At 37.7% G+C, this 48,499-nt stretch carries 43 protein-coding genes, 1 pseudogene and 2 riboswitches; of the genes and pseudogenes, 38 read left to right on the top strand and 6 right to left on the bottom strand.

Annotation, left to right across the window (positions count from 1 at the left end):
• Positions 1-219: 219 nt before the first annotated feature.
• Complete coding sequence (typA, locus tag ACESSZ_RS09965; RefSeq protein ID WP_008687568.1) at positions 220-2,058, bottom strand: translational GTPase TypA; 1,839 nt, start codon at positions 2,056-2,058, stop codon at positions 220-222.
• 117 nt (positions 2,059-2,175) lie between these two features.
• On the opposite strand from typA, the gene ACESSZ_RS09960 reads away from it, so the two are divergent.
• The 3 genes from ACESSZ_RS09960 to ACESSZ_RS09950 all read left to right on the top strand — a co-directional run bounded on the left by ACESSZ_RS09960 (position 2,176) and on the right by ACESSZ_RS09950 (position 5,223).
• Positions 2,176-3,489 carry a polysaccharide deacetylase family protein gene (locus ACESSZ_RS09960; RefSeq protein WP_008687570.1) on the top strand — a complete coding sequence of 438 codons (1,314 nt, stop codon included), beginning with the start codon at positions 2,176-2,178 and terminating at the stop codon, positions 3,487-3,489.
• A 188-nt stretch (positions 3,490-3,677) separates the two neighbouring features.
• A complete protein-coding gene (locus ACESSZ_RS09955; RefSeq protein ID WP_008687572.1) occupies positions 3,678-4,433 on the top strand; it encodes an esterase family protein in 756 nt (251 codons plus the stop codon).
• A gap of 460 nt (positions 4,434-4,893) precedes the next feature.
• Positions 4,894-5,223 carry a winged helix-turn-helix transcriptional regulator gene (locus tag ACESSZ_RS09950; protein WP_008687573.1) on the top strand — a complete coding sequence of 110 codons (330 nt, stop codon included), beginning with the start codon at positions 4,894-4,896 and terminating at the stop codon, positions 5,221-5,223.
• A gap of 187 nt (positions 5,224-5,410) precedes the next feature.
• Here ACESSZ_RS09950 and ACESSZ_RS09945 read toward each other — a convergent pair whose 3' ends face one another.
• Positions 5,411-5,752, bottom strand: a complete 342-nt coding sequence (locus tag ACESSZ_RS09945) for a helix-turn-helix domain-containing protein (RefSeq protein ID WP_008687575.1) — start codon at positions 5,750-5,752, stop codon at positions 5,411-5,413.
• Between the two features lie 361 nt (positions 5,753-6,113).
• On the opposite strand from ACESSZ_RS09945, the gene ACESSZ_RS09940 reads away from it, so the two are divergent.
• The 6 genes and pseudogenes from ACESSZ_RS09940 to ACESSZ_RS09915 all read left to right on the top strand — a co-directional run bounded on the left by ACESSZ_RS09940 (position 6,114) and on the right by ACESSZ_RS09915 (position 15,794).
• Complete coding sequence (locus tag ACESSZ_RS09940; protein WP_008687576.1) at positions 6,114-6,647, top strand: helix-turn-helix domain-containing protein; 534 nt, start codon at positions 6,114-6,116, stop codon at positions 6,645-6,647.
• Positions 6,648-6,667: 20 nt separating this feature from the next.
• Positions 6,668-7,669: pseudogene (locus ACESSZ_RS09935) on the top strand (ABC transporter ATP-binding protein); the annotation flags it as partial.
• A gap of 579 nt (positions 7,670-8,248) precedes the next feature.
• Positions 8,249-9,103, top strand: a complete 855-nt coding sequence (locus tag ACESSZ_RS09930) for an ABC transporter permease (RefSeq protein ID WP_008687578.1) — start codon at positions 8,249-8,251, stop codon at positions 9,101-9,103.
• Complete coding sequence (locus ACESSZ_RS09925) at positions 9,100-10,995, top strand: extracellular solute-binding protein (RefSeq protein WP_117547398.1); 1,896 nt, start codon at positions 9,100-9,102, stop codon at positions 10,993-10,995. Before ACESSZ_RS09930 ends, ACESSZ_RS09925 begins: the two co-directional genes overlap by 4 nt.
• Positions 10,996-11,141: 146 nt before the next feature.
• Positions 11,142-11,221: riboswitch (ZMP/ZTP riboswitch) on the top strand.
• Between the two features lie 52 nt (positions 11,222-11,273).
• Positions 11,274-12,446 carry a phosphoribosylaminoimidazolecarboxamide formyltransferase gene (locus tag ACESSZ_RS09920; RefSeq protein ID WP_499842771.1) on the top strand — a complete coding sequence of 391 codons (1,173 nt, stop codon included), beginning with the start codon at positions 11,274-11,276 and terminating at the stop codon, positions 12,444-12,446.
• Positions 12,447-12,623: 177 nt separating this feature from the next.
• A complete protein-coding gene (locus ACESSZ_RS09915) occupies positions 12,624-15,794 on the top strand; it encodes a CHAP domain-containing protein (protein ID WP_499842770.1) in 3,171 nt (1,056 codons plus the stop codon).
• Between the two features lie 31 nt (positions 15,795-15,825).
• Here ACESSZ_RS09915 and ACESSZ_RS09910 read toward each other — a convergent pair whose 3' ends face one another.
• Positions 15,826-16,704 (bottom strand): LysR family transcriptional regulator, encoded by an 879-nt coding sequence (locus ACESSZ_RS09910; protein WP_412293139.1) that lies wholly within the window; start codon positions 16,702-16,704, stop codon positions 15,826-15,828.
• 97 nt (positions 16,705-16,801) lie between these two features.
• Between ACESSZ_RS09910 and ACESSZ_RS09905 the strand changes: the two genes are divergently transcribed.
• Positions 16,802-17,365 (top strand): chromate transporter, encoded by a 564-nt coding sequence (locus tag ACESSZ_RS09905; protein WP_008978680.1) that lies wholly within the window; start codon positions 16,802-16,804, stop codon positions 17,363-17,365.
• Positions 17,362-17,913, top strand: a complete 552-nt coding sequence (locus ACESSZ_RS09900) for a chromate transporter (RefSeq protein WP_020990842.1) — start codon at positions 17,362-17,364, stop codon at positions 17,911-17,913. Before ACESSZ_RS09905 ends, ACESSZ_RS09900 begins: the two co-directional genes overlap by 4 nt.
• A 219-nt stretch (positions 17,914-18,132) precedes the next feature.
• On the opposite strand, the gene ACESSZ_RS09895 is transcribed toward ACESSZ_RS09900, so the two are convergent.
• Genes ACESSZ_RS09895 through ACESSZ_RS09885 form a run of 3 tightly spaced genes read right to left on the bottom strand, consistent with a single transcriptional unit; the run spans position 18,133 to position 20,698 of the window.
• A complete protein-coding gene (locus ACESSZ_RS09895; protein WP_412293138.1) occupies positions 18,133-19,422 on the bottom strand; it encodes an amidohydrolase family protein in 1,290 nt (429 codons plus the stop codon).
• Positions 19,423-19,869, bottom strand: a complete 447-nt coding sequence (locus ACESSZ_RS09890) for a membrane protein (protein WP_008687587.1) — start codon at positions 19,867-19,869, stop codon at positions 19,423-19,425.
• A gap of 1 nt (position 19,870) precedes the next feature.
• Positions 19,871-20,698, bottom strand: coding sequence for a DUF3100 domain-containing protein (locus ACESSZ_RS09885; RefSeq protein WP_008978677.1), 828 nt, complete (start codon positions 20,696-20,698; stop codon positions 19,871-19,873).
• Positions 20,699-20,834: 136 nt separating this feature from the next.
• On the opposite strand from ACESSZ_RS09885, the gene ACESSZ_RS09880 reads away from it, so the two are divergent.
• From ACESSZ_RS09880 to ACESSZ_RS09750, 27 genes are all read left to right on the top strand, one after another.
• On the top strand, positions 20,835-21,407 hold the full coding sequence (locus ACESSZ_RS09880; RefSeq protein ID WP_008687590.1) for a Crp/Fnr family transcriptional regulator: 573 nt from the start codon (positions 20,835-20,837) through the stop codon (positions 21,405-21,407).
• Positions 21,380-21,550 (top strand): helix-turn-helix domain-containing protein, encoded by a 171-nt coding sequence (locus ACESSZ_RS09875; RefSeq protein ID WP_213540096.1) that lies wholly within the window; start codon positions 21,380-21,382, stop codon positions 21,548-21,550. Before ACESSZ_RS09880 ends, ACESSZ_RS09875 begins: the two co-directional genes overlap by 28 nt.
• Before the next feature lie 67 nt (positions 21,551-21,617).
• Positions 21,618-23,048, top strand: a complete 1,431-nt coding sequence (pepD, locus tag ACESSZ_RS09870; RefSeq protein ID WP_499842769.1) for a beta-Ala-His dipeptidase — start codon at positions 21,618-21,620, stop codon at positions 23,046-23,048.
• Positions 23,049-23,457: 409 nt separating this feature from the next.
• On the top strand, positions 23,458-24,855 hold the full coding sequence (locus ACESSZ_RS09865; protein ID WP_008687592.1) for a UDP-N-acetylmuramoyl-tripeptide--D-alanyl-D-alanine ligase: 1,398 nt from the start codon (positions 23,458-23,460) through the stop codon (positions 24,853-24,855).
• Positions 24,852-25,916: a D-alanine--D-alanine ligase family protein gene (locus tag ACESSZ_RS09860; RefSeq protein WP_499842768.1), complete on the top strand. Its 1,065-nt coding sequence runs from the start codon at positions 24,852-24,854 to the stop codon at positions 25,914-25,916. Before ACESSZ_RS09865 ends, ACESSZ_RS09860 begins: the two co-directional genes overlap by 4 nt.
• A gap of 18 nt (positions 25,917-25,934) precedes the next feature.
• Positions 25,935-27,083, top strand: coding sequence for an alanine racemase (gene alr, locus ACESSZ_RS09855; RefSeq protein ID WP_008978673.1), 1,149 nt, complete (start codon positions 25,935-25,937; stop codon positions 27,081-27,083).
• A gap of 70 nt (positions 27,084-27,153) precedes the next feature.
• Positions 27,154-28,194, top strand: a complete 1,041-nt coding sequence (locus ACESSZ_RS09850; RefSeq protein ID WP_412293132.1) for an acyltransferase — start codon at positions 27,154-27,156, stop codon at positions 28,192-28,194.
• A gap of 50 nt (positions 28,195-28,244) precedes the next feature.
• A complete protein-coding gene (locus ACESSZ_RS09845; protein WP_412260394.1) occupies positions 28,245-29,837 on the top strand; it encodes an NAD(P)/FAD-dependent oxidoreductase in 1,593 nt (530 codons plus the stop codon).
• A gap of 126 nt (positions 29,838-29,963) precedes the next feature.
• A complete protein-coding gene (locus ACESSZ_RS09840) occupies positions 29,964-31,256 on the top strand; it encodes an immunoglobulin-like domain-containing protein (protein ID WP_008687600.1) in 1,293 nt (430 codons plus the stop codon).
• 358 nt (positions 31,257-31,614) lie between these two features.
• Positions 31,615-31,944, top strand: a complete 330-nt coding sequence (locus tag ACESSZ_RS09835) for a hypothetical protein (protein WP_412260392.1) — start codon at positions 31,615-31,617, stop codon at positions 31,942-31,944.
• A complete protein-coding gene (locus ACESSZ_RS09830; protein ID WP_412260390.1) occupies positions 31,941-32,405 on the top strand; it encodes a hypothetical protein in 465 nt (154 codons plus the stop codon). The genes ACESSZ_RS09835 and ACESSZ_RS09830 overlap by 4 nt, the downstream gene beginning before the upstream one ends.
• Entirely contained in the window at positions 32,369-32,959 is a 591-nt protein-coding gene (locus ACESSZ_RS09825) for a class C sortase (protein WP_412260387.1), read from the top strand. Before ACESSZ_RS09830 ends, ACESSZ_RS09825 begins: the two co-directional genes overlap by 37 nt.
• Entirely contained in the window at positions 32,943-33,674 is a 732-nt protein-coding gene (locus ACESSZ_RS09820) for a pilin N-terminal domain-containing protein (RefSeq protein WP_008687608.1), read from the top strand. Before ACESSZ_RS09825 ends, ACESSZ_RS09820 begins: the two co-directional genes overlap by 17 nt.
• Before the next feature lie 64 nt (positions 33,675-33,738).
• A riboswitch (Lysine riboswitch) is annotated at positions 33,739-33,910 on the top strand.
• Positions 33,911-33,970: 60 nt separating this feature from the next.
• The gene (locus ACESSZ_RS09815; RefSeq protein WP_008687610.1) at positions 33,971-34,816 is read left to right on the top strand and encodes a transporter substrate-binding domain-containing protein; all 846 of its coding nucleotides are present in this window, start codon (positions 33,971-33,973) and stop codon (positions 34,814-34,816) included.
• Positions 34,817-34,831: 15 nt separating this feature from the next.
• On the top strand, positions 34,832-35,599 hold the full coding sequence (locus ACESSZ_RS09810) for an amino acid ABC transporter permease (RefSeq protein WP_008687612.1): 768 nt from the start codon (positions 34,832-34,834) through the stop codon (positions 35,597-35,599).
• Positions 35,596-36,342 carry an amino acid ABC transporter ATP-binding protein gene (locus tag ACESSZ_RS09805; protein WP_132224449.1) on the top strand — a complete coding sequence of 249 codons (747 nt, stop codon included), beginning with the start codon at positions 35,596-35,598 and terminating at the stop codon, positions 36,340-36,342. The genes ACESSZ_RS09810 and ACESSZ_RS09805 overlap by 4 nt, the downstream gene beginning before the upstream one ends.
• Before the next feature lie 530 nt (positions 36,343-36,872).
• A complete protein-coding gene (locus ACESSZ_RS09800; protein ID WP_132224451.1) occupies positions 36,873-37,730 on the top strand; it encodes an inositol monophosphatase family protein in 858 nt (285 codons plus the stop codon).
• Between the two features lie 78 nt (positions 37,731-37,808).
• A complete protein-coding gene (locus tag ACESSZ_RS09795; protein WP_008687620.1) occupies positions 37,809-38,273 on the top strand; it encodes a hypothetical protein in 465 nt (154 codons plus the stop codon).
• A gap of 198 nt (positions 38,274-38,471) precedes the next feature.
• Entirely contained in the window at positions 38,472-39,527 is a 1,056-nt protein-coding gene (locus ACESSZ_RS09790; protein WP_051349505.1) for a glycosyltransferase family 4 protein, read from the top strand.
• A 122-nt stretch (positions 39,528-39,649) separates the two neighbouring features.
• Positions 39,650-40,717, top strand: coding sequence for a lysylphosphatidylglycerol synthase transmembrane domain-containing protein (locus ACESSZ_RS09785; RefSeq protein ID WP_132224453.1), 1,068 nt, complete (start codon positions 39,650-39,652; stop codon positions 40,715-40,717).
• Positions 40,708-42,684 carry a RecX family transcriptional regulator gene (locus ACESSZ_RS09780; protein ID WP_008687625.1) on the top strand — a complete coding sequence of 659 codons (1,977 nt, stop codon included), beginning with the start codon at positions 40,708-40,710 and terminating at the stop codon, positions 42,682-42,684. Before ACESSZ_RS09785 ends, ACESSZ_RS09780 begins: the two co-directional genes overlap by 10 nt.
• Entirely contained in the window at positions 42,677-43,630 is a 954-nt protein-coding gene (locus ACESSZ_RS09775; RefSeq protein ID WP_008687627.1) for a 3'-5' exoribonuclease YhaM family protein, read from the top strand. Before ACESSZ_RS09780 ends, ACESSZ_RS09775 begins: the two co-directional genes overlap by 8 nt.
• Before the next feature lie 143 nt (positions 43,631-43,773).
• A complete protein-coding gene (locus tag ACESSZ_RS09770) occupies positions 43,774-44,475 on the top strand; it encodes a GntR family transcriptional regulator (protein WP_008687629.1) in 702 nt (233 codons plus the stop codon).
• A gap of 13 nt (positions 44,476-44,488) precedes the next feature.
• Positions 44,489-45,220: a GntR family transcriptional regulator gene (locus ACESSZ_RS09765; protein WP_412592376.1), complete on the top strand. Its 732-nt coding sequence runs from the start codon at positions 44,489-44,491 to the stop codon at positions 45,218-45,220.
• 680 nt (positions 45,221-45,900) lie between these two features.
• Positions 45,901-46,932 carry an SIS domain-containing protein gene (locus ACESSZ_RS09760; protein WP_008687631.1) on the top strand — a complete coding sequence of 344 codons (1,032 nt, stop codon included), beginning with the start codon at positions 45,901-45,903 and terminating at the stop codon, positions 46,930-46,932.
• A 5-nt stretch (positions 46,933-46,937) separates the two neighbouring features.
• A complete protein-coding gene (locus ACESSZ_RS09755; protein ID WP_008687632.1) occupies positions 46,938-47,597 on the top strand; it encodes an HAD family hydrolase in 660 nt (219 codons plus the stop codon).
• Position 47,598: 1 nt separating this feature from the next.
• Positions 47,599-48,468 carry a sugar phosphate isomerase/epimerase family protein gene (locus tag ACESSZ_RS09750; RefSeq protein ID WP_499842767.1) on the top strand — a complete coding sequence of 290 codons (870 nt, stop codon included), beginning with the start codon at positions 47,599-47,601 and terminating at the stop codon, positions 48,466-48,468.
• Positions 48,469-48,499 lie beyond the last annotated feature (31 nt).

Raw genomic sequence — 48,499 nt, 5'->3', positions numbered from 1 at the left:
GGTAAGCCGTATGCCTTAATAGGGCACGTACGGTTTGATAAGGGGCGGTAGTTTAATGACTATCGCCTACTTTCTTTGAGGAAGCAAACGTATGCAAGAGCTGTTTTATCGCAAAGCTTTGATAAAAAGGATTAAGAAAAACCCCATCTGAGAAGGTATGCATCAACATTTATTGGGATAAGCAAATGCATCCTTATTTCCCGTTTGGGGTTTTTATTTTTATAAGTTTTCTTCAGCAGCCATACGATCACGATAGTATTGGCGGCGTTCATGCGGCTTTAAGCCTTTTTTACGTAGACGGATACAGTCTGGTGTGATTTCTACTAATTCATCATCATTGATCCATTCTAATGCTTCTTCTAATGTCATTTCTCTTGGCGGAGTCAAACGCATTGCTTCATCGTTGCCAGAGGAACGAATAGCGGTTAGTTTTTTATTTTTCAAAGGATTTACATCCATATCAACATTACGTGCGGATTCACCAATGATCATACCTTCATACACTTCCGTCTGTGGTGAAATAAAGAGGGTTCCGCGTTCTTGCAAATTCCATAAGGCATACGTCATGGCACCACCGGTATCGGTTGAAATCATAGCACCGTTTGCACGTTGGGTGATTTCACCTTTATATGGTGTGTAACCTTTGATACGGCGTACTAAAGTACCTTCTCCACGTGTATCGTTAATAAATTCACTGCGATAACCTAATAAGCCGCGTGTAGGTGCTTCATAAGTAATACGGACATAGCCATTTTCTTCAACCATATCCACCATTGTGCCTTTTCTTAGGTTCAATTTATTAATAATGGTTCCACTATATTCTTCCGGGGCAATAGCGACAACTTCTTCCACGGGTTCTACCGTTTTCCCATTTTCATCTTTATGCAGAATGACTTCTGGTTTTGATACAGCGACTTCATAGCCCTCACGGCGCATCTGTTCTAATAAGACAGAAATATGTAATTCTCCGCGCCCGCTGACTTTAAAGCAATCACCACTGTCTGTAGGCTCTACTTTTAAACCAACGTTTACTTCTAGTTCTTTTTCTAAACGTTCTTTTAAATTACGGGAAGTAACAAACTTACCGCTTTGTCCTGCGAATGGAGATTTATTGACAATAAAGTTCATACTTAAGGTTGGCTCTTCCACATGAATGCTTTCCAATGGCATCACATGATCTTTTTCACATAAGGTCTCACCGATGGAAATATCCGCAATACCGGCAATAACAACGATATCACCGCTATGCGCTTCTTCAACGGAAACACGGCTTAAGCCACGATATACGAAAATCTGACTTGTTGTATTGGTACGTTCATGTCCAAAGGAATCACATACCACATATTGTGTCTGTGGTTTTAATACACCTTGGTAAATACGTCCGATACCTAAACGTCCGATATATTCATCATAAGCTAAAGCAGATACTTGCATCTGTAATGGTTCATTATCCAGATCTGGATAAACATCACAATGTTTTAAAATCGTTTTGAATAATGGCTCAATAGAATCACTAGGGGTATCCAAATCATATTGAACAATACCTTGTTTCGCAATCCCATACAGGATTGGGAAGTCCAATTGTTCATCGCTGGCATTTAAGTCCAAGAACAGTTCGTATACTTCATCGACAACTTCTTGAGGACGAGCGTCTTTTTTATCAATCTTATTGATCAACAAAATCGGGCGCAAGCCCATCTCTAAGGATTTACTTAAGACAAATCGCGTTTGTGGCATAGGTCCTTCACTGGAATCAACCAGTAAGATAACAGTATCAACGGTCTTAATGATACGTTCTACTTCACTGGAAAAATCCGCATGGCCTGGCGTATCCACAATATTAATTTTTACACCGTCATGAATGACAGAGCAGTTTTTAGAATAAATCGTGATACCACGTTCTCTTTCCAAATCATTGCTATCCATGACGCAGTCGACAACTTCTTCATTACTGCGAAAGACATCACTTTGACGCAGGAAAGCATCAACTAATGTCGATTTACCGGCATCTACATGCGCGATAACCGCAATATTTATAATTTTTTCTTTTTCACTCATATATATATTCCACCTTTATGACCATGTATTATCATATACCGAAATGGGTGGAATTACAATTTTTTTCGCATTTTTATGCGGTTTTTTCCATATACTTTTATGAGCAGGTGAGAAAACATGAAACTTAGAAAAATTGTATGCCCTTTCCTATGCCTTTTGTTGTGGGGATGCTCGCAAAAAGAGATTGCGCAAAACAGCAATCCGCAACAGGAAGTGGGTAAGCGACAACAGCAGTTGGCAGTGGAAGATGCCTATGTGAAAAGTGTCCAATACCCTGAAACATCCTATCCAAAAATGAACAAAAGAATAAAAGAACTCATACATTCCTATGAATCATCCTTTATTAAACAAGCGGTAAAGATGAAAGAAACAAGGAAACCGGAATTCAATGTGAGCTATGAATCGTATGTAAAAGATAATCGTTATTTGTCAGTAAAATTATTATTTTATGAGGTATTGTATCAAAAAAACGAGACCGTTGAAACCATGGTTTATGATACAAAACAAAACACTTTTTTAACGATTGAAGATTTTTTAAGTGAAGATGCTTTGACACAGCTTTCAGCAGACGTCATACAGTATTTTCAAAAGCATGCACCAAAGGCTTGTGACCGTGATGCTTTTCGGACGCATAGTGCAGCCTTGATGGAGAATTATGCGCATTTTGTGCTAAAAAAGGATGCTATGGTTTTTTATTTTCCACCTCATACATTATTTGATACAACAGCAACATATGAGTGTCCTTATGAGAAATTAAAAGGAAAAACCGCATTAAGCAGTGAAACGATTCCTACGGTAGTACCATATGAAGATATATTAAATGAACCTGTGAAAAATATTGATCCCCAAAAACCGATGGTTGCTTTGACGTTTGATGATGGTCCTAGTAAACGCTATACTGCCGCCATATTAGATGCACTAAAACAATATCATGGCAGTGCGACTTTCTTTGTTTTAGGATCAAATGCTGCCAATGCTCCCAATTTGTTACAACGCATGGTGTTGGAAGGAAATGAGATCGGCAATCATACGTTTTCGCATAAACAGCTGACAACTTTATCCAAGGCGAATATCGAAGAGGAAATCGCAGCTACGCAAGAATCTATTTATGGAATAACGAGAACCTATCCGAATGTTATTCGTCCGCCATATGGTTCGAAAAATGATACCGTTATGCAGTGTGCGCAGGGCAAACGCATCGTCACATGGTCATTGGATACACGAGATTGGAAGGATCGCAATACGAAGGTCATTGTAGAGCGAGTAATGAAACAAGTGAAGGATGGAGATATTATATTGATGCATGACTTGTATGATACAAGTGCACAAGCGGCTATCATTTTAATTCCAAAACTGCAGGAGAAGGGATTTCAACTTGTTACGGTCAGCGAATTATATACGTATCATCCGGATAAGGTAAGAAGATCCTAACAACAGGCCAAATGCCTGTTTTCTCTTGTTTATTCTTAGGATAGGAAATGATATATAATTCCACGAATTGTTGTATTTTATGATATAATAATAAAAAGAATATGACGAAATGATATAAGTATCTATGCGTTTTTATCCATTTTAAGAAAACTGCTGCAAAATCATAATACGATGAGGAGGGATAATTTATGAAGGTAGCATACTATAAGGAATTTAGCCATGAATTGAATCGTGACATGGAGTTTAAGGTGTATGGACATGCGGGGAAGCCATGTATTGTCTTTCCGGCACAAAATGGCAGATTTTATGATTTTGAGAATTTCGGTATGATTGATGCAGCAAGCGCGTTTATTGAACAAGGGAGAATTCAATTCTTCTGTGTGGATAGTATTGATGAAGAAACTTGGTCAAATGAAGGTGGAAATCCAAGAGAGCGTATAGAGCTGCATGAACGCTGGTATCATTACATCGTGGATGAATTCGTTTTGCGTGTTCAAGAAATCAGTACCTTTGATAATGGTGGTAAAAGCTATGATAAGATGATGACATGTGGATGTAGCATGGGAGCTTTTCATGCTTTAAACACAATGTTAAGAAGACCGGATGTATTTGATAAGGTACTGGCAATGAGCGGTATTTATCATGCATCTTTCTTCTTCCATGAATATCATGATGAATTGACTTATCAAAATTCACCGAGTGATTATTTAGCTAATCTGAAGGAAGATCATCCATATATGGAATTATATCGCCAGTCTGAAGTCATCTTATGCTGTGGTCAGGGCGCCTGGGAGCAGGAGTGTGAAAATAGTCTACATCATATGGAACAGATTTATGCGGATAAGCAAATTGATGTATGGATTGATTTCTGGGGTTATGATGTTTCCCATGATTGGTATTGGTGGAAGAAGCAAATTGATTATTTCCTGCAATTTCTTGTATAGGAAAAGCATGTTTAAATTAAGAAAAAAAGCAGCTAGTGTATGCATTTCAAGAAAGAGAAAGCAAGCTGCTTTTTTGATGTTAAGCTTTAGGGATATTAACAAAAGAACCCAATGATATGCATGATGAAAAAAGACATAGAAAAAGCCGGTTAAGGGGGGACCGGCGATTTCTAAATCATTATGATTATTTAAGGGGATAGAAAATTGTATGAATTATCATTAGGGAGAATGATGAATACATACAAGCAAGGTGTTTCCCTTGCTCGTCTATAAGTATAAAAAAATACTATAGGTAAAAAATGTTTGAATTACGTGAAAATATGTGAAGTTCTAAAAGATGGGTTTTTGTAAGAATATGCTTAGTTAGTAATCGTTTTAAAAAGTTTTGTCATTTCAATAAAAAAACATTGTCAAAAATAGGAAAATAATGCTAGGATAAGCACCATAAGGAGCTGATCATATGAAGGTAATGACGTATAAGGATGCTTACACTTTAGGCATAGCTATTTTACAACGAGAAGATTTATGTGAACTTTTGCGGCAGCTAGACAGCTGTAAAAAAGAAATTGGGCGAATTGCATTGGACATGAAAGTGGAAAACCGTTTAATGATTCGTGATGGTTTGCAGGAATTAACAGCCCTTGGTTTAGTTTCTACCATTATTCATAAGAATGTAAAACCGATGCAAATTGAATATGCTTTGACAAATCGCGGTGCTAAGTTTTTGAGGGCGGTAAAAACGATTTGGGAAACCGGGGAAGAAATTCGGAAAGAATACGGAGCAATTTAAAAAAGATATCTATTTTATGAAAATGACAGTTTTTCTGTTACATGAAGCGTACGAAAAGAAGTCTTATGGCAAGAAACAACGAATCCATAAGATTTCTTCTTAACATTTCTTCATTATCCAGACAGAAACTGTCTTTTTATTATGGATAAAGTTTTACGTAAGGAAAAGCTATAAGTTCTTATATAAGTTATTCTTCCTCATGCAAAAGTGTTATCAGCTGCGCCATGCTTTTGGCAAAAACCCGTTTTTTACCATTGGGCAGTTTACGAAAATGTTGCAGCAAAGATAATTCGATGTCATCGTGAATGAGCAGCTCTTCATTACCTTTGGCATGTATTTGCAGCAGTTCATTTAAATCGAGTTCCAAAATTTCACAAATCGCTGATAAGGTTTCCAGATTTGGGAAACTGATATTCTTGCAATAACTGGAGATTGTCCGCTGATCTACATTCAAAAGATTTGCTAATTCTTTTTGTTTCATATCCTTTTGAACCATCCTTGCTTGCAAGATACCACCTATCTTTAACATACCGACACCTCTTTCATATTTATATATAGTATAAAATAGAATTGAATAAGCTTATTAAGATACCATTATAAATGGTAAAAAAACAGAATCCATTATATATGTGGAAGAATAATGTATATTCTTTAAAAAATGATGCTATCTTCTTATGAAAAGGTTGAGATAAGAAAAATAATATATTTAAATTCTATAGTTTTAAAGGTGTCTCTATAGCGAAATAGGGTGCTATGGAATTTCTTGTTTAATATATCAAACTTTTTGTTTAAAATATATTGCAATCTTAACAAAAACATGTATAATACACTTGTTTGAAATATAATACAAAAAGTTTAGTGTTACTAAACTGACAAAAAGGAGGAATGGCATGGATATCGGAGCAAAAATTAAGGCTTTGCGCATCCAAAATGATCTGACCTTAGAAGAACTGGCTTCACGCAGTGAATTAACAAAAGGTTTTTTATCACAAGTAGAGCGTAATCTGACGTCCCCTTCGGTCTCAACGCTGGAAGATATCTTAGAAGCATTGGGAACAGATCTTGCCTCATTCTTTAAGGAAAGCAAGCAAACGAAGGTCGTTTTTAGCAAACAAGATCATTTCATTGATGAGCATGAAGAATATTGTATTCATTGGATCGTACCAAATGCGCAGAAAAATGAAATGGAACCTATTCTGCTGGAACTCCATGCGGATAAAACCAGTATGGTTTTTGATCCTCATGATGGCGAAGAATTTGGTTATGTACTGGAAGGACGTATTCTTCTGGTTAATGGGGAGAAGGAGTATCCGGTTAAAAAAGGAGAAACCTTCTATATTCATGGGAAGTATCGTCATTATCTTCGTAATGTAGGGAAACATGACGCTAAAGTGCTGTGGATTACAACACCGCCGTTATTTTAAAGGAGATATGCAATATGGAAATGGAAAAGAAAAAACTGATTCAGTTTAAGAATATCGTCAAAGATTTTGACGGACAGCTTGTTTTAAAGGGAATTAACTTAGATATTTATGAAAATGAGTTTGTGACGCTGCTTGGACCAAGTGGTTGTGGAAAAACGACATTGCTACGTATTTTAGGCGGTTTTTTAGAGGCTAGTGAAGGCCATGTGATTTTCGATGGAGAGGATATTGCCCAATTGCCTCCTTATAAACGTGAGCTCAATACTGTGTTTCAAAAATATGCGTTATTTCCACACATGAATGTATATGACAATATCGCTTTTGGTTTAAAAATCAAGAAGATGAGCAAGGATGTCATTGAACAAAAAGTTTTAAAGATGTTGAAATTAATTAATCTGGAGGGCTTTGAGAAGAAAGATGTTACTTTATTATCAGGAGGACAACAACAGCGTATTGCCATTGCGCGGGCATTAGTAAATGAACCAAAAGTATTGTTATTGGATGAGCCATTAGGTGCTTTGGATCTGAAACTGCGTAAAGAGATGCAATATGAATTAAAGAAAATTCAGCAAGAAGTCGGCATTACTTTTATTTATGTCACTCATGATCAGGAAGAGGCTTTGACCATGTCAGACAAGATTGTTGTCATGAAGGATGGGGAGATTCAGCAGGTTGGTACACCTACGGATATTTACAATGAACCAGAAAATCGCTACGTGGCAAACTTTATTGGTGAAAGTAATATTATTCCTGGCGTGATGCTGGAAGATTACAAGGTGCAATTTGATGATATCGTATTTGATTGTGTCGATTTTGGTTTCAAAGAAAGAGAACAGGTGGATGTCGTCATCCGTCCGGAAGATTTGGATATCGTTAAAGAAGAAGATGGGAAAATGACAGGTATTGTAAAATCGGTATTATTTAAAGGTGTTCATTATGAAATTATGGTGGAAACCGTTCCGGGAACGAGTGTCAGTGTTAATATGCAGGTAACAAAGGAGCACGATATCACATCTAGTGATGCCAGTGAAAAAATATCTGCGAATGATTTCTATGTGGATATCGAAGATGTCAAAGATCTCAACGATGCGGAAATTATTGCGCGTGCAGATGCGCAGGCTTGGGAGACCCAAGAAGATGAATATATTTCTATTTCAAAGATTGAATATGATATCAAAGAAGAAATTGGCACTTACCCGGTAACGTTTGCTACTAGCAATGGAACCAGTGTCTCAATTGATGTTTTTGTTGTGCAGCAGCAATATGTGGAAAATCCTAAAGCGAATGAAGCCATTGCGGCATTTAATTTCTTTAAGACTGTGGATGAAATTAAGGAAAGTGCAGCTTTAGATACGGATTTAAAAACATGGGCAAATGCACAGAGTTGGAAGTTGTCTGATGAAAGTGATGTAGAGATTTCAAATGTGGAATATGACTTTGATCCTGATCATATCACAGCTGGTACGTATCAGGTTACCTTTAGTACACAGGGTCGTGAGTTTAAGATTCATACGACGGATATTGCCGAAGAAGGTGCAGAAGTGGGTCTAACATTCTTCCCGGAAGATATTCATGTCATGAGTAAGATGGGATTTTAACACATGAAGACATTTAAGCGTTTAACGATCCCATACATTGTATGGATGGTCGCTATGATCGTCATTCCGATGTTGTTGATTGTCTTATATGCGTTTACTAAACAGGGGAATGATGTTGTATCTTTACAATTCACATTTGATAATTTTAAGAAGTTTTTTACAGACCCGGACTTCTTAAAGACATTGTGGCTATCCTTACGAATTTCGTTAATTACCACAGTGTTATGTGTATGTATTGGTTATCCAGTTGCGTATGCGATTGCTCAGGCATCGCCTAAAAAACGGAACTTATTGATTTTGTTAGTGACGCTTCCAATGTGGATCAATATGTTGGTGCGTACGTATGCATGGATCGGTATCTTGGCTGATAATGGATTAATCAATCATATCCTAGCATTTTTTGGGCTAGAACCAACAAAATTATTATATACTGATTTCGCCGTTGTCTTAGGTATGGTATATAACTTTATCCCTTTTATGATTTTGCAAATCGAAAGCTCTTTAGCTAAAATGGATAAATCATTATTAGAAGCAGCAAATGATTTGGGGGCAAATCGTTTCCAGCGCTTTAAAAATATTACGTTTCCTTTATCGCTCCCTGGTGTAGTTTCTGGTATCACGCTTGTTTTCTTGCCATCTGTTTCCAGCTTTGTCATTCCCAAGCTGATGGGTGGAGGCGGTTATATGATGATTGGTAATGTCATAGAAAATCAATTCATCACGGTTGGCGAATGGAATTTCGGTAGCGCCATCAGTATGATCATGGCCGTTATCATCATGATCAGTATGTATATCACCCGTCGTCTTGATAAAGGGGATGATACCGTCAGAGCTAGAAAAGGAGGGAATGTACAGTGAACAATAAAAAGTTTTCCCGCCGCTTGATACTCGGACTCATTTTGGTATTTTTCTATTTTCCGATTTTATATATGCTGGTATTTTCCTTTAATGGCAGTCGTTCGCTTACCAGCTTTGATGGCTTTTCTTTGCAATGGTATGAGAAAATGTTCTCTGACCGCAATATGATGGAGGCTATTTACTATACATTGATCACTGCTGTGATTGCGACATTCATCTCTACGATCGTCGGTACGATTACGGCAATTGGTTTATCAAAATCCAAACGCATCGTTCGTGAGGTTGTACAGCAGATTAATGATCTTCCGATTATGAATCCAGAAATTGTTACGGCGGTAGGCTTAATGCTATTTTATGTTTCCATGCATATGGAAAAAGGCTTTTTGACGATGTTATTGGCACATATCGCTTTTTGTACACCTTATGTCATTTTATCCGTCATGCCAAAGCTGAGAAGTCTTGATCCTAATCTGGCAGAGGCTGCCATGGATCTTGGTGCAACACCAGCCAAAGCCATGTGGAAGGTCATTGTCCCTCAAATCATGCCGGGGATTGTTTCCGGTGCTTTAATAGCCTTTACCATGTCCTTTGATGACTTCATCATTTCCTACTTTGTCACAGGCAATGGGGTAAAGAATATATCAACCCTTGTATGGACGATGAGCAAACGTATCAATCCTAGCATCAATTCTTTATCTACCCTAATTGTTATAATGATTACCATTACATTGCTGTTTGTAAATTTAGTACCAATGGTGAAAGAAAAACGTCAAAAACAGGGAAGACCAATTTCTAATAAAGTTTTTGGTATCATCGCTGTATGCTTTACATTAGTCATTGGTTCGGTGTTAGTTGCTTTAAAAGGCGGTGTTGGTTCTTCTTCACCAGAAGATGCCATTGCTAAGTATGGCAGCGATACCTTAAAGGTATATAATTGGGGGGAATATTTAGATCCTGAAGTCAATGCGGCATTTGAAAAGAAATTTGGTGTAAAAATCGTTTATGATACCTTTGATTCAAATGAATTAATGTATACGAAGCTGCAAAGCGGTGAATCTTATGATGTATTAGTACCAAGTGATTACATGATTGAACGTCTGATTCAGGAGAAACAGCTGCAGCCTTTAGATAAATCTATGATTCCTAATCTGAGTAATCTAGCAAAAGGTGTCAAAGGCTTGCAATATGATCCAGATAATACTTACAGTGCGCCATATTTCTGGGGAACGGTTGGTATTGTCTATAATAAGCAGAAAGTTCATAAGACTGATTTGGAAAAAGAAGGCTTCAATATTTTCCATAATACGAAATATAAAGGTCATATCTATATGTATGACTCAGAACGTGATTCCTTTATGATGGCATTAAAAGCCTTAGGCTATTCCATGAATACAAGTGATAAAAAAGAGTTGAAAGATGCTTATGATTGGTTGGTTGAAGCAGTCGATATCATGGATCCGGAAATTGTGACGGATGAAGTTATTGATGCAATGATCAATGGCAATAAAGATATGGCATTAGTGTATAGTGGAGATGCTGCATATATCTTAAGTGAAAATGAAGATATGGACTATTATATGCCAAAGGAAGGAACGAACTTGTGGAGTGATGCCATGGTCATTCCTAAGAATGCTAAAAATCCAAAACTGGCAAATGAATATATCAATTTCCTTTTAGATTATGAAGCAAGTATGAAAAACACACTGTTTGTCGGTTATGCATCCAGCAATGAAGAGGTTTTAGATGAGGCAAGCAGTGAAGGTGGAGAATTTGATGGCAATCATGCATATCTGCCTCGTGTGGGTTATGCGAAAGATGAAATCTTTGAATATAATGCCGATGTGAAGAAAATTATTTCTGATTATTGGACAAAGGTAAAGATTGCAAAATAAAAGAGTTGTGAAATAGGCTTGCTTTATGCGCTATCCGATAGCCGTAATGCTTTAAAACATTATTGTTTATATAGGTGGCACAGGATACACAGATTGTTTGAATAAGCTAAAAAGATTGACGAATTTCTTATTGCATGATAAAGTTTTCATAGTTATATGACTGACGGAAGTGGAATGGACCACAGGGAGTATAATGTTAGATAAGCCGACCGTCTGGGCGTTTGATGACGTCTGGAAGTGTCGGCTTTTTTCAATTCTTAACGGAAGGGAGTATTATAATGAAAGAAATGGAATTAAAGTATGGTTGTAATCCCAATCAGAAACCTGCTCGTATCTTCATGAAGGAAGGGGAACTTCCTATCACAATATTAAATGGAAACCCTGGATACATCAATTTGTTAGATGCTTTTAACAGCTGGCAATTGGTAAAGGAGTTAAAAGAAGCTACAGGATTGCCAAGTGCGGCTAGCTTTAAACATGTATCACCAGCAGGAGCTGCTGTCTATGTGGCGTTAAACGATGTTGAAAAGCAGATGTATTTTGTGGATGATGTGGAGTTAACACCAATGGCAAGTGCATACATTCGTGCTAGAGGCAGTGACCGTATGTCAAGCTATGGGGATTTTGCGGCTTTAAGTGATGAATGTGACGCTGCTTGTGCAAAGTATTTATCAAAAGAAGTCAGTGATGGTGTTATAGCACCTTCCTTTTCCAAAGAAGCATTAGCAATCTTAAAGAAAAAGAAAAAAGGGAAGTATGTTGTGATTCAGATGGATCCATCTTATGTGCCAGAAGTTATTGAACAAAAGGATGTTTTTGGTATTACTTTTGAACAAGGGCGAAACAATATTAAAATTAGTGATGCTTTATTTACAGAAATTCCTACCCAAAACAAAACGTTGAGCGCTGAGCAAAAACGTGATTTATTAGTAGCTTTGATTACATTAAAATATACACAATCTAATTCCGTATGTTATGTAAAAAATGGTCAGGCTGTGGGAATAGGAGCCGGTCAGCAATCCCGTGTGCATTGTACCCGCTTAGCAGGTAATAAGGCAGATAATTGGTATCTTCGTCAGCATGAAAAAGTATTGACCTTGCCATTTAAGGATGGCATTCGCAGAGCTGATCGTGATAATGCGATTGATGTTTATATTTCTGATGATTATGAAGATCTATTGAATGATGGCATGTGGGAAGAAATGTTTATGGCGAAACCAGACCCCTTTACAAAAGAAGAGAAAAAAGCATGGTTAGCAACCTTACAAAATGTTGCGTTAGGTTCTGATGCGTTCTTCCCATTTGGTGATAACATTGAGCGTGCTCATAAGAGTGGTGTCTCTTGTATCGCACAGGCGGGTGGCTCTATTCGTGATGATCATGTGATTATGACTTGCGATAAATATAATATCGCCATGTGTATGACACATGTGCGTCTATTCCATCATTAAGTCATTCACCTCAAATAGGCATATGAGCTTATTTGAGGTTTTTTCATATCATAAATGACACTGATTATGCAATTTTTGTATAAATGCTTGAGGTTGTAATCAAATAGGCTTATATTAAAGGCATACTAATGGGATAGGAATGAATCCATTTCTTAATTTATTCATGGAGGGAAACAGATGAAAACAAGCAAAAAGACAATTAGAAAAGTATCATTTGCATTACTATCACTTTTTTTATCAATGAGCTTTATTTTTCAAGATAGCAATGTATTATCGAAACTACAGGCTGCTGCCATTTTTTATCCAAGGACATCGGCACCAAGTAAAAGTGATTACCATTATTATTCTGATAATCCTTTTTATCAATCTGGTTATGGTATGCCAAACTGTACAGCTTATGCTTGGGGCAGAGCATATGAAATTTTAGGATATAAACCAAATTTATCAAGAAGTCACGCTTATAATTGGTTTAACGAGAATGTAAATAAGGGCGCGTTTAGCTATGGAAACACACCTAAAATTGGTTCAATCATTTGTTGGAATGGTGGTGATGGGCATGTAGCGGTAGTAGAAGCAGTAAATGGAAATACGATGACGATTTCTGAATCGGCTTATGGTGGATTTAACTTTAGAACAAAAACGGCCAGTATTACTGAAATTCAGAAAAAAGATCCAGGTTTTCAAGGGTATATCTATTTAGGAAATTTTACTAATGAAAGTATTCCAAATGCTCCAACTCTTAATTTAAGCAATTCTGGCTATCATTACACGATGTCTTGGAATGATGTTGGAGCCAGTGAATATATCGTAAGAATTTATTGTGCAGATGAAGAAATGAAGGTTATAAATGTCGGAAGAAATTTCTCTTATACAATACCTTTATTAGGAAAGAATTATTGGGCAGGAGTTTCCGCTAAAAATAGTGCGGGTGAATCACCATTATCTAATTTGGTGGAGATGATACCTAACGCCTATAATTTGCTAGGTAAAGCGCAAAATCTTGGAGAGCATTTTTATGCGCAAATAGGCTTTTCTAATAACACATATTTGGTGAATGTAAACAACAATGCACAATTAGGAAACATTAATTCTTCTAATCAAGCTATTTATGAGTTTACCAGAACAGCGAATGAGGCATATACCATAAAAGATATGAAAACAGGATTATATTTAGATGTGTATCAGGCTGCTTCAAAAAGTGCTACGAATATGCAGTTCTATTCATACAATCCTGGACCTGCGCAGCGCTTCTTCATACGGAAATTTAATGATGGCTACTCACTACAACCAGAATGTGCACCTTATATGGCAATGAATGCTTCAGGAGGAAACTTTGAATCTGGAACAAATATTCAGATATATCCAATAGATCTAACATCAGCACATAAGCTTTATATCAAGAAAGGTGAAATAAAAATTCCTGCTCTTGTAAAAGATTATAATGGTAGGTATGATGGCAAGCCACATAGTATAAGTATTGCAAATATACCGAGTGGTTCTCAGGTGTATTATCGAACAAACACAAATAGCGCTTGGTCCTTAAAAAAACCAACGCGAACAAGTGCGGGAACGACCACAATATATTATAAAATAACAAATCCCCTTTATTTTCAAACGCTGAGCGGGGACGCAAAAATTACTATTCAAAAAAATATTCAGAAAGGTTATGCAAAAAGTTATAGTGGAACGTATGATGGGAAATCTCATACAATAAGTTTCAATAATGTTGTCAGTGGCTCTAAGATATATTATCGTACGAGTACGAAAGCGAAATGGTCAACAAAGAAAGTAACCCGTACAAGTGCAGGAACGACGACAGTTTATTATAAGATTGTAAATAGCAATTGCACAAATACGAAAACGGGAACTGTGAAAATTGTGATTAAGAAGGCATCACAAAAAGGCTATGCAAAAAGTTATTCAGGAACATATAATGGAAAGTCTCACACGATACGTATGAGTAATGTAGCAGCAGGTTCTAAAGTATATTATCGTACCAATAACAGGGCAAAATGGTCTACGAAAAAACCTACTCGCACAAGTGTTGGAACAACGGCGGTGTATTACAAAATAGTGAATAGTAATTGCACAAGGACAAAAACAGGTAGTGCTAAGATTACAATTAAAAAAGCAATACAAAAGGGTAAAGCAAAGGGGTATAGCGGTTCTTATAATGGAAAAGCTCATACGATAAGTTTTCATGATGTAACAGCGGGTACAAAGATATATTATCGTACAAGCACAAGAGCTAGCTGGTCAATGAAGAAACCAACGCGCACATCTATTGGAAAAACGACGGTATATTATAAACTAAGTAATGCAAATTGTACGAAAACGGTTTATGGTACATCTTCTATCACGGTAAAAACAGGTATGCAAAAACCTAGCGTAAAAAGTTATACAGGATATTATGATGGAAAAAATCATTCCATTTCGCTTAGCAATATAGCGAAAAACTCAGTGGTTTATTATCGTACTAGTACGAAAGGGAATTGGACGAAAACGAAACCATATCGTAAATCAATCGGTATTACAACCGTATATTATAAAATCACAAACAAGAATTACGCGACAGTATCTGGCAGCGCGAAAATCGCGATTGAACAAAAAGTGACAGGAATTAAATTAAATACCTCGTTAGTAACCCTTTATACCCCAAACACATATCAATTAAAAGCTTCCATAACACCAGCCAATGCAACAAATAAAAAAGTAACATGGACAACTAGCAACACTAATATTGCAAGCATCAGCTCTTCTGGAATAGTAACGGCCAAAGCAGCTGGTAGTGCAACAATCACCGCAAGAGCAAGTAATGGAAAAACAACCAAATGTACGATTCATGTTAATCAAAATAATGTCTATATAGCAGATGGCACATATGCTTTCACATCACCAGATGCGCGATATGCGTTAACAGCACCAGGTTCGCAAGCTTTTACTAAATTAAATATCCAACCCAATGGGGATTATAATGCGCAATATTGGAATCTACAAAATATCGGCGGTAATGCTTTTATCTTACGAAGCCAACTTGATAATAACAAGGTAGTTGATATCTATCATATCCACTCAGATTATATTACAGCAGCAAGTCAATATGAGACACCTCCAACATATTATGGGCATGTCGAAGGACATGCATATCTGAATCCCTATACAGATCCTATGGCGGATGAGTGGCAAGCGATGAAACTGTATGATGGAACGTATGTCATCAAATTAAAGCAATATCCAGACTTTAAGTTAACGCGTGGAGGAGATTATGATGCAAGTGGTAATTCCGTTTATTTGTATCATTGGAACGCATGGCAACAGACCTATTGGAAATTAATAAAAGTATTCTAAAACAAAAATAAAGGAAGGGGCAATCCTTCCTTTATTTATGGGTGAGGGTATTTGCCAATTTAATCAGCGTATGCATTGCATCATTGACATGTTTATGTTTCAGATATACGATGTGATTTCTATTCATCAGCTGAAGCTCAGCTAACTGTACTTCTTCAAGCGTATGGTTCTTTAATTTCTTTGTAACCATTTTTTCCGGAAGAAACGTGATACCAAAACCTTTCGTTGCGGCTTTCAATAAAGCGGTAGAATTGGTTGATGTCCATGCGGGATGTAAAGGAATATCATGTAGCAAGAAACAGCTTTCTACAACATCACGTATAGCACTGCCTTCTTCTCGCAGTAATAATGGAAATTTAGCGATATCCGATAGAGAAGTAATCGATTGCTTCTGCAATACTTCGGGATGAGCGACCGCTTTTATGTGATAGGTTGAAAAGGGCAGACAGATAAATGCATCTTGATCAATCATCCCTTCAACAAAAGCTATATCCAATTGCTGTTGGACTAGTTTATCTAAAATAGCCGAACTTGACGCGATTTCCACCTGTATCGACAAAGAGGGATAAGCTTTTTTTAAATCCTTCAAGATAGTGGCAAGAAAGTCATTTGCTATGGTGATGCTAGAACCAATGCGCAGGGTGTATTGGGAATGAATCTTTGCAACATGTTGCAGGACATCATCATAGTGGGTCAATAAGGCGTTTACTTTTTTTAAGAAGAGTTGCCCTTCCGGGGTCAAGATGGCTTTTTTGGGAAAGCGTTCAAAAAGGGGTGTCTGCAGCTCTTCTTCCAATTCACGAATAGCTTTTGAAACAGCTGGTTGTGTCATATACAAGGATTGAGCAGCTTTTGTGAAACTTTGCTGTTCTGCGGCTTTTTGAAAGATGCGAAAACGTCGAATATCCATAGTTACCTCCATAACCTATAGGTTATCTATCTTATAAAATAATATAATTTTATTTATGCTGTGTCAAATGGTAAACTATTATCGAAGAGGTGTTTTTATGAATAAGATGAAAAAGCTGACTTGGCTGTTTGGTATCAATATGTTTATCAGTGCCTTTACTTTTGGCGGCGGCTATGTCGTTATACCAATGATCCGGAAATATTATGTAGAGAATAAAGCGTTTTTCGATGAAGACGAATTAATGAAGATTGCAGCTATAGCACAGTCTTCTCCTGGTGCGATAGCTATTAATATGAGTGCTTTAAGTGGTTATCGAGTTGCTGGTAAAAGTGGCTTATTTGTTAGCTGTATTGCAGCAATTTTACCACCTTTATGCATTTTATCTATTGTTTCAGCAATTTATAGTGTGATTCGGGATAATACAATGGTCAATGCTGTATTAAAAGGGATGGAAGCAGGTGTTGCGGCATTGATTGTTGATTTGATTGTTGATATGTATGCTATGATCGTGAAAGAAAAGCAATTGTTTTTCATCTTAATGACTCCGGCTGTCTTTGTGTTAAATTATTTCTTTCAAATGAATGTGGCTGTTTTGATTATTTTGTGTGCCTTAATTTGTGTACTGAAAGTCTATATGGAGAGAAGGAGCGTGAGCATATGAGTTTATTACGATTATTTTTTGCTTTCTTTCAGATTGGCTTATTCAGTATAGGCGGTGGATATGCCATTATTCCTATGATCAGTGAACAGGTAGTTCAAAGTCAACATTGGTTGAGCGCACAAGAGTTTACGGATATCATTACAATTTCCCAAATGACACCGGGACCTTTAGCGGTGAATACTTCTACATTTGTTGGTATGCGTGTAGCAGGTATACCTGGTGCATTATGTGCAACGATAGGCTGTATCTGCATGGGGGTATGCATTGCTTATGGTATTTATCATATCTTTCAACGCTTTTCTTCCTCACGTGTTTTTATGGAAGTATTAAAAGGATTAAAAGCCGGTTCTTTGGGTCTGATTATGGCAGCAGCGGCAATCATTGTGTCGTTAGCTTTTTTCAAAGAGGGAAGGATTGCTATGGAGGCCATCCAAATACCAGCCGTCTTTATCTTTTTGATTATTTTATTCATTAGCCGCAAATGGAAGATGAATCCCATTGCTTTAATGATGCTTTCTGGTGTTGTCGGAATACTTTTTTATCAATAGATAGATGTGAAAGAATCCTTTGTAAGTGTTAGTAACTGTATATAAAAAGATAGATCGAATGAGAAAACGCATTTGCATAGCGTTTTTTTTAATTATAAATAAGTGCTGTGTATCAAAATAAGGTATACCTATTAAAAAAGAAGCATGAATGATAGATAAAATGTTCTTGCTTCTGTTTCCTATATTGATGTTTACGAAAATATTGAATAGATTTAATATTTATGACTTTCTTTGAAAGGCAACGGCTTTTTGGAAAATAGCTTTTTCATCGAGTGTTAGTATCTTATGATCTTTCATCAGCCACTTTCCATTGACCATACTATGCAGCACATCATGCCCTTCCACACATTCTACTAAAGTGTTTGTAAGGTTGCCGCTGGGATAAAGATGAGGCTGATGGATATTAAGAAATATCAGATCGGCTAAATAGCCGGGTTTGATACAACCCAAATTTTTTTCTTGCATAAGGGCTGTCCCATTTGTAATGGCCATATGCAAGAGTTCTTTGGCGCTTAAGATATGACGATCATGGTTTGCGATGCCATGTGTCACATGAATCATACAACGAAGCTGACGCATTTCATTCCACAGGCTTAAGCCTCCATGAGCACTTCCATCACTGCCTAAGGCAAGTAAAAGACCCTGCTTTTTTAAGGTGGGATAGGGTGCCAAAGCTTTGGCACTATTACTGAAAGGGCATAGTACAACATGTGTATGATGCTTCTGCATCAGGGATATTTCTTCTACATCTACGATGAGAGAATGGGCGCCTACAAAGCGCTCATCTAGAATCTTTAATTGATCAAGATAGGTATATGGACGCATACCGTATTTTGCAATAACAGCGTGTACCTCTTGTTCATATTCATTCATATGAACTTGCAATAAAGCATTACGGGCTTTGGCATGAGCATGTATTTCTTTAATCAAACGCTCACTAACAGATAATAACGTGCGTAGGGAATAGCTGACTTTCAAATTGCCTTTTTGATGCCACGTATCATAAAAAGCATCATTTTTAGCCAAAGCGCTCTCTACATCATCCTGTATTTGGATGGGAAGACTTGCATCGTCCATCGTACTACAGGTTAACTGTGCCCGCAAACCACTTTGTGCATAGATCTTAGCTGCGGCATCCATATGGTAGCTGCCGGCATCTAAAAACGAGGTCGTACCATTACGTATCATTTCAAGAGCAGCCAATTCAGCATTTAACTGCATGATTTCATCTGTCAGCGTACTTTCAAAAGGTAACATGATATCTTTCCATATCATTCCGGATGCATCTAAGACACATCCCTTTAACAATTGTTGCCCGGTATGCATATGAGCATCACATAAACCAGGCATTACAAGCAAGCCTTTTCCGGATAAACATTCTTCTTTTGGATAAGGTGTTAAGCAGCCATGATTTGCTATTTCATGAATACATGTGTCTTGAATACGGATATCTTGATGTTCTTTAACCTCCATCGTTTCATCCAGATAAGCAATATCTTGTAACAGCATTTAGATAGCTCCTGTGATGGACAGCATTATCTGGGCAACTACGGCTGAACCTAAAAAAGTTCCTGTCATGACCAAGAGGCCGATGATGATCATTTTCCATCCCTGGGCAGCGAATTCTTTTAACTGATCGCTAATAGAGATACCGGCAAATGCCCCTACCATTGTTAAAGGTGCCGTAAAGTTGATCTGATTAACGGATGTAATGACAAATTCCCGACAGAAAGAAAGGGGGGATGCTGCTAATAACCCTAATAGGGAACAGTAGGCTACGATGGGTAAGCGTATAGGTAATACTTTACTAATGACAACACCACATAAAGATAAAACGAATAGGATGCCAATACCTGGTAATGACTCTATGAGTCCAACTTGAAATCCGACAAAATTAGCTAAGGCAATGCCACAGCTAGCTACGATAAATAAAAAAATCCATTCTTGTATGCGCATGTTATTCGCCTCTCTTTCTGCTAATGCGTGGTGCTAAGATGTCATATAATTTTTTTGTTAAGGGAATACCAATAAAGATGGCAACATAAATTCCTGTGATTCCGCTGATGGTTTCACTGGCACTGGCTAATGCAGAAAGCTGATCTGCCATCGTCGGATAAATCGTGGATAAAGATGCGGTAGCACTTGCCATCATGATACCGGCCCCTACACCGGAAGCCATCCCTAAGGCATAGGGATGAAATAACGAAGTGGCAGCGCTCATAGAAGCCAGAAAACCAAAATAAATCGTTCCAATCATGCCACCAACGATATAGATGGATAAGCTTCCTCTGGTTTCTGGTGAATCCGGACCAAACATATCGGTAATCAATGCCAGATTACTTTCTCGATTAATTGAGTGTGTGGCTCCAATAGCTTCTCTTTTTAGACCTAACAATAGGGCAATTGGCAATGCTAAGAAGATGGTTCCTAAATTACCGATTTCTTGTAATAATAAGGCAGGTCCGGCGGAAATGACGGTTTCTAGACTGGCTCCGGCATTAACGCCTAACTTGACGATAAAAGGACATATCGCAACAATAACCAATTTACTGGCAGCTTTGACCTCTTTTCGCTTAATGAACTTTGTAACACATGGTCCTGCACATACCCCCATAAGAATTGCATAAAAGATGGGGAATAGGATAAAAGTTCCTTTCCAAATCGGTAATTTGATTACGCCAATACCATCTGCAATCACGATAAATACAAAAGCCAGCAGATATAATTTATATTCCTGCCGCAAGCGTTCTTGTAAAGAACGATATGAATACTTTTCTTTTTTCATATAAACCTTCTTCCTCTTTCTCTTTTGTTCCTTGTAATGGTAACAGATCATAATTAGGTAAAAAAAGGACAAATGGGCTATTTTCAAGGAAAATTTTTACTATTTTCATGATACAATCAATGATGAAGGTGATACTGTGACATTGGAAGAAGTATATCATATCGTGCCCCAATTAAAAGACTATCTTACGTATATGCCTGAAGAATATAAAAAGCGTCTTATCATCAAGGTACATCCAAGTGGATATATCATTCATCAAAAAGATAGTCCGCTTGACTATTTTGGAATTGTCGCCAGTGGTGAACATCGGGTCATTAATGAATTTGAGAATGGCAATATATTTATGATTGAAAAAAATGAACCGATAGATTTCATTGGGGAAGTAACGATTTTAGCAGGCATGCCGAAAACCAGCGTGACGATTGAGACAATTACAGAAAGTATCATTTTATACTTAAGCAGGCAAGATTTTGAAGATTGGATTGCTAAGGATATACACTTTTTGCGTCTGGTTGCGGCAAAAGTTGCCTTAAAACTATATCGTTCGAGTTATAATCGTGGGGCAAAGCTGTTTTATCCTCCCCAATTCTTATTACTGGATTATCTGATCAATTATGTGGAATCTGCCTTTTTAAAGATCCGCAGGCAATGCATATCGTCGTTAAAAAAACACGCAATGTATTGTATGAAGAAATTGGCATCAGTGTAAAAACATTAAATCGTACGATTGCCAGATTGAAAGAGGAAGGTCTGTTTGCTATACAGAAGGGGAAAATCACAATGTCGCCGAAACAGTTGAAGTGCGCTAAGGAGCGAATTGGGTATTATCGGCAGATGAATGTGAAACAATAAGGCGTATCTCATGGTAATTCAAAGAGAATGTGGTACAATAACACTATGTTTATGGAGGATGTATAAAATGGAAACTATTTTGAATCATGCATTTGCTCATCAAAAGTATTTTGAAGAGATGACGCGTATCCCTCATGGTTCTTTTCATGAGGAGGCATATAGTGCTTATTTAGAAGAATTCGCAAAAGCACATCAGTTTACGTATGAACGTGATGAAATGAATAATGTCATTATATGTAAGCCGGCAAGCAAGGGCTATGAAGAGCATGAACCGATCATTTTACAAGCTCATATGGATATGGTTTGTGAGAAACATCGCTATGTGGATTTTGACTTTGCAAAGGATGCTTTAAAGTTAAAACTGGAAGACGGTTATTTAATGGCGGAAGGAACGACGCTAGGCGCGGATGATGGTGTCGGTGTGGCATATATGCTGGCTTTATTGGATGATCAAGAGGCCAAACATCCAATGCTGGAATGCATTTTTACCGTACAGGAGGAAGTAGGATTATTTGGTGCATTGGCATTAAAGAAAGAACAATTGCATGCAAATCGCATGATCAATTTAGATGATGGTGGGGAAACCGCAACCTGTATTTCATCGGCAGGAGGTATGAATGTAATCTTCACACGTCCAAATCTGCAAGTGCCTATGCAAGAAAAGGCATATCGTTTAGATGTAAAGGGGTTAAAAGGTGGCCATAGTGGCGGTGAAATTGATAAAGAACGTGGAAATGCCAATCGTTTATTAGCACGCATATTATATGCAGTAAATGCAAAATTTGATATGCAGTTGCATATGATGGATGGCGGTGACAAGGATAATGCAATTCCACGTGAAGCATCAGCTGTTTTCTTTAGTGATGCACCTTTTATAAAATTGGAAAAAACAGTCCAGGAAATGACTGCGTTAATAAAAAAGGAATTGGAATTTAGTGATGCGAATATGGAAGTCGCATTTTATGAAACATCAGCAAAAACAGCCATGTCCATTGAAGATAGTGAAAATTTATTAAAACTAATGCTTAGTGTGCCAGATGGTTTACATCATCACAGTATGAGCATTGAAGGATTAAGTACTGCCAGTAGTAATCTTGCAGTCATTCATTGCGATGAAGAAGTCATGTTAAATGTTTCCTTACGAGGGGCTTTGGAATCTTATGTGGATGATTTAGCAATCACTATGGATATTTTAGCAGAGGCTTTTGGTTTTGAAACAAAGCATGAGGCACGCTATCCAGCTTGGAGCTATGATGAAAAAAGCGAATTGCGGGAAGTTATGAAACGTGTATGCAAGGATATTTATGGAAAAGAATTAACGCTGTTAGCCGTACATGGAGGTTTAGAATGCGGTGTGTTTAAAGCCTTAAATCCAAACATGGAAATCGTAACGATGGGACCGCTGATGGAAGATATTCATACACCACAAGAGCGCTTAGATATGGATAGCTTTGATAGAATTTACATCTTTTTAAAGACTTTCCTGGAAAACTTATAAGCGCATCCGAAAATATGATCAGATCACATATGGTCTGATTTTTTTATGGTATGAATGAGTGAATGCTATGCAAGGTAAGCTTGCTTACATGGGAAGATGCCGATATGTTTTTTTCATATGTTCGATGGTTAACCTTGTTATAAAGCTTTGTGAATGCAAATGTAGCTATGTGTTTAGCTTTCTACAGATGTTTTTGCTTTTTAGGTAGAACTTTCCTATGGTTAGGGATTCTTTCGGCATGAAAGCGCTGTAAAAAAATGGATGTGGGAATTCTTACGATAATATAAGGAAATTATGAAAATTCTTTGGTTCAAGTTGGAGGGGTTATGCTATAATAAAATGCGGAACATATCACACGAAAACAAGATATGTGTAGATATTAAGATATTAATGAAAGGACGTAAGGTTCATGATTATACGATCAATTGATGCAATTATCCGTATGTTGGATGCGGACTATATAGAAAATGGGGCTATTGAAGAAAAGATTCAGGGTGTCTGTATTGATTCTCGCAAGGTCGTGGAAGGAAACTTATACATCCCAATCCATGGTGTGAAGAATAACGGACATGCATATGTTGCACAAGCGATTGCGAATGGGGCAAAAGCTGTTTTATGGGAACGAAAAGAGCCGAATCCTCCCAAAGAGGTCGTTGTTATTTTAGTTGAAGATACAACAAAAGCTTTGCAAGACTTAGCAAAGGCATATCGGCATCAACTAAATATGAAAGTGGTAGGAATTACCGGCAGTAATGGAAAGACGAGTACCAAAGATATCTTAGCATCATTGCTTCAAGAACACTACATCACGCAAAAAACATTGGGCAATTATAATAATGAGATAGGTGTTCCCTTAACCTTATTAAGTTTGAGTGAAAATGTTGAGGCAGCTGTTATTGAAATGGGAATGGAAAATTTAGGGGAATTATCTTTTCTGACGCATATGGTAGAACCGGATATTGCGATTATTTCAAATGTAGGTACTGCGCATTTAGAAAATCTGAAAACGATGGAAAATATCGCTAAAGCGAAATTAGAAATTGTTGAAGGATTAAAAGAGCATGGCTTGTTTATCTACAATGGTGATCAGGAAATCTTGCAAAATGCGGTCACCCAGGCACAGATTCCTGGACATATTCGTATCCGCACCTTTGGAGTGAAGCCACAGAATGACTATGTGATTTCGCATATCACGCAAAAACGTGAAGGTGTCAGTTTCTGTTTAAATGATGATGTGTGTCCATATCATGTAGATATGATTGGTAAGCATCAAGCGATGAATGCAACAGCTGCCTGGATTGCAGCGAAAGCGTTAGGTTTAAGTGTAGAAGAAATCCGAGAAGGTTATCAAAATATTGAAAAAACAGGATTGCGCAATGAGCTTGTTGATTTTGGTAAGTGTTTGATCTTAAATGATTCTTATAAATCAAATCCACAAAGTGCATTGGCAGCTTTAGATACCATGGAAGAATTTGATGTTCCTTATAAGATTGCGGTATTAGGTGATATGCTGGAACTAGGTGACACCAGTGATATGATTCATTATACATTAGGTAAAGATTTAGCGAAGTACCATTTAAATGAAGTCTTAACGATTGGTGATATGGCGCGTTATATCACACAAGGAGCATTTAATAACTTAACAGGTGTACATATTGAACACTTTACGGATAAAGAAGCATTAATCTGTTATCTTCGTCCATATGAGCATAAAGACTGCATGCTGTTAGTAAAAGGAAGTCGTGGCATGAAGCTGGATGAAGTAGTGGATGCATTAGTAAAAAAGGAAGAAGAGGTAGTAAAATGAGTACATTGAAATTAGCTGTAATTTTTGGCGGAAAATCAAGCGAATACCCGGTATCTCTGCACTCTGCAGCAAGCTTGATTCGTTCCTTACATAAAGATAAATATGAACTGATCTTCATCGGAATCAGCAAGGATGGCGAATGGTTTGCATATGATGGTGATGTAGATGCCATTGAGCATGATACGTGGATGGATGGTAATATCACGCCATGTGTCTTATCCTGCTCCACTGCCCAAAAGGGGTTTCTTAAACTAAAGGAAGATGGCAGCTATGAAACACTTCCAGTGGATTGTATTTTCCCTGTTCTACATGGCAAGAATGGGGAGGATGGAACCATTCAAGGATTGTTTGAATTAAGTGGCATTCCTTATGTCGGCTGTGATCATATGAGCAGTGCTATTTGCATGGATAAAGAAATGGCGCATATCGTCATGGAAAATGCCGGTATTCCTTGTGCCCCTTATCTGTGTGTATACGAGGATGAACATTTGGATTATCGACATATTTATGAAGAAGCAAAAGCTAAGTTAGGTTTACCGATCTTTATTAAACCGGCCAATGCCGGCAGTAGTTTCGGTATTCATAAAATTGCTTCCTTTGATGACTTTGAAGAAAGCATGAAGGATGCGTATTATCATGATGGCCGTGGCAAGGTGATTTTGGAAACGACGATTGAAGGTTTTGAAATCGGCTGTGCGGTGATGGGAAATAAAGAGTTGTTTGCGGGCAGTGTGGATGAAATTGAAACAGCCGCTCCATTCTTTGATTATGAAGGGAAATATCAAATGGTAGACTCTCATATCTACTGTCCTGCCAGAATCAGTAAAGAGCTGTTTGAAGAGGCAAGAAGCTTGGCTTTGAAAGCTTATCGTGCTATGAATTGTAAAGGTATGACACGGGTTGATATGTTTGTTACTCCTCAACAAAGCATTGTGATGAATGAAGTAAATACGATTCCCGGCTTTACGGATACATCACGTTATCCAACGATGATGAAAGAAGCCGGTATTGAATTCGGCGATTTATTAGACAAATTGATTGCATTTGCATTAACAAGATAAATAAAAGAGGTGAGAACCATGCTGATGAGCGATACCAGAGCATGGCTGGAAATTGATCTGTCCAAGATCAGCCATAATGTAAAAGAAATACAAAAATTATTGCCCTCTACCAGCAAGATCATGGCAATCGTAAAAGCGAATGCGTATGGTCATGGAGATGTGGCATGTGCCAAAGAATTGAGCCGCTGTGGCATTGATTTTTTCGGTGTCAGCAGTGTGGATGAAGGCATTTCCTTACGTGAAGGCGGTATCCGTGAGCCAATTTTAATCTTAGGTTATACACCACCTGTTCATTTTCATCAAGTCATTCAACATGATTTGATCCAAACCTTTTTATCCTTAGACTATGCCAAAAAAGCAAATGCATGGTGTAAAGAGCATGGGGTTATCATGCATGGACATGTCAAGGTGGATACAGGAATGTCACGTTTGGGCATCATAACACAACAACAGGACTACCGTATCGAGGAAGTGAAAGAAGTTTATCATCTGCCACATATAGCAGTCGATGGCATTTTCTCCCACTTTAGTGTAAGTGATGGTCTGGATGAGGATAATAAGGCTTATACAAGAAAGCAAATCATGTTATTTGATCAGGTGTTGAAGGATTTGGAAGATGCCGGAATTGATGTTGGCATACGCCATTTACAAAATAGTTATGGTATCTTGAACTATCCGGATTTAAAGTATGATTATGTACGCCCGGGCTTATTGTTCTTAGGTGCGACAAGTGATGATGCCATTGATACGATCACGCATCCTGATTTTCAGCCTATCATGCAACTAAAAGCAAACATTTCAATGGTAAAAACGATTCAGCCAGGTGTCTGTGTAAGTTATGGCCGCCATTTTACCAGTGAGCGCATCAGCCGTATCGCCACAGTTTCTATAGGCTATGCGGATGGCTATCCACGCAGTGTTTCCAATAAAGGGGCATGTGCATTGTTGCATGGGAAACGGGTACCGATCATTGGCAATATTTGTATGGATCAAATGATGTTAGATGTTACAGATATAGAACATGTCAAAGAAGGCGATGTTGTTACTTTATTTGGTTGTGACGGTGATGAAAAGTTACCGATTGATGAATTAACTAGATTAGCTCAAACAATCAATAATGAAACATTTTGTTGGATGAGTGCGCGATTGCCAAGAATTTATAAATAGCCAGAAGTGGCTATTTTTCATGAAATTATCTGCTGAATTAAGTAATAGGGATCATAAAGGAGGGGAAATGATGCAGAAGAAAACATATTGTGCATTAGATATTGCAAAGTTTATGAGTGCTTTTTTAGTTATTTGTATACATACAGGGCCATTATTGGATATAAATGAGACAGCAAATTTTGTATTGGTTCAGATTATCGCCAGAATTGCCGTACCTTTGTTTTTCATAATTTCCGGTTATTTATTTTTTGCTAAACTGGATAATGAAAGAGAATGGAATGATTATGCAAATGTTACGGCCTTAAAACATTATGTATTTCGTTTAGGTAAACTTTATCTGATTTGGTCAATCTTCTATTTGCCATTTAATTATTTGTTAGTTAGGGGCGATGGATTACATGCGATGACTTTCTTGCGCTATCTGCGTGACTTCTTTTTTACTGGAAGTTATTACCATCTCTGGTTTTTACCAGCTTTGATGGTAGCGGTATGTGCTGTTTATGTTCTGCGTCGTTATGTTTCCTTGACGACAACGATAATCATCAGTGCCCTTTTGTATCTCATAGGGATGCTTGGTAATGTTTATCCACAGATGATTGGAGAGTTACCTTATATAGGTCGTGCATATCATTATTACATCCAGCTTTTTGTGACAACGCGAAATGGGATTTTCTTTGGTATGTTGTTTATTTCTTTAGGTGCTTATTTTGCGCAAGGGCGCATGGTCGTAAGCCGCAGTACCTTAGGACCCTTTATCGGCTTTGTATTGTCCCTGTGTGCTTTATTCGGAGAATGCTTTTTCTTAAGAGAACAAGGTTATATGCATGATTTGGCAAGTATGTATTTGATGTTGGTACCAACGGTTGCATTCTTATTTATTACTTTATTATCCATAGATCTTAAGGTCAAAGAGCTTTATAAGACCTTGCGTGTGTTATCGTTATTGATCTATGTATCTCATCTTATGTTTGTTGTTGTGGTCACAGCTTTATTTCCAACGATGAATGCTTTATTACAATATGGAATTGTTGCGTTGTCTTCCTTATTGTTTGCGCTCATTATTTATACACTAGCAAAACATTTCCCTATTTTCAAACATTTATATGCTTAGAAAGGAAAGCTGATTGGCTTTCTTTTCCCTTTTAAAGGAGAAAAATACTTATGATACGTATTCAACAAATTCATTTAACGTTAGAAGAAGATATGACGTTACTTCCGGAAAAAATTATTAAAAAATTGCGCATAGCACCAGAGGAATTACTATCTTGGCGCATTCATAAAGAAACCTTTGATGCAAGATGGCGCCATATGCAGTTTACGTATACGCTGGATTGTACCCTCAAACATGAAGAAAATGTCTTAAAACATCCTCATAAGGATATCACCAAGACGCCGGATGAACGCTATCGCATGCCGAAAAAAGGTGTTGTCGGACTTGTCCATCGCCCGATTGTTGTTGGCTTTGGACCAGCCGGTATGTTCGCAGCTTTGTTATTAGCCCAGATGGGGTATCAACCTTTGATCTTAGAACGTGGAGAATGTGTGGAAAAACGTGTAAAAAGCGTTGAACACTTCTGGAAGGAAGGAATTTTAAATACCGAAAGTAATGTGCAGTTTGGAGAAGGTGGTGCCGGAACGTTTAGCGATGGCAAATTAACTACCAGAGTAAAGGATGTACGCATTCGCAAGATTTTAGAAGAGTTTGTACGCTTTGGAGCTCCTGAAGATATTTTATATACAGCGCATCCCCATATCGGTACGGATTTATTACGTGATATCGTGAAACGCATGCGTGAAGAAATCCTTCGTTTAGGGGCAGAAATCCGCTTTTCTACGCGTTTAGATGATATCTTGATTGAAAAAGGAGAAGTCTGTGGTGTTGTGGCAAATGGTGAAGTGATACCGTGTGAACAACTAATCTTAGCAATCGGTCACAGCGCTCGTGATACGATGCGTATGTTGATGAAACGAGGTGTTGCAGTAGAGCCAAAGGCATTTGCTGTAGGAGCCAGAATCGAACATCCACAACGCTTGATCAATGAAGCGCAATACAAAGCATATGCGAATCATCCTCGTTTAAAAGCGGCAGAATATCGTTTGACCTATCCGGCATCCAATGGGCGCGGGGTATATACTTTCTGCATGTGTCCGGGTGGATATGTCGTGCCAAGTGCCTCTATGGAAGGTGGCGTTGTGGTAAATGGCATGAGTGAGCATGCCCGTGATGGAGAAAATGCCAATAGTGCCTTGTTGGTACAAATACGTCCTGAGGATTATGGGAATGACCCGGAAAAAGCGATTCAATTTCAGGAAACATTAGAGAAAAAAGCATTTCAGGCAGGCGGATGTTCTTATAAGGCTCCAGCACAATTGGTTAAGGATTTTTTGGCACATCAAACTTCAAAAGGGTTTGGCAGTGTAGTACCAACCTATGCGTTAGGGGTAACACCGGCAAATCTGCATGCTATCTTGCCAAGCTATGTGTGTGAGGCGATGGAAGAAGCAATACAAGGATTAGATAAAAAATTGAAAGGCTTTGCCTATCAAGATGCTGTGCTGATTGGTGTGGAAACACGCAGCAGTTCTCCAATTCGCATGATAAGAAATAAAGAAGATTGTACCTCTATACAAATCAAAGGTATCTATCCTTGTGGTGAGGGAGCCGGTTATGCAGGAGGCATTGTATCGGCGGCGATTGATGGTTTGCGTTGCAGTGAGCAATTAATTGGAATGTATCATTATCGCCAAGAATAATAAATAATGCGATTAACTTGTACCATTCTTAATAAATGTTATGGGCATGGATACATACGATTATAAACTACTTAACAATCATAAAAAATGATGCTTATGCATACGCTTTACCATGAGGTGATGCATATGAGCAGACGTTGCCGCTATACGATTTATGGAATTTTGGCATGCTTAGGTATTTGTGTAATAGGTGTACTCGTTAAAATACTCTTTTTCAGTGGCTTATTCGTACCATTGTTAAAAGTGGATGGAGACAAAGAAATGAAGGTACAGGTACATGAATCATTTCGCGATCCCGGAGTGATAGCGAGCTATCGATTTCATGATTATAGTGATGAAGTAAAACGCACCTCGAATCTGAATACAGATAAATTAGGAACGTATACAATCGTCTATCATCTTGATAGTTATGATAAAAAAGTAAGTCGAACGGTACATGTTGTTGATACGAAAGCACCTACTATTACACTAAAACAAGGAAAGATGATCCGAGTGTTTGAGAATGGTACGTATCAAGAACCAGGCTTTCATGCACAGGATAATTATGATGGTGATCTAACCAAAAAGGTAACGGTTAAACATCATGTTAATATGAAAAAAACAGGTACCTATGACATTGTTTATCAAGTCAAAGACGCTAGTAACAATATTGCCAGTGTCACACGTAAAGTGCAGGTTTGTAAAGATCCTACAACGACCAAGCTGTATTATAATCATGATGATTACGACAATACTGCAGAAGAATGGTGGTTTAATAAAAGTAAGGAACATAAACGGACTACTGGCGCAAAACCGCAAAGCTTATTAGATAAATATGATGCTTATTATCAGGGGAAAGATGAAAAGGTTATTTATCTGACGTTTGATGAAGGGGGAAATGATATTACCTATATCAAACAAATTGCTGATGTCTTAAATAAAAACGACGTGAAAGCGACCTTTTTCTTGACGCGTAACTATATCAAGAATGAAGCCGATTTTATGCGCGATCTTGTGAAGCATGGTCATGTAATCGGCAATCATACTTGGCACCATTATGATATGACGACACTTGCCAACGCAAAAGATGTAGATGCTTTTGTTAAGGAAATTACAGAGACAGAAAAAACGTATATGGAAGTATGCGGAGTACCAATGAAAAAAGTCTTTCGTTTTCCGAAAGGCGGAGGCAGCGAACGTGCAATGAAAATGGTAAAGGATTTAGGTTATCGTACGTATTTTTGGAGTCACGCTTATTATGATTATGCCAGTGATGTAAGTGGAGAAGAAGCATTAAAGACAATGATGGATCATTATCATAATGGTGCTATCTATCTTTTGCATCCTAGCAATAAAGGAAACTATGAAGCCATGGATACCTTTATAAAGAATATGAAGAAGGAAGGCTATCGTTTTGCGACGGTGGATGAAATAAAATAATATATCATATTTTTTCTTATTAAGTTAGTAATCAATTCGTTTGATTCCTAGCTTTTTTTATTTGATCAGGTTATTTAGGAAAACATAGGAAAAGCAATCTATTATCAATCACATTGTATGAAAGAGTAAATATACTTAATGAATCATACATAAAATAACTATTTTTATTGACGATGAGAAATAAGCGTGCTAAACTTTTAAGTAGAAATAGGTATGATGTATTTGTGATTATTTAAAAGTTACCTGAAATCATTCATACAGATGCCATGAAAAATACTTTAACATCATATAAACATTTGAAAGGGTTGAGTAAAGTCATGCCACAGGGGAATAGGATGCATAAAAAAATCATTATGCTTTGAATGCGGAAACACTTGGTATTGGACAAGTTTATACATTAAAGGATGGTACACATTTAACCTATGGCAAATCACATACGTATGTGCTTGCTTCCTCTTTTTCTATCGAAGAGGTAACCTTAAAAGTAGCTGCCCTTGCTTTCACCAATACGGATCAATATCCATCGGTATATGATGGAAGAGAGTATTTTGGACAGTATGTTAAGACTATTGATAATAAAGATTATATCCTAATTGGGAATCAAAAACAGCTAAGAGCAATCGGTACGAATGCAAAAGTTACAGAACCAATTTGGGAAGTATATGAAGAAAAGGTTAAACCAGTATGATAACTTCTGAATGGCAGGTCAAAGAAGACAATGCGGATCATCCAATTCGTCTGTATTATCCAGGAGATGCAGATTTGATTAAGTTTGATGAGACGTTTGACTGGTCTAATAGAGAATTATATGCCGTAAAGAATGGAGAACATAAATTAGGTGATCGTCAAAATTTAGATGGAATTACGATTGCGGATGCAACAAAATGTTACAACTACTATGGTAGTAAACTAGATGTCAAGCAAAAATTAACCTATGATGCAACCAGTACTAACCCCATCAATATCGGAAAAGCTGGAGCAACCTATAGCAATACGGCGAATTATATTATTTTCCGTGATATTTATTTAACAGAGAATGGAACAGCTTCAGGAACAACGATTGTCTGGAAGCCAATTGAAAATTTCACTGGTACAAGATTGGACAAAAGGGCATGCTTGAAGACAGTAATGCAATCATTCATAATGTAGAGATCAATCAGACAGATGCTATTTATCAAAAAAGTGAAGATCAACTGCGACCAGACAAGATCGAACGTGTATTACAATCTGGTATCGGACATTTACCAGAAACTTCTTTGCCGGTGGGCGGGAAAACAAGTCATACGGTATTATCTGGACATCGGAAATTGCCTAGCGCAAAACTTTTTACCGATCTAGATAAAATGGAAAAAGGGGACGTATTTTACATCAAAGTTTTGCATCATACCCTTGCTTATCAGGTGGATCAGATACTAACTGTGAAACCAACACAAACCCAGGCGTTATCCATAGTAGAAGGAAAAGATTATGTAACTTTATTGACGTGTACGCCTTATGCGATAAATACACATCGCCTATTAGTGAGAGGAACAAGGATTCCTTATGAGGAAGCTGTTAAAATAGCTGATGAAATGGAATTAAAGGCTGAATTGCCATTCTATATTAAAGCATTAGGTGTTGCATGTATTGTATTAATTGGGGTATATATAAGTGTAAAGTGGTATGTACCAAAGAAAGGAAACGCATATGAAGAAAGGAAATAAACGATATAAAATCAGTATTGGTATTTTCTTCTGCAGTCTGCTTTTTATAATGCCTTTTGGTATTGCATACGCAAAGGAATATGGAAATGTCATTATCAAAGCAATCATACAAAAGGATGGTGATGATAGGCACGCATTACAAAATGTATCGTTTGCGATATACAAAGTTGCCGATTGGAAAGATTCAGAATGGACTCAAAGTGGTGATTTTCTGCATGTATCACTGAATTTAGATGATATGGATTCTTTGCATCAAAAACAAAATGCTCAAATGTTAGCCGATTATGTACATGAGCATGGTTTAAAAGGTATACAGAGTACAACTAATAGCCAAGGTGAAGCGGTTTTTACGAAGCAAGAAGCGGGGATGTATTTATTAGTACAAGAAAAGCAGGCAACTCTACAAGACAGTATTTATAGCAGTGCCCCATCGTTGTTTAGTGTTCCATTGCAGATGGATGGGAAAGAACAATGGGAAGTTGTGATAGAACCAAAATTTGAAAACAAAACTTTACCAATACAAGACGATGATTCTTCTGCCTCTCATCAAAAAGACCCCTCTTTCGCAACGGGGAATGATGCATCATCTTCTGCAAATAAAGATGTGCAGACGAAAGATATTACCAGGAGAATAGAGATCTTGAGCCTCTTCTTAGGCAGTGGAGGGCTATTGCTGCTCTATGGAAAGTATAGAAAAGCAAGTCAAAATTTATGAAGAAATTGTAAATAATTGACGGTTGACAAAAAAGATGAATTGCGATAAAGTAGGAAAGACAAAAAAATCATATAGAGGCAGCGATGCGTCAGAGTAGGAGTAGGAGCCGGCAGGCAGTGAAAACTTTGAAAGGTAATCATCGCCGAAGGTGATTTTCCGGCGGGGAAGTTATCTGGGGTTATCTGGAAATACCGATAACACTCCTTCATGTAAGATGAAGAGGAGCTATTGACACTCGAACTATGGAGTCGTGCAATAGCGCGACTTTTTTGTGTATTAAGAAAAGAGGTAAAAAAATGAAACTTAAGAAATTAGCAACAGCCGCATTGGCAATGACATTTGTGCTTTCCGGATGTGGAGGAAGCGAAGATGATGGAAAAAATGTATCTAGCGTAACTGGTAAAGAAAAGTTTGTAGTTGGTATGGAATGTAACTATGCGCCATTTAATTGGCAGAGCAATGAGCAGACAGATACCAGTGTAGCAATCGGTGGAGCCGGTTATTGTGATGGCTATGATGTACGTGTGGCACGTTATGTGGCAGAACAGTTGGATCGTGAAATCGAAGTTAAAAAAGTTAGCTGGGAAGGATTACAGCCAGCATTGAATTCAGGTGAGATTGATGCGGTGATTGCTGGGATGACAGCCGATGATAAACGCCGCGCAGGTATGGATTTTACTACGCCATATTATGAAAGTGAAATGGTTATGATCGTTCGTAAGAGTGATAAAAAGGTTGCAAAATACAATGATATTCAACAATTTAAGGGCAAAACCGTTATTGGTCAGAAGAGTACGAATTATGATACGGTCATTGATCAAATCAAAGGGGTAAAGCATGCAACACCAAAAGCGACTTATCCTGAAATGATCGTGGCTTTACAGAAAAAAGAAGTGGATGGTATTACAGCGGAACTTCCTGTAGCTGAAGGGGCAGTTGCGGCTAATAAGGATCTTACCATTGTACATTTCAAAAAAGGGAAGGGCTTTGACATTGATACAAGTGTTTCTATTGCTATGAAGAAAGGGACTAGTGATTCCCAGCTCTTTAAAGACGTTCAAAAAGCAGTTGATAATCTTTCTAAGAAAACGCGAGATGAATGGATGAAAGAAGCACGAAAAGCTCAGCCTAAGGCAGAATAAGGAGGAGTTTCTTACATGGTAATTGCTGCTGTTCCTGAAGGAATGCTGCCAAAAGCCTGGTGGATATTCCAAAACAATATACCATTATTATGGTATGGTATTAAGATTACGTTAATGTTGGCAGTATTGGGCACTTTCTTCGGTTTATTGATTGGTCTAGTGCTTGGTGGTGTCAGAGCCGTAAAAATAGAGCCGCGTGATCGTATGCCAATACGTATAGTAAAACGTATCTTGCATAGCATTGTGGCAGTATATGTATGGTTTTTTAGGGGTACGCCAATGATGGTACAGGCAATGTTTCTGTATTATGCATTGCGCCCTTATCTGGGATGGAGTGCTAATGTTGCTGGAGTCGTCATCATATCTGTAAACACGGGTGCTTACATGTCCGAAATCATACGAGCAGGGATTCAATCTATCGATAAGGGGCAAATTGAGGCTGCTCGAAGTCTTGGTATGACAAATACACAGACCATGACAGCCATCGTTTTACCACAAGCCATTCGCAACTCCTTCCCTTCTTTAGGCAATGAATTAATTGTTAATATCAAAGATAGTTCTATGCTGAATGTCATTGGCGTAATGGAATTGTTTTTCCAATCTAGTTCTGTAGCGGGAAGTATGATGCTGTTTACGGAAACCTTTCTATCTACCTGTGTTATTTATTTGCTATTGACGAGTGCTGCTACGCTATTGTTGACATGGATTGAAAAACGTCTGCATATGCCTAAGACTTCCTTTCCGACTAGTCAAAGCGTACCTAAGGCAGGTGATTTGGCATGAGTGATACTTTGTTAGAAATTCGTCATTTAAAAAAACATTTTGGTTCTTTGGAAGTGTTAAAGGATATTGATTTTCACTGTGATAGCAATGAGGTTATTACTATTATTGGTTCTAGCGGAAGTGGAAAATCAACGTTATTACGCTGTATCAATTTATTAGAAACACCGGATGCCGGTGAAATACTTTATCATGGTAAGGATATCTTAAAGGGTGAGTTGAATTTGAATGTTCATCGATCACATGTTGGTATGGTGTTTCAGTCATTTAATTTATTCAATAATAAAACGGTATTAGAAAACTGTATGCTAGGCCAGCTCAAGGTCTTGAAACGCAGTAAAGAAGAGGCGAAGGCAAAAGCGTTGGATAATCTGCGTAAGGTTGGTATGGAGATGTTTGCCAATGCCAGCAGTATGCAGCTATCTGGCGGTCAGAAGCAGCGTGTGGCAATTGCTCGCGCTTTGTGTATGGATCCTGAAATCCTATTGTTTGATGAGCCAACCAGTGCATTAGATCCGGAAATGGTAGGTGATGTTCTGGATGTCATGAAACAATTGGCTAAAGATGGTTTAACCATGATCGTCGTAACACACGAAATGGCATTTGCTCATGATATCAGTTCACGTGTCGTATTTATGGATCAAGGTGTTATTTGTGAGCAGGGAACACCGAGTGAGCTTTTTGAGCATCCACAAAATGAACGTACGAAAGCATTTTTAAAACGCTATCGATTACAAAAGCAATAAACAAAAAAAGATAATCCAAAGGGAGCACTTAGTTCCTTTTGTCATCATGAATCTGTAGGGAAAAAGCACAACCGTGTAATCTCCCTACTTTTTCTATGACAACTTCAGTTTCGAGATGTTTGTAAATAATACGCGATGTTCCATTGCATTTTCACCTTGTATTCGTTACTATTAAATAGATGATACATGGAGAAAATACGAGGTTAGGAATATGCACAACAAGGAACTTTATTTAGAGATGATGTGCAGTTTTTTTAGGAAGGCTGTGAATAGGAGTGAATATACAAGCTTGACGATGCAATACTAGGGTTGTTTTCATGAAGACACATATCATCATGCGTGGATACTCGCTTTTTTATGCAGTGTATTTGTACCAACAGCGCTTCTTTCTTCATTTGTTTGTAATTGGAAGAAGCGGATAAATTCAAGATGTGGGCATTGATGTTTTAAGTGCGATGTTCGGTTTGCAAATGCGCAAAAGGTATTTAGCTAAGAAACAGCATAAATAGCAGATAGGGAGATGAGTAAGGATGGATGTGCATACGATAGCACCAATTTTATTTCAAACAGTAAAAGCAGCCGGTGTTGTGGCAAGAAATTTACAGGCCAATATTCAAAACGAAGGGAAAACCATTGAACGTGAAGAACGAGAAAGTGATGCACATTTTGCAATGAGAGAAGCGAAAACTAAGGTGGATGAGTTAGTACAGGAGATGCTGTTACAAAGTGTGTATCCTTATCTTGGTCATATGGTAACTTTAGATGTGGAAGAGGATACACCCTCGTTGCGCTTATATCCAAAGCAGGATCATGCATATACCCTCATTATTGATCCAATTGATGGTACGTTGCCCTACATTCAGCAGGCGGATACCTATTCGATATGTGTGACTTTGCTGCAAGAACATGAGCCACTTATTGTAATTGTTTATTTTCCAGCACGTGATGTTTGCTATTCTTATGTTGAGGATGCTGGAACAATGTATTATGAACAGGCATCCTTAAAAACTTATGAACAGGGTGAAAAATTGACCTTTCCTTCGCAACCGCCAATGCCCAAATTACTGTTTAAGAATGCGCGGGTTCCTCAAGCGTTGGTAGAAAAAATGCAAGATGCGGGATATGAAGTGATCGATGATCAAGTGCATGGATGGAACTGTCCTGCTGCAATACTGGCTTGTATGCGTTATGAAGCTATGGCGTATTGTTGCGCAAAGCGCAATTTGCGAGATGTCATGCTAGCGATGATCATGGCTAAGATGCAGCATGGATATGCTTATGATTTTAAAGGAAATCCCATCCTTTGGAATACACATGGTCGACAAGCGGAAATCGTTGTCAGCGGCTACGATTTAACGGAATTCTTCAAGAAATTAGAGAGAAATTAAATTTAAAATATACAAAATGGAGAAAATTTACGCTTTTCTCTTTTTTTTATCGTATGACAGTATGGTAGGAGGTATGGCATGGAAAAGATACATATACAAAAACAAATTACACAGCAAATTAAGAAAGAAATGCTGTTTTTGCAACGATATGCAGAAGAATTGCGGCTGCATAGTGTCTTATATGAGGAAGATGGCAGGCATCTGCAAATTGAGGATGAGCTTGTGGATTATTTGCATTATACAAGAAGTGTCTTAGATTTACGAAATGACTGTAAACAGAGGAAAGAGCCAGTCTTAAAAGCAATGGAGCAACGGAATTTGCGACATCTGCAGAAACAAAGTCGTGATCATCATGCATATCAATTGCTTCAAACGATTTTACAATTACCCAAGCAAGAGAAAGATCTATTGTTAGATATGTATGTCCGCGGCTTAGATCGCAGAATCATCATGCTGCATCAAGGAGATATCGTAGAAAGCACATTATATCGTCGCTTGCAACGAGCGTATCAGCATGTATATGAACTTTTGCGCTATATGTAAGATAGTTATTTTTTCAAAGGTGACACTATGCAACTCTTAGGATTTCTTAAGGCTTTCTTACAAAGTTGTTAGCAGTCAATCTATTCCATATATGGAAAATATGATATAATACTTCTGTCAAAGCAGAAAAAGGTTAACTTTTTTTGTTTCTTGCGATAACAGGAGGGAATCAGATTGGATAAACGAATTGTCATTAATATGCTTTCCAATGCCGATAAAGTGGAAGGCCAGGGAGTAGGAAGTGCTTATCTGGAACAGGTGAAACTAGTCAGCGAAGGCGCAAGTGATCTGTTCGATGTTCGCATCAACAGTGTGAAAAAAGCAGATATCGTTCATTCTCATACGATAGAACCGCAGAATTATCTGCGTATGAAAAATAATAAAAATGCTAATGTATGTTATGTACATTTTTTACCTGATACCTTAGATGGCAGTATTCAATTGCCTAAGGCATTATTTCATGTATTCAAAAAATATGTTATAAGCTTCTATAAGACAGCCGATTATCTGATTGTTGTAAATCCGACGTTTATGAAAGAATTGGAAACTTATGATATACCTAAAGAAAAGATGGTATATATTCCCAATTATGTGTCCAAGGAAGACTTTTATGAAAAAAGTGAAGAAGAACGTTTCGCTATACGTAAGAAATATGGCATTGCAGAAGATGCTTTTGTCGTTATTGGCGTTGGTCAGGTACAGACTCGTAAAGGGGTGCTGGACTTTATTGAGGTTGCTAAAAAATTACCGCATATTCAATTCGTTTGGTGTGGTGGGTTCTCTTTTGGAAAGATTACCGATGGCTATGAAGAACTGAAAAAAGTCGTTGAAAATCCACCTGCAAATGTGAAATTTTTAGGCATCATTCCACGCAGTGAAATGAATGATATTTATAACATGAGCAATCTGTTATTCATGCCATCTTATAATGAATTGTTTCCTATGTCCATCTTGGAAGCAGTGAATTTAAAACGCCCATTAGTCTTACGTAATTTGGAATTATATGAGGATATTTTATTTCATAAATATCAATGTGGGGAATCCAATGAAGACTTTGTGATGTTGATTGACCGATTACAAAAGGATACGGCGTTTTATCAACAAAGCAGTGAGGATTCCGCTTATATCAGTCAGTATTATTCAAAAGAAAATGTCTTGCAGATCTGGAAGGACTTTTATACAAGGGTTTATCAAGAGCAAGAAAGTGGGGAACTGCTGAGAAGACGCAAAGAAGAAAAGAAAGCGAAAAAATAAGCAGTAATAACTGTCTGTTTTGCGCTTAAGGCATATCTTATATCTTTGTTGTTCATTATTTAAAAGATAGCGATATGCTGTTGATCGCATTTGTTGAGCGGTCTTAAAAGCGAGGGATTAAGATGAAAAATTCTGTAAAGAGTTATGTCCTGAATTTCCTGCTGATCATTGGGTTGACCGTTGTTGCCTTATGGTTTGCATTAAAGGATCATTATCAGGAGGTCATGACGCTGATCGGCGGTATGCACTGGTACTGGCTTGTGATCATTTTGCTGTGGGGAATTGCCTATGCCTGTGTGGTAGGCTGGATCTTAGCAGTATTTGCTAAAAGAAGTAAAAAAGATTATACCGTTTTACAAGGTATCGCAAATGGTTTTGTAGGTATCTTTTTCAGTGGTATCACACCTAGTGCAACCGGCGGACAATTTGCGCAAGCGTATATATTTAAGAAACAGGGGATTAAATTCAGTGATGGTGCCAGTATCTTATGGGCTGATTTTATTGTCTATCAAACAACGATGATGCTGTATGTTACCATTTTGTTTCTGGCACGTTTTTCGCATTTTATGGCAATCATCGGTCCATTGTTTTTTGGTATCTTATTGGGTTATCTTGTGAATGTATGTGTGATTGGTGTCTTGTGGACAATGGCGTTGTTTCCTCGATTATATGTGCGATTGTCACAAGGCTGTGTAAAGATTTTGGCAAAATTGCATATTGTAAAAAATAAAGAGAAGACATTAAGCAGCTGGACGGCACAGATGGAATCTTTCACTACAGAAATCAAAAAGATGCAGCATGAGAAAAAGATGATCTTACAGGCGGTTGTATTGAATATAGTACGAATGACGATACAATTTACATTGCCTTACTTTATCATGAAAGCAATGGGGGTTTCTGTAGGGGCAGATCGTTTTATTGATTGTCTAGCACTTTCCAGTTTTGTCTTAATGGCCAATGCCTTTATCCCCATACCCGGGGCGAGTGGAGGAACAGAATTGGTCTTTACGGCTTTATTTCAATCCGTAGTAAAACATGCAGCATTAGCAAGCGGCGTTATGATCCTATGGCGTTTTTCAACCTACCATGTTGTCATGCTGGTGGGGGCTGTCGTCTTCTTGTTCTTAAAACGGAAATATGATAGTGAAAAATGGATGAAAGAGGAAAAGGAGGTGGATGTATGCGAATAGGTTTATTCACCGATACATATACACCAGATATTAATGGAGTTGTATCCAGCATCGTTACTTTACAAAAAGAACTAGAAAAAAACGGTCATGATGTTTTTGTTATTACCAATCATAAAGCAGCTCGCATGAAAAAAGAAGGCAATGTACTGCGCCTGCCTGGATTAGAATTAAAATGGCTGTATGGGTATAAGTTGTCTACTCCATATCATTTTGCAGCACGTGATGAAGTGCGTAAAATGAATTTAGATGTAATACATGTGCATACGGAATTCGGTGTAGGTATGTTTGCTCGCATCGTGGCAAAATATTTGAATATTCCAGTCGTAACGACATATCACACCATGTATGAGGATTATACGCATTATATCAATCGTTTTGATATCGATGAAGTAGATAAGGTATCAAAAAAAGTGATATCAACCTTTTCAAGAGCGATATCAGATAGTGCACAGGCAGTTATATCACCAAGTGAGAAAACAAAAGAGACATTGCAGAAATATGGTGTTAAGACACCGATTTATGTGATTCCTACCGGCTTGAATTTTGAGAACTTTAATCGTGAATCCATTAACATGGAGAAGGTGAAGGAAATTCGGCATCAATATGGAATTGCCGATGATGATCATGTGATTACATTTGTTGGGCGCATTGCACCAGAAAAAAGTGTGGATATACCGATTGAAGGATTCCGTTATATAGATGATCCTAAAATTAAGCTGCTGATTGTTGGCGGTGGTCCACAGCTGGATGAATTGCAAGCGATGGTAAAAAAATACCATTTAGAAAACCATGTGATTTTCACTGATAAAAAGCCAAGAGAAGAAGTACCATATTATTATGCGTGTGCAGATTGCTTTGTGTCTGCATCCTTAACGGAAACACAAGGCATGACATATATCGAAGCGCTGGCTTGTGAATTACCGGTTTTTGCTCGATGGGATGATGTTTTAAAAGATCTTGTTGTCGAAAACGACAGTGGCTTTTTATTTGATACACCGCAGGAATTTGCTCGCAAGCTAATAGCATTCTTTGCTTTACCACAAGATGAACGTGATGCTTTCCGCAAGCGTGCAAAAGCAAAAATTGTAAAATACGATTCTAAGGTTTTTTATTCTAAGGTCATGTCAGTTTATTATCAGGCGATTGATGATTTTGAGGATGCATATGAAGTCGTAAAAATTAAGACATTAGATGATTATGTTCGCATTTATGTGGAAAACGATAAAGAAGATCAGCCAATTAAAATATTGATACGACTGGATGATTATTTCACCTATAAGATTCGTCTGCATACAATGTTGGATCGTTATACCGTAGCGGATTTCCAACATAAGGAAATTCGTTTAGAAGCTTATCGTGCTGCTATTCGCAAATTACGTATAAAGGATTATACACGCAAAGAAATGATGTTGTATTTTAATCGTCTGCCAGGCTTAGGGAAAGAAGATGTTGAAATATTGCTGAATGAATTAGAAGAAAAAGGCTATATCAATGATCAGCGTTATGTATTGGATCGCTTGGATAGCATGCAGTTTTCATTGACCGGGAAAGGGAAGATTCGACGTACCTTGTTAAATAAGGGAATTGATCCTGAGATCATTGATCAGGCGTTAAACAATTTTGATGATGTACAAGAAGCAGATAAGGCTCGTAAAATGGCTGAAAAATTAATGAATAGTGTGAAAGATAAGTCGGCTGCTATGAAAAAGCAAACGATCATTCAAAAGTTGATTCGTCAGGGCTTTGATGGTGATTTGGCAAGATCGAGCGCAGAAGAACTTGATTTTTCCGGTGTCGATGACAGCGAAGCATTAACGAAGACCATTCAAAAAGCGTTGCGTAATTATGCAAGGCGCTATCAGGGTGTTCAGTTGCGCAATAAGGTCATTGCATATTGTCTACAAAAGGGCTTTCGGCATGAAGATGTAATAGCAAAAATAGAAGAAATGGAGTGGCAAGATGAATAAAACATTAGCAGAGCTTGAAGATGGTTTTCGTGGGGAAATCACGGTATTGCTACTTCAGGTAAATAAAGGCGTCACAGCGAAGGGAGCACCCTATCTGTCCTTTCAATTACAAGATAAGACAGGCAGCATGGATGCGAAATATTGGAATGTTCCAGAGAACTTGTTATATGCTTATAAACCGGGAATGTTGGTTAAAGTGAGTGGTGATGTCTTATGTCATCAAAAACAGCTTCAGTTTCGTGTAAATCACATGGAAGAAGTAAATGATGAAGAATATGATATTTGGAACTTTGTGAAGAGTGGACCAATTGCGAAAGATGAATTACAAAAAGAAATTACGGCTTATGTAGCATCTATTCGAAATGAAGCCATTCATGCAATCACACAAGCGTTTATCACGGATTATGAAAAAGATTTTTATACATATCCGGCAGCTATGAAAAATCATCATGATTTTGTGAGTGGCTTGGCAACCCATGTGTTAGGCATGCTGCATATGGCGGATGCTTTATGCAAGCAATACACATTGTTGAATCGTGATCTGTTGATTGCCGGAGTGATCTTACATGATATCGGAAAACTGATTGAATTAAGCGGAGCGGTTGTGACGGATTATACCAAAGAAGGCAAATTGTTGGGACATATCAGTATTATGCAAAGCAAAGTGGAAGAAAAAGCAAAACAGCTTGGTTATACAGGGGAAGAGGTGCTGTTGCTGCGACATATGATCCTTGCTCATCATGGACAATACGCTTATGGATCTCCGGTGTTACCAATGATTCCAGAAGCGGAAATGCTGTACTTGCTGGATAATATGGATGCACGTATGCAGTCAATGGAAAAGGCATTGGCACCAATAGAGCCAGGAGGCTTTACTCCGCGCATCTTTGCGATGGAAAATCGCTTTCTTTATAAAAGTACATTAGGGAATAACTCAAAAAAATGAGTATTCCCTTTTTTTACTTAAATAAATGCATATATAAGTATTTCAGTAAAATATGAAAAAACAGTTTTCCCTATCTATTTCTTTGTTAATTTGGTATAATTATGCATGAAAGAGGTTGTATACCGCAGCAGAAAGGAAAGCATATGAAAATCTTGACATTGAGTATCATGATTGCCAATGAACTCAAAAACATGATAGAACAAGAGAATCTGAAAGAGGGAGATAAACTGCCTAGTGAACGAGATCTTTGTGAGAAATTAAATGTTCAGCGATTAACCCTTCGCAGTGGATTGCGGATTCTTTTACAAGAAGGAATCATAGTTTCAAAACAACGCAGCGGGTATTATGTCAACAAACCACGAGTAGAAAAGAATGTCTTCCATTTAGAATCGACCAGTGAAGCAATTTTTCAACAAGGTCTGAAAATGAAAATGAAATTATTACACTTGTCAAAAATGGAATTGAATAAATATTTATCTGCGCATATGCGTTTGCCTTTAGGAACTAAAGTATATGAACTTCAGCGTTTACGTTATGTAGATGATGAGCCGATTTCTTTGGAGACAACGTACATTCCTATTGAGATCGTACCTGATCTTGAACATTACGATTTACAAGAACAAGCATTGTATGTAATATTGGAAACTGCTTATGATATTCATATTGATCATAGTGAACAGGAAATTCTTGTCAGTACTGCTGATGATTTTGCGGCAATGTCGTTGCAGGTAGCAAAAGGTGAACAACTAGTGTTGCAACAGGGCTTGGCGTACGATACTAAAAATCGTCAGATTGAGTATACAGAAAGTCTGATGAAGATGGAACGCTTTGTTTATGTTAATTAGGAGGATGTGATGTATGGACTATCGGATGCCGCTTTATATGCAGTTGAAGGAAATCATCATGAAACGCATTGAGGATGGGGAATATCTTCCCGGGGAAAAGATTCCCAGTGAAAGAGAGATGGCAGATACTTATGGTGTAAACCGAATGACGGTAAAAAACGCTATTAATTCTTTGGTGGAAGCTAATATATTATATCGAATTCATGGTAAGGGAACATTTGTCGCGCAAAAGAAAACACAAAAGGTAACTTTTTATGATAATTTATCTGAATCCAGTCGAGGATTAGGTGCTGTTATTAAAGACAGTGGAATACCTTTGATGAATCAAATTTTGGAAAAGGGTGTCATATCTTCACGTGGCTATTTAGCCAATAAACTGCATATTTTAAAGAATGAAGATGTTTATGTATTGCATCGTTTACGTAATATCGGAACAGAATCCTTTGCTTTAGAGTACTGTTGTGTTCCTTATCATTTGTTTAAAGATATTGATACTTATAATTTTGAGCATGTGTCTTTATACGATTACATGGAGAGCAAAGGTCATCGACCGGTAGTATTTTCTCAGCGGCTGACGATTTTAAAAGCAGTGCAACCGGAAGCCCGATTGATGAAGATAGCGGAAGGTCATCCATTGTATTATTTTGAATACATTGGCAAAGATGCAAAAGGGAATGTAGTAGAATACACTGAAAGCTATGTCCGTTGTGATAAGGCAAAATTTACTTTTCGCGCAAAACGATAAGTCGGCAAAAAGCTGACTTTTTTCATTTCTGAAGATTATTCAACATACAAAAGCGAGAAGCTAAATTCAATGAGTATTGCCATGAAAATGAGGTCCTTTATAATCAACATGGACGCTGTATAATAGAAACCTAGAATGTCTTTTTTCTTATGCCCAATTTAACAGGGTTCATTTGACATAGCTAGGACTTTTTTTATGTTGAAATACTATGGTTTAGAATATGTGGTATATCGAAATATAGATGGACTCGCACGATATTTATTATAGTGGTATAAAAACTGTATAAACTGGTATATACATGAAACCTCATGAGCACAGGAACGATAGAATTTCATAAATTTTATCAAAAAATATGTATTTTTTTGATTTTTTTTAATAATTATCAGAAATGCGATAAATAAAGGCTTTTATTAAACAAATTTTCATAAAATTATCGATATTGATAGACAATAATTTACACTTGTGGTGAAAAAGTAAAAAGAAAACGCTTGCAAAAAGATTACAATACTGGTATATTAAAAACGTAAAGTGGATTAGCTGATAAACCACAGGGTGCACACTGCGACTACTTCAGCTTGGATCTCACTTTGAAAAACATTCCTTTCCAGTATAGCACAAATGATGAAAAAAAGAATTGGATGGGAAAGAAAAGCTGATAGGAAATCGAAGGAGAAAAAAACATGGAAAAAGAAAAAGTGATGTTACCGAAATTTAATGTAGAAACTTATCTGAAAGATGGCGATGCTGTCGTTGCGAAATTAAAAGAAGTAGAAGCGGTTGCGGATAAAGTACATGATAAGGGATATGAAAATATTTTCTTGTTAGGAATGGGTGGAACTTATGATGAATTAGAGCCAATTCAGTACATCATGAATAAATACTCAGAAGTAGAAGTGCATTTAGCCAATGCAGCAGAATTAAACGTCCTTGGCAACAAGCGTTTAAAGAAGGGTTCTGTTGTTATTACTGCCAGTGCTTCCGGTGATACCAAAGAAATCGTGGAAGCTGTCGAATGGATCGTGAAAGAAGGCATAGAAGTCGTTGCTTTCACCAAACCAGAAACACCACTTGGAAAACTTGCAACTACGATCATCACTGCTCCTGTAACAACCGGACAGTGTGAATATAGCTATCTGATGTTTGACGTCTTAGCACTGCGCTTATTAAATCGTCGTAATGAATTCCCAAAATATGAAACCTTTATTGCCCAAACGAAAAATATCTTCCATGACTTAGTAGATATTCGTGAAAAATTTGATGCAAAAGCCGATGAAATTGCAAAAGCCTATGCTTTAGAACCATATAGCATCTTCGTTGGCAGCGGCGCATTGTGGGGAGAAACCGTATTATTCTCCATGTGTATCTTAGAAGAAATGCAATGGGTACGCACAAGAGCAGTATCCAGTCCGGATTTCTTCCATGGAACATTAGAATTGGTAGATAAAGATGTACCGGTCTTCTTGTTCAAGGGTGAAGATGAGTGCCGTAAGCTGGATAACCGTGTAGAAGCGTTTGCCAAGAAATTCACGGATAAGCTGGTTGTCATCGATACCGCAGAATATGCGATTGATGGTTTAGATCCTGAATTCCGTATGATTGTTTCACCAATGATCTTAACCGCGTTAGTGACAGAACGTCTGGCAAGCTATTATGAAACTTATACCAAACACAATCTTGCTTATCGCCGTTACTACCGTCAATTTGAATATTAGAAGCAATGGAAAAAATTGATGCCGTAATCTTTGATATGGATGGTGTTCTGATTGATTCAGAACCCATCTATATGCATCATGTTCTTTCATTCTATGAACGTTTTGGCATTCATGTGCCATATGAAGAAGTCGTAAAATTGGCCGGCAGCAGCAATGAAGCCAGCTGGCAGATGATGGCATCGTGGTGGAAGGAGGCGATCGATCCTAAAGAGCTGGAACAGCTATACGAAACCATAATGCAGGGTGAAGAGGAAGTCGTGTTTGCGGATATTGTGAATCCATATGTGCGTTATATCTTACCAAGATTACGCGAAAGGGGCATAAAAACAGCGATTGCATCTTCATCACCAATGTCAGCAATTCATGCCATGATGCAGCAATGTCAATTATCGAATAGTTTTGATTTGGTAGTAACCGGCAGGGATTTTCCTTTCAGCAAACCAGATCCTGCCATCTATTTACATACGGTGAAACAGCTGAAAGTAGCGAAGGAACATTGTATCATTATCGAAGATTCCACGTATGGTATTGAAGCAGCTATACGTGCAGATATCAAAGTAGCAGCATTAAAAGATGAACGATTCCATTATGATCAAACAAAAGCAACGTATCTGGTACATGATCTATTGGAAGCCTATCATCTTATCTTGGAAGGAGAAGACTAGGATGAGCAAATTAGAACTTGCGGCTATGAATTGTCATCATCGTTTCTATCCACTGGAAGAATTCTTTGCCAGTGCTGCTTCAAATGGTTATAAAAAGGTTGAACTCTGGACAGGGCCACAACATTTCTATATGGATCATGAGCGTTATGATTCCATCGATAAACTAAAACAGTTGGAACAACGCTATCATCTGAAAATTATCGGAATCTGTCCGGAACAGACAAATCCTAAACCTAATAATATGGCCGCAAGAGAACAAGATATGCAGGATAGAGTATATCACTATTTCTGTAATGCGGTTGATGTGGCATGTGAACTGCAGGCACAACAAGTTGTCGTTACAAGCGGCTGGGCATTTCTAGATGAGCCAAAACAAGAAGCCTGGAAACGCAGTGTGACAATGCTGAAACGCATTGCCCAATATGCGCAAGCAAACGGCATGAAACTGGCAATTGAAGCTTTGCAGGAAAATGAATCTGTATTAGCAAACAGTGCCCAAGATCTTGCTCAACTGCTTGATGAAGTAGATGAACCAGCATTAAACATATGTCTGGATATGGGTGCAATGGCAAGAGCAAACGATACAATTCAAACATATTTTGAAACATTTCATGATAAAGTTATCCATTGCCACTTTGTGGATGTGAATGAAGAAATCACACATCTGGCATGGGGAGATGGAAAACGTGACATGCGATGTGATTTACAGGATTTCATGAAGTATGGATATCATGGCATCCTGTCCGTAGAATGTGTCAATCAGCGTTACTTCAAAGAGCCATTCACAGCCGATGCAGCATCTATGCGAATATTTGAAGAACACATAAAGGAGCTAACTATTAAGAAGTCAAGCATTTTTGAAAAAGATTGAAAAAGCATGACAAAAACAAGTGCTAGTAAAA

Source organism: Eubacterium sp. 3_1_31 (genome assembly GCF_964249515.1).
GTDB lineage: Bacteria > Bacillota_I > Bacilli_A > Erysipelotrichales > Erysipelotrichaceae > Longicatena > Longicatena caecimuris.
This window is presented reverse-complemented; position numbering and strand designations above follow the sequence as displayed.

What these genes read in the sequence shown, in the direction of transcription:
- typA (WP_008687568.1), bottom strand. Translation starts at nt 2,058, where the DNA reads ATGAGTGAAAAAGAAAAAATTATAAATATTGCGGTTATCGCGCATGTA.
- ACESSZ_RS09960 (WP_008687570.1), top strand. Translation starts at nt 2,176, where the DNA reads ATGAAACTTAGAAAAATTGTATGCCCTTTCCTATGCCTTTTGTTGTGG.
- ACESSZ_RS09955 (WP_008687572.1), top strand. Translation starts at nt 3,678, where the DNA reads ATGAAGGTAGCATACTATAAGGAATTTAGCCATGAATTGAATCGTGAC.
- ACESSZ_RS09950 (WP_008687573.1), top strand. Translation starts at nt 4,894, where the DNA reads ATGAAGGTAATGACGTATAAGGATGCTTACACTTTAGGCATAGCTATT.
- ACESSZ_RS09945 (WP_008687575.1), bottom strand. Translation starts at nt 5,752, where the DNA reads ATGTTAAAGATAGGTGGTATCTTGCAAGCAAGGATGGTTCAAAAGGAT.
- ACESSZ_RS09940 (WP_008687576.1), top strand. Translation starts at nt 6,114, where the DNA reads ATGGATATCGGAGCAAAAATTAAGGCTTTGCGCATCCAAAATGATCTG.
- ACESSZ_RS09930 (WP_008687578.1), top strand. Translation starts at nt 8,249, where the DNA reads ATGAAGACATTTAAGCGTTTAACGATCCCATACATTGTATGGATGGTC.
- ACESSZ_RS09920 (WP_499842771.1), top strand. Translation starts at nt 11,274, where the DNA reads ATGAAAGAAATGGAATTAAAGTATGGTTGTAATCCCAATCAGAAACCT.
- ACESSZ_RS09915 (WP_499842770.1), top strand. Translation starts at nt 12,624, where the DNA reads ATGAAAACAAGCAAAAAGACAATTAGAAAAGTATCATTTGCATTACTA.
- ACESSZ_RS09910 (WP_412293139.1), bottom strand. Translation starts at nt 16,704, where the DNA reads ATGGATATTCGACGTTTTCGCATCTTTCAAAAAGCCGCAGAACAGCAA.
- ACESSZ_RS09905 (WP_008978680.1), top strand. Translation starts at nt 16,802, where the DNA reads ATGAATAAGATGAAAAAGCTGACTTGGCTGTTTGGTATCAATATGTTT.
- ACESSZ_RS09900 (WP_020990842.1), top strand. Translation starts at nt 17,362, where the DNA reads ATGAGTTTATTACGATTATTTTTTGCTTTCTTTCAGATTGGCTTATTC.
- ACESSZ_RS09895 (WP_412293138.1), bottom strand. Translation starts at nt 19,422, where the DNA reads ATGCTGTTACAAGATATTGCTTATCTGGATGAAACGATGGAGGTTAAA.
- ACESSZ_RS09890 (WP_008687587.1), bottom strand. Translation starts at nt 19,869, where the DNA reads ATGCGCATACAAGAATGGATTTTTTTATTTATCGTAGCTAGCTGTGGC.
- ACESSZ_RS09885 (WP_008978677.1), bottom strand. Translation starts at nt 20,698, where the DNA reads ATGAAAAAAGAAAAGTATTCATATCGTTCTTTACAAGAACGCTTGCGG.
- pepD (WP_499842769.1), top strand. Translation starts at nt 21,618, where the DNA reads ATGGAAACTATTTTGAATCATGCATTTGCTCATCAAAAGTATTTTGAA.
- ACESSZ_RS09865 (WP_008687592.1), top strand. Translation starts at nt 23,458, where the DNA reads ATGATTATACGATCAATTGATGCAATTATCCGTATGTTGGATGCGGAC.
- ACESSZ_RS09860 (WP_499842768.1), top strand. Translation starts at nt 24,852, where the DNA reads ATGAGTACATTGAAATTAGCTGTAATTTTTGGCGGAAAATCAAGCGAA.
- alr (WP_008978673.1), top strand. Translation starts at nt 25,935, where the DNA reads ATGCTGATGAGCGATACCAGAGCATGGCTGGAAATTGATCTGTCCAAG.
- ACESSZ_RS09850 (WP_412293132.1), top strand. Translation starts at nt 27,154, where the DNA reads ATGCAGAAGAAAACATATTGTGCATTAGATATTGCAAAGTTTATGAGT.
- ACESSZ_RS09845 (WP_412260394.1), top strand. Translation starts at nt 28,245, where the DNA reads ATGATACGTATTCAACAAATTCATTTAACGTTAGAAGAAGATATGACG.
- ACESSZ_RS09840 (WP_008687600.1), top strand. Translation starts at nt 29,964, where the DNA reads ATGAGCAGACGTTGCCGCTATACGATTTATGGAATTTTGGCATGCTTA.
- ACESSZ_RS09830 (WP_412260390.1), top strand. Translation starts at nt 31,941, where the DNA reads ATGATAACTTCTGAATGGCAGGTCAAAGAAGACAATGCGGATCATCCA.
- ACESSZ_RS09825 (WP_412260387.1), top strand. Translation starts at nt 32,369, where the DNA reads ATGCTTGAAGACAGTAATGCAATCATTCATAATGTAGAGATCAATCAG.
- ACESSZ_RS09820 (WP_008687608.1), top strand. Translation starts at nt 32,943, where the DNA reads ATGAAGAAAGGAAATAAACGATATAAAATCAGTATTGGTATTTTCTTC.
- ACESSZ_RS09815 (WP_008687610.1), top strand. Translation starts at nt 33,971, where the DNA reads ATGAAACTTAAGAAATTAGCAACAGCCGCATTGGCAATGACATTTGTG.
- ACESSZ_RS09810 (WP_008687612.1), top strand. Translation starts at nt 34,832, where the DNA reads ATGGTAATTGCTGCTGTTCCTGAAGGAATGCTGCCAAAAGCCTGGTGG.
- ACESSZ_RS09805 (WP_132224449.1), top strand. Translation starts at nt 35,596, where the DNA reads ATGAGTGATACTTTGTTAGAAATTCGTCATTTAAAAAAACATTTTGGT.
- ACESSZ_RS09800 (WP_132224451.1), top strand. Translation starts at nt 36,873, where the DNA reads ATGGATGTGCATACGATAGCACCAATTTTATTTCAAACAGTAAAAGCA.
- ACESSZ_RS09795 (WP_008687620.1), top strand. Translation starts at nt 37,809, where the DNA reads ATGGAAAAGATACATATACAAAAACAAATTACACAGCAAATTAAGAAA.
- ACESSZ_RS09790 (WP_051349505.1), top strand. Translation starts at nt 38,472, where the DNA reads ATGCTTTCCAATGCCGATAAAGTGGAAGGCCAGGGAGTAGGAAGTGCT.
- ACESSZ_RS09785 (WP_132224453.1), top strand. Translation starts at nt 39,650, where the DNA reads ATGAAAAATTCTGTAAAGAGTTATGTCCTGAATTTCCTGCTGATCATT.
- ACESSZ_RS09780 (WP_008687625.1), top strand. Translation starts at nt 40,708, where the DNA reads ATGCGAATAGGTTTATTCACCGATACATATACACCAGATATTAATGGA.
- ACESSZ_RS09775 (WP_008687627.1), top strand. Translation starts at nt 42,677, where the DNA reads ATGAATAAAACATTAGCAGAGCTTGAAGATGGTTTTCGTGGGGAAATC.
- ACESSZ_RS09770 (WP_008687629.1), top strand. Translation starts at nt 43,774, where the DNA reads ATGAAAATCTTGACATTGAGTATCATGATTGCCAATGAACTCAAAAAC.
- ACESSZ_RS09765 (WP_412592376.1), top strand. Translation starts at nt 44,489, where the DNA reads ATGGACTATCGGATGCCGCTTTATATGCAGTTGAAGGAAATCATCATG.
- ACESSZ_RS09760 (WP_008687631.1), top strand. Translation starts at nt 45,901, where the DNA reads ATGGAAAAAGAAAAAGTGATGTTACCGAAATTTAATGTAGAAACTTAT.
- ACESSZ_RS09755 (WP_008687632.1), top strand. Translation starts at nt 46,938, where the DNA reads ATGGAAAAAATTGATGCCGTAATCTTTGATATGGATGGTGTTCTGATT.
- ACESSZ_RS09750 (WP_499842767.1), top strand. Translation starts at nt 47,599, where the DNA reads ATGAGCAAATTAGAACTTGCGGCTATGAATTGTCATCATCGTTTCTAT.